Genomic DNA, 57,671 nt, shown 5'->3' on the forward strand with positions numbered 1-57,671 from the left:
GTACATTTGAATCTGGCGCCCACATAATTGCAAAGTTGTGGGCAAACTTTTTTTGATATCATGGAAAGCTGCAATTTTCAGTTTCGGCATATCGAAGCCTTCCCCAAACATATCAACGCATACAATGATCTTACATTCTCCAGTTATTATTTTTTCCTTTATCTCCGATATAGACCTTGTAGATAATTTTGAGTGTATAGACAATGGATTATATTCCGGGAACGAATCAGCATAGATTTTTTGAATAATCTCGGCTCTTGCAATACTATTCACTCTTGCCATGAGGACATGGTCATATCCATTTTCGATATCCAATCTTAATTGTTCGATAGCTTTGTTTGCTATTATTTGATCGGATTGCTTGGAATTCCACTCAATAATCGGAATATAATTTATTGGCTTGAAATATCCTTCATCTTGCGCTTTTCGTAAAGGATAATTGAATATTATTTTACCTCCTATAGGTTTGTCGTCATTTCGAAATGGCGTTGCAGTAAACTGGAGAACCTTGGTGTTTTTAAAAGAATTTTTTACAACCGACCATGATCTTGCTGGGGTGTGATGTGCTTCATCCACAAACAAATGAGAACATTGGTTTGCGATTGCCACTTGTATAGGTTTAGATAAACTACCAATGATGCTAATTGTCGTAACCACAACATTGCACTGCTCCATAAAAGCAATGGCTTCTTCTGCAGAACATGGACGATGTGACATTACTCCAACAATTGGTTTCAAGACGGTTTCTTTGATTAAGCCGAATTGAGGGTCGCCAAGCAGTCCCAACGATGCCACTTTATTGGATATTTGTGTACGTAATGCATCCGTAGGAACGACAATCATTGTCTTGTAACAAGACGCAGCTATTAACAACGATAACATAACCTCAGTTTTACCTGTTCCAGTAGGCATCACAACGGTCGCTGGATCTGCCGAGATCTCCCAATGTGATAGTGTTGCATAGATAGCACCGATTTGAGGCGACCGCAATCCTTTACTGTTTCTGGTTATATCTTCTTTTTTTAAGAATATTCCATCTTTCCACGTCTCCAAAATCTGACTGGTCGTTCTTTCTCCAACCAATTGATTGCAATCTAATATTCTACCTATGCCTGCCATATCCAAATGTTTTATCGAATGATCTACTTAATATTTTATGCAAACACCAAAGTACTGGTATCAAAATTAATGATTTTGAATCAAGTATCCATAAAAAAACGACACAAACTCACATATTTCTCAAAATTCAAGAATATTTAGCTACATTTGTAATCGGATAGAGGTCGCTCGTTCCAGACATATTGAAAAAGAAGCGTTATGCTCATCTTGTAACTTGAAAACGTAGGAAATTTTCAGTTAGATGCAAGGGTGGCATAGTGGTTCTCACGCGTTAGCGTGGGCTGCTATCACTACATCTGCATCTACGGGTTTCCTACGACCTTCAAGTTAAGACGTGGCATTGCAGTTCCACGCTTCGTGTTATTAATATATCCTTGTGGAAGCTGAAGGATGACTAATACAAAAATTGTTATGAAAAGATTAATTCTTTTATTTTCAGTCATTACTATCTTCTCCTCTTGCAGCGTAATAAAGAAAACTCATATTCGAGATTATAGTGAACGAATTGAATTAATAAAAACAAATTTCCCTGAAATATACGAACTGTATCGTCGTGGTGAGGTTGTCATTAATGACGTATATACTTATGAAAAAGACGGACATGAGAAAGTTCACATCAATTATTATTACAGATAACATAAATAAAGCAAACTATGACAATGAAACAGATTTACTTTGTCTTAATTATTTCCCCTCTTTTGTTTAGTTGTACACAAACAAAGGAAGAAAAGGCCGCAGAGATTGCCAAATCGGAAATGATTAAAATTCTCTATAATGTGGATAGCTATGAGCCTATCGAAACACAGGTAGATAGTGCATACACCTCTGTTTATACGGATTTTGATGTAGTCAGAGCCGCTCACGATTTGATCGAATTAAATGCAGACGAGAAAAAAGAAGGACTCCAATGGCAATACAAGCATGCCAAATCATCGGCAGCCATTTGGAGTGATTCAAGAGATGCCTATTCCAGAGAACAATATCGCCAAGCGAAAGAAGAAATGGATGATTACGCCAACCAGCTCAAAGAATTAGACGAAGAGGTCAAGACTAAAATAAACGAAATCCGAGATTCTGCAAAAGCGGTGATTGAGCATCAGTTCTGCGGATGGAACATATACCATAGATTCCGGTGCGCAAACGGTCTTGGCGTCCAACAGATCAGCGATATATTGATAATCGTAGATGAAAACTTGGAAATGGTTAAAGGACGGTTTATGTTGGACGATAATGACGATTACAGTTTGGACAAGCTAAAAAAGACCATAGATAAAGCAATCGGCAAAGATCGGAAATAACGATTAAGTTCCGATAACTGAGTTTATCGGGACTTGATATAATTTATAGTTTAAAACCTTTGGAACGCCTTGTTTGCTGCTCATGTCGGACGAAGTGTTGCAGCTTATCGAATCGTCCTTTGAACCAGTCGGCAATAGGGATTCGGTCTATCTTAAGTTGTAGTTTTTGATTGTCTGTCGAATCAGGCGTAATCTGCGCTACAACCCGTTCCGCTGCAAATTTTCGTCTGTGCTCACCAGAATAAAGTTCCCCGCTGTATTCGAGTTGCTTGCCGCCGATAAGAATTTCAATCTTTTCCTCACTGAATCCAACCTTGCGGCATAAGTCATCCATACGCAACATTTCGCGGAAATGAGGAAACCATGTCAACGCTTTGCAGACAATCGTTTGCAGGACGGACAATTCTTTTTCATGTTGTTTTTCCTTGTTTGTCAATTCTGTCGCATGCCGTGCCTGCATAGTCGTCAATTCTCGACTGTGATCGCTCTGCATGGTCGTTATCTTCTTTTGCAGGGATTCGATGCTCTCGTCCCGTGCGGCTACCTCGTGTTGCAGTCGGTCGATTTCTTGCTCCTGCCGCTTGACTTTCGACGTGCCTATCATTGCTCCGATACCGTCGATGATGGTCGTGCCGACCTCGGCGGCAGAGTTCTTCAGTCGCTCGGTTTTCAGTTCTCCTTTCACCGCTTTTAACTCGGCTTCGGTTTTGGTCAGTACATCGCGGGTTACCTGCTCTTGTTTGGAAGCACGTTCAATGGTTTCCCGTTTCTCCGCCTCGATACGGAGCAATTCACCGATATTGTCCTGCAACCCCTGTTGTTGGGCGATGGCGTTGCGGTAGAACTCTTGGGTGGTGACATGCCGGGCTTCCGAACCGTCGATACCGCGTTGCAATCCGTATTTCGCCATTGCTTTGGCATAGCTATCCTGATACCCCTTGAGCTTGACGCGTGTCATCAGGTCGTCGACGCACAGGCGAGGTCGCGCAGTTGATTTCTTGCGGTATTTTCGTTTGCCCGGCTCGTCGGTTTTCTTTTCACGGACTTTGCGCCGCTCACCCGTCACAATCGGCACGACGGATGCATGAATATGCGGGGTCGATTCGTCCAGATGCAATACGGCTGACACGACATTATCTTCGCCGTAGGTTTTTCGGAGCCAATCGAGATTATCGGCGCACCACTCCTTGATCCGTCCTTCGGCGGCAATCCGTTTCATATCGTCGTGCGATCCGGTCAGCATGATGCGGATGGCGCGGACTTGGTTCGTTCCGATCTTGCGGGTCAAACCCGCATGGTCGAGGCGGTAGTTGATCGCTTCCGTGCGGTCGGCCACGCCCTCCGGAAATTCGACCAGTTCTTCGTTCCGGTAGGTAAGCGACGGTATGGCATTCGAAGGCATCTGCGTCCGCTCGATATGCGCGGTCATCCTTACTTCATTGCCCGGTGCTTTATCCAAATGCAATACAGCATATCCCATATTCTGCGGTAGTTTTAACGGTTGATAATTGTGGTCGTCGGATCTTCGACCGCACACGCGGTCGGCGGCCGGAACGGTCGCAAGGGGTTTCCAAAGGGGAGTCCCCTTTGGCCTATTGGGGCTTTTTCAGCAGCACGAAGTGATGCGGCTCGGAAAAAGCCCTAATAGGCTATGGCTTTTTCGTGAGGAAAAGCCGCAGGCGCGGAGCGGCCGATCTGTGGGTGACTGTGCCGGCGACAATCCGGGCGACGTTATAACTTGCGACCGCGCGACCGTTTGTGTTCTTTCACGGGCCAGCGACTTCGCAGGTAATCGTTCAGATCGTTATGCGGACGATAGTGAACGGATTGGTCGGACAGATTCCGGCAAACCGGTTTCAGTCCGGCGGTCGCCTTACGCCCAGCATCGTCGTTGTCGAGGTAGGCATAGACCTGCTCGTGCGAGGCGATGAATGGCGCGGCTTTCGAGAGGTTCGTCACGGAGTTCAGCACGACAATATTGTGCGGAGGATTCGGGGCGCGTTTGAGCGTCAGGTACGACAAGAAGTCTACAAAACCCTCGAATACGAGGCATGTCGGATAACCGCCGTTTCGGGTCGACGGAGCCTTCGACGTACAGCCCTTGAAATAGCGGTTGCGCAGTTCCCATCCTCCAGTATCGTTGCGGAATCCGACGGCGAAATAGGGCTTATCCGCCACACGATAATGCAACTCCGAGCAATGCAACCGCACCGTATCGAGGTCGATACCTCGCCCCATGAGATAAGAGAGCAACGCTGGAATTTCCAGCGGCAGCACGTCTTCGACAATAATCGAGGGTATACGTTCCGGTAATGCCGGACAATCCCCTTGAAAAGAGAAAGTAGTTGCGCCACCGATCTGCTGCTCCAACAGCCGCATGGCCGTCCCTACATCGCACCGTTCCATGCGCATCACGAGGTCGATCAGTGTCCCGCCCTCGCCTGCACCATAGTCGATCCACAGATTTTTGTCATAATCCACTTTCATACTCGGATTGCGATCCTCCCGCAACGGAGAGTGATACAACCCGTAATAACCTCTGTCTTTTGCCGGATGGATGCCCCGTCCGGCAAGGTATTTCCTTATCGGAAACTTATTGATTGTTTTTGCGTCCATAATCTTTTTCTTTTCACTCGATTTAATCAGTACGGTTCGGGGTTTAACCCGCCGTACCGGTTTAGAATGGTTTAATAATATATACCCCCGTCCCGGACTAAACCGCCCGAAAGGGTCAATAGTGGAAATCGGGATTATAGCGGTAGAATTTCTCCTCTTTGAGGATCATCCGCTTGTTCTCCAGAAAGACTTTCAGTTGCTTCGCCTTGTTGATACCGAACGAATGGCCGATGGCGGCATAGCTGTTTTGGAGCTTCCCAATAAGCGATGAATAAGAAACCCGGTCAGCTTCGGAAAACAGAAGTTGCAACGCCTCGCGGTGCTTGGCCTCGCTTACTTCGGCATAATCGAAACTCTTGGTTGCTGTCGCCGGTCGGGGTTGGTAGTCCTCGACCAATTCCGGCAACGCATCGGCGTTGATCCGAAAAGCGAACGGCTCAAAGTCCCGATCCCGGATGTGCATGGCCGTGACGGAACTTGTATCCCGGTCGAAATCGTCTTTGGTGATTTGCAGCACGGTTTCGGCTTTGTTGTTCAACTCCGTTCCCAGATGCCCGCGCGTATTGTCGTCGCTCTTATTCAGGTGCAGGACGGTATGGATATGGATTTTACGCTCGTCCGTCCATTGCATCAGCTTCGTAATAAGGTCGGTCGATTCGCCGGGGCTGTTGATGTCGTGCACCAGATCGCGGATGCCGTCGATCACGACCAGTCCGAGGTCGTCGATTTCATAGATAGCCTCCTCGATCTTCTTCAGCCGATCTTTGGTTGCATAACCACGCAGGCACAAGAACTCCAACAGCGGCGGATGCGTATCGGCGGGCAATCCCGCCAGCCGCAGAATCCGGCACAACACCCGTTTGCAATGGAAGCGGCTCTGCTCCGTATCGACGTAGAGGATGCGCCGCTTCTCCGGCGGCAAAGAGGCCGAATAGTTCAACACCGTGCTGCCCGTCATAGCTGCCGCCACGATCGCGCAAACGTTGAACGTCTTTTTGCTCTTCGCCTTTCCGGTCGATGCGCTGAAATTACCCAGCGTCCCCACAATCGAATCGCCCACGCGCAGGATCACGGGCGGAGCCTCGAATACGTCCGTCACAAGCAACCGGGCATCGCGCCATGAACCGGTCGGTTCCGCCAGAACTTTGTGCTGCGCTTCCATCGTTACTTCCTCGCAGGACGTGCGAGAACATATTTCTGCGCTTCCGCCTCCGTCTGCGCCTGTGTCCTTATGGGATTCTGACGCAACCATGCCTCCAATTCCGTTTTCTCGAAATAGAGCATCTTCCCCTGCGGCTTATAGTGAGGGATCAGGTTGCCCGATGTCAGTTTATACAGGTAGCTTTTAGAAAGATTCAGAAAACGGCTCGCCTCCTCGAAGCTGAGTACGTTTTTGGAATGTAAAACCAGATTTTCGAGTTCCGCAACCCGCATTTCAATACTTTTCTCCATATATTCAGAAGATTAAAATTAAACAAATGGAGTGTCGACCCTCCGTGTGCTTGTAACAGTTACGGGGGCAAATGTAGGGCTGCGAAACTTGATAGCGGATTAACCTATCTTTGAGGGATCAACCTATTCTCAAAGTTTTTTCACTTGCTTGAGATACCTTTCGATGGTTGCGTATTTTCCCTCTGCACCTATATCGCGGATATAGTTGGTTGCAGTTGATAAATCACTTTGATTGATGTATTTATCACGGCTTCGGTCTTTGGAGAGAAAGAGTTTGTAGTTGGCGATCACGGATTGCCAGTTCGGGGTTATCAAACCCCGGTCGCTCAATCCGGCAAAAAAGAAAGCGACAAGGCGGTTGTTATTCGACCGCACGATTGCATGGGGCTTGCCCGCAAAGATCGCTGTCAGGTCATCGGGCGTCAGCGGCACGTTGAACATCTTAACATCGTTGATGCCCTCGACCAGAAACGCGATCTGCTCGTCGTTCAAAGTCGAATCGAACGGATTATCCGTTTCCGCGATAGGCAGTACGGCTTTCGTGGTCATCACAACCTCTTTCGGCTCCTTTTGCGCGGCTACTTTCGATTTCCGGTCTTGCAGGTAAGCGGCATAACGCTCCAAAACGACGGCTTTCACAACCGCAGAGAAATAGGGCAACTCTGCATCGTAAACCGTATTAGCCTGCTCATAGCGGGAGTAGTCGAATGACACGACCGAAAACGCAAGGTATTTTTTCTTTTCACCGGAGTTCAACTCCTCGAAGAGAGTGCTGTTCCAGAGGAACGCAGGATCGGAGTAGAAATTCCGGATGTTGGACAGTACGGAATAACGCAGATACAACTGCGCCAGCTCGTCGGCAGTACGGATGTATTCCAGCTTTTCCAACTCCCGCATCTGCTCGCAGTCGAGGTAGGCGGATTTCGCCGTTATACGATCCGTCAGCACCCGAAAAGCATGATTGATACAGCGATTGAAAAGTTCCTGCAACCCATCGAATTTCGTTTTAAGTTCCAAGCCGTCCATAGTCTTTATGATTTAATCCGTCTATAAAGATACAAAAACGGATGAAAAAACGTGCGAATCCATATCCGCACGTTACATATACAAGTTTAATCTGTCAGATTTGGAATCAGCCCGATCGCCTCCTCTTTCTTCTTATCGACGATTTTGGCGTAAATTTGAGTGGTCGCAATATTCTTATGCCCAAGCAATTTACTGACCGTATATAAATCTGCGCCTAAAGTCAGCATCATCGTCGCATGAGTGTGCCGCGCGACATGAAAAGAGATATGTTTGGTGATTTTCGCTGTCTTTGCCCAATGCTGTAACGTGTCGTTCACCGTCCCTTCGTGCGTCAACGGATAGATAGAATCGCCGTCTTTCGCTTCGCCTCGTTCCGGCAGCCACTTCAACGCTTCGTCGGAGATCGGCAGGTAAAGCGGCTCCTTCGTTTTCTGCATTTTGATCTCGATGCGCACACGCCCGCCGCTCTGCTGCAAGTCGCTCCATGTCAGTTTCCGAATGTCGCTCACCCGCAACCCGCACAGGCAACTAAACAGAAAGGCTTGTTTAATGATCTCGTGCCGACACGGGGTAGCTATCAGCAACTTCAACTCCTCGATAGTCAGGTATTCCCGGCGGCTCGGCTCTTGTCTTACTTTATCTGCAAAATCAAACTCCTTTGTAGGGTTGATCGTAATTATACCCTCTTTATAGGCTCGGTTGATCGCCGTGCGCAACGTGCCGTAATAGGAAACGACCGAATTATTCCCCAGCACGCCTCCGGTTTTCCGCACTCCGTATTTGCTGGCCTTGGGCATCTGCCGCAGGAAATCGGTAAACTCCGAAAGAAACTGTTTATCGACATCGCGAAACGCGATATAATCACCCCGAAACAACTTCAACGCACGGACGGTATTCAGCACCGTTCGCGCATAGTTCCCGCTCCCCCGCTCGGCTGACTGTTTCCCGATGCTCTCCAGATAGTCGAGCAGATTTACTTTGGACTTGTTCGTGTTCTGAAACCCGTGCGCGTCGTTCTGTATCTCCACAATGCGCTTACTTTGGATCGCTTTGGCAAGCGCAAGCGTCGCCTCGTTCTTCGTCTTATCCTCCCGTGTCCGCTCCGGGATCAGGTAGAGTTTCAGAAACTCATACTGCCGCTTGCCGCCGACATAGTTCTCCTTACGGATGACATCGCCCGTATAATAATCCAAATAGATAGATTGGTTGCCGTTGGCAAGCTGCTTGAACCGGATTTGCACCGGGGCTTTTAACTTGACCGTTTGCTTCGTCTTCGCCATACCCTAATTCCTTTTTCGTTACAACGGCAAATATAGCGATTTGTTTTGTTACTTCGCGCCTTTCAAGTAACAAAATAGTAACAAAACAAAGGCATTTATCGGCTAAAACAGGAAAACGGGGAAAACAAGAGAAAAGAGAGCAAAGAAATATAAAATATTGCTTATTAGTTTTTTACAATCAATTTATTCGACTTTCTTTGTCCTTTTTCCATATCTGGTAGGAATTGACGAAGTTCTGCCAGACAATATATGCCGTCGGGGCGATCGAGGAGATCGGGTCGAGGAACGACTGCGCCATCCAGACGGCCAGCACCGTGTTTTTCTGCCCGAGCGACTGCCCGCCCGCCGGAGCGTCGCCGTAACGGCGGCCGAGCGAGCGGCCGACCTTGAACTGCACCAGGCAGATTACCAGCGCCGCGAATGCCAGCCACAGCCCGGTCGCGGGCGAAGCATCGTGCAAATCGAGGATAAAGGCCGTCGTACGGCCGATGATCACCACCAGCGATACGAGCCACATGTAAAATGAAATCTGACTGTGATCCCCGATCCATTTCGCCGCTCCGGGCAGTACGAAACGGCAGAACTGCGCAGCCGCGAAGGGCATGATGAGCAGCGGCGCGATACGCGCCAGTATCTGCGTGAAGGAGCATGCCCCCGTCCCGGCCAGCGACAGAACGACGGGCGCCACGAGCGCGATCACCATGTTGCACACGAGGCTGTATGTAGCCATCGTCGGGACATTGGCCCCGAGCATCCCGGCGATCACCACCGCGGCCATCGCCACGGGCGCCAGCACACAGATCATCGCCCCCTGTGCCACGATGGGATTCAGCGGCAGCAGCAGGAAATAGACCGCCACGCTCACCACGACCTGAAACAGCAGCAGCCAGAAATGCAGCATCGAAGGCTTCATCTGCCGGGGCTTGACGCGGCAGAATGTGACGAAGAGCATCAGGAAGATCAGCGAGGGTGTAATCATCTGGTGCGTCCACCCCTCGAGGGCGGTCACGGGGCGGCAAAGCAACGCCCCGACCACCATGGCCGTCGGCATGGCGACGGTCTTGACATTGCGGTGCAGGTATTCCAGTACGTGCATTATTTCATGGTTTCAATCGTTAGGACAACATGCTGCCCGGAGGCCGTCCCGATCCCGCACACCGTACCGTCCAGCGGGTCGGGGTCGAGCAGGAATCGGCAGACGTCGCCGTCCCAGGGGTGCCCGTCGAGCGAGAGGATGCGGTCGCCGGGGGCGATGACGTCCGCGAGCGCCTCGTCCCACACCTGCCCGACGACGAGCTGCCCGGCGGAAAGGGCCAGCGTAAAATTACAGGCGGGCTGCGGCGGGGCTTTCGCCTCGCCCCCGCGGGGTATGAACAGGAAGCGCTTGCGGCGGAAATCGAGCACGACCTGCCCCCAGTCGAACAACTTGCAGCCGAGGATCCGGTTGTGGCCGAAGGTGCGCTTGACCGGCATGTCGGCAATGGCCGTCCCCTGAATTTCGAACCGGGGGATCGTACCCCGGAAATGGCTGTTCACCCTGTTGCGGTTCGTCCAGCCGATAGCCGACGCATATCCGTCGGCCCAGCGCAGGCTGTCGATGAACCACAGGGGCGGGGGCGCATCGCCGGAATCGGCATAGGAGAAATGGAAATAGCCCGCCGAGCCGGTGTCGAATTTGACGTACATCCGGGCCTGCCTGTCGCCGTTGCGGCATGTCACCGGCAGAAACGGGCATCCGCCGCCCAGTTCCATGCGCGACATGCGTCGGCCGCGGGGCAGCCCCAGCGTGCGGACATCGTCCGTGACGGTGATTGTCGAGTCGGCATTGGGCATGCGGACGGCGCACCAGCGCAGCAGGTCGCACCCCGCGATGCCGTCGACCCGCAGGCAGGCGAAGACCAGCGAAGTGTCGGGCATGACCAGCACCGGATGGTCGCGGAAAAGCGCGTCGCCCATCCGCAGGCTGTCGAGCCGAACCAGGTCGATGGGAACGACATGGCCCTCGAAATCGCGGACTTTTTGGGTTTTCACGATCTCGGCCCCCAGTTCGTCGCGCAGCGATTCGCTGATGCAGGTGCCTGACGCCCCGGTGTCGAAGATAAACCGGCGGGGGCCCGCAGGCGTGCCGAGCACCACGACATATTTGCCGTGCTCGACCGTATAGGGCAGGTCGAACCGTACGGCAGGACGCCGTGCGCAAACCTCCTGCACCGCAAAGAGACTGCACAGGACAAACAACAGGCGCTTCATCGGCACACCGGCCTTATGAAAGCAGTTCCCTGACCTTGGCCGAAATATCCTTGCCGTCGGCACGTCCGGCGAGCTTCTTCGTGACCACGCCCATCACCTTGCCCATCTGCGTCACCGACGTGGCGCCGACCTGGGCGATCACGGCCCTGACCTCGGCCTCCAGCTCTTCGGGCGTAAGCTGCCGGGGCAGGAACTCCTGGTAGACGGCGACCTGTGCCAACTCCTCGGCCGCGAGGTCGGGGCGGTTCTGCTCTGTGAAGATCGCGGCGGAATCGGCACCCTGCTTGGCCAGTTTGGAGATGATTTTCAGTACGTCGGCATCGGGCAGCTCGGCGATTTCCGGGCCCGCGGTCTTGGCCTCGATGATATACTTCTTGGCATTGCGCAATGCGCCCAGGCGCACGGTATCCTTGGCCTTCATGGCCTCCATGATACCTTTCGAAATCTGTTGTTCGAGTGACATAATTTATCTATTTTACAAAAAACAATCGTTTGTCCGTCCTCTTCCGGGGCGCCCCGCCGGGCGGCACACGGCGCTTGGGGCGCCACAGCCGGAGCGTAACCGCCGCAAAACCGGCACCGGAGGCCGGCTAATCATCCCCTCCGCTCTTTCCGCCGAGCAGGAAACCCAGTATGTCGGCCATCAGCCGGTCGCGCTGCACATCGCTCTCGAGGGCTTCGAACGGAAAGCCCATGACGAACGTGCGGCTGTCCGCGCAGGCCACCCCCGCGCAGCGGTTGTTGTCCACGTAGCGCATCACGGGGAAAGCCCCGCCACCCGCGGGTCTCAGGGCATCGACCCGTTCGACCCGGTAGCGGTCGGGGCGGAAATCGTCGACATAGCGGTACTCGTCGCGCGAAAAACCCGCATGCGAAGTCACGACCCGCACCCGGTTGCGGTCGGCGGCCTGGTCGCCGTCGTAGGTGTAGTGCAACACCTCCTCGGCAAAAGCGCGGTCTGCGGGGGTGGCCTCCCCGCCCGTCCAAAGGTCGGTCGCCACGTAGCTGCCCGACACGAAAAGGGCTCCGTCACCGGCCATATAGCGCCTCAGGACATCCTGCAATTCAGGCGAAAACGTTTTGAACGCATACCCCGCCACACCGCGCCCGATGGTCACGGAGCGCTGTTTGCCCAGAATCAGGTCGACTGCGGAATACTCCTCCAATGACACGCCGCGATCCCCCACGGCCCGCACCGAGGCCGAGCAGAACGAATAGCCCGCCCGGGCTATGGAACGGCCGTGCACATAGGGATAGTCGAACGTATTGCCGCCGATTACCTCCGTCTCGTAGTCACAGTTGCAGGCGCCGAGGGCGATGCTGTCGACCTCGCACCCGGCCATCGCCAGGTCGAACACCTGCTGCCCGCCGATGAACGAAATGTCCTGTTTGTCGGGCACCCCGCCGTCGAGCTCGGTATAGAACCCTGCCAGCGAATCGCGGCGCATGCTCAGCGGGGCGCTGATGCGGTCGAATCCGTTTACGACCAACACGTTCCCTTTCTCGTCGGGCATGCGGCAGGCGGCGACGACCTCGCTGGGAAAACTCTCCCCGCCTTCGTTCACGGCGGTCACCTTGTAGCTGTAAATGCGCCCCGGTTCCTGCTCGGAAAGCAAACAGGGCTTGTCGGTATAACGGCCGTTGTCGAAGCCGCCGTCGTCGATGCGCGTATAGACCACATAACCGGTCGGGGTGGCCGTCATTTCGAGCGAATCCATCACGGGCGACCACGAAACGGCCACATTGCCGTCGTCGGCGAACTGCACCGAGAGGGCCTCCACAGGAAGCGGCTGCACCACATAAGGTAATCCGTACTGCGAACTGATATACTGCAAGATACCCTTATAGATGGCGCGGCTCACGAGGAACTTGAAGCGCGGGTCGCTGCCATAGCGCATGTCTGCGAAATTCTGGTGCGAGAGCAGTTCGAGCAGCATGGTCGGGGCACCCGGCACGCGCGCTTCGTAATAGGCGCGGTTCCAGAGCCCGCGGCGGTTCCATTCGGGTTCGCAGGTACGGCGGATGTCGGAGACGATCTGCGTCATGACGATGTCCGTCAGGTCGCGCGAACGGTAGCGGTCGGCACCGCCCTCGAAACGCCCCTTGTTCTCGCGGGTATAGAAGATGCCCAGCGTGCCGATGGTCTCGTCGTTGAGCCGCACGCCCGCATCGGAATGGAAGGCCAGCGCCATGTCGACCGGAATCCGCAGTCCCGTGCTGTCGGGCATCCGCTCCGAACCGCCCATCAGGGCATTGACCCAGTGGGCGCGCGACATGTAGTCGTCCTTATAATCGTCGGCGTTCTCCTTCGGGGTGTATACCTTCGGGTCGAACCCCGCCCACTGGAGCCAGTAGCGGGCGCCCTCGCAGAAACGGGGATAGCCGCTCGTCTCCTCGGCATATTCGACGCCGGGACGGCGCAGCGAATCGCAGACCGAGCGGGCGACATTGCCGTAGCCGCCGCCGACCTTCACGGCGTCGGCCGTGACGATGCGCCCCGCCTGCCGCGAGCGGTTGGTGAGCGTCACGACCGGCTGCTCACCCGGCCCGAAGAGGAAATGCCCGAGGTAAATCCATGTCCCGCCGCCCATCGTCTGGTTCACAGCGAACGTACTCTCGCCCCCGAGGTGATGCACCGTATACTGCGCGTCGTCGGTGCTTCCGGGCACCGTTTCATAGCTTACATAGACGGCGTATTCACCCCGCTCGGGAATGTCGGCACGCCATGCGGCACGGCTTTCGGCACCCCCGGCGACCGTCCGCACGCGGCGGGTCGTACCATCCCGGAACGGGTTTTCGCCGGTGCGGTATACCTGCCGCGTATGCGCGAAGCCGACACCGCCCGGCTGCCATTTCTCGGGGCCGTCCGTCTCGGCGTATTGCCCGGCGGCATCGTTGTCGGCCAACACCTCGTATTTCTGCACGTCGCGTTCGCGGGGCAGCATCACGCAGGCACCCGCATTTTCGAGCATCGGCACCAGGTAAGGCAGCACATAGCTCTGGGTATAGAGGTCTTCGCAGGTCATCCACAGCCGCGAACGCTGCCATTTCCAGCGGTTCGCAGGCTGGTCGAAATAGCGTCCGTGGCTCTGCCACAGCGCGATATGGCGTCCGGCAAGCCCCTGCGCGGGAGCTGCGGGCGAGGACTGGCGGACGACGAGCGGCCGCTGCGAACGGTTGACGAAGGGCACGACCTTCTTCTTGCGCAGCAGTTTCCTGAACTCGGCATCGGTGCGGTAGGCCATCGGGATCAGCCCCCGCACTTCGCGCTTGTCGGAATAAAGCTCGATGGAGGCTTTACGGTACTCCGGCGGCAGGACGGCACGCACCGAGTCGTACATGGCCCGCAGGTTCTGCTCGCGGAACGGGTAATAGGAGAGCCCCACCGAGGTGTAGATGCGCACCCGCTTGCGCGAGGCGTCCACGCCCTCGATGCGGACAAAGCCGCCCGAAACCTCACGGGCGACGATACGCGACAATGTACGGCCGATCTCGCGGCGGGTCGCGGCGTCGACCCCGGCGGCCGGGGCTTGCTGCCAGCCGAAGCAGAGCAGCAGGAAAAACGACAGGAATTTAGTTTTCATTCTTCTTGGCAAGCAACAACATGCCGGCCATGGTGAAGGCGGCATTGTAAATCAAAAGTTCGAACCCGATCCGGTAGTCCCACGCCTCGCGCGCCCAGTATTGCACGAGGGCGCTCAGCACGGGGGCGGCGACGGCGACCACGGGCATCCAGCCGTCGCGGATCTTCAGGCGCGTGAACATCCCGAAGGCGAACATCCCCAGGATCGGCCCGTAGGTATAGCTGGCGACCTTGTAGACGAGGTTGATGACGCTGTCGTCGGCCAGGTATTCGAAGCCGAGGATCACCAGCGCCATGCCGACGGCCATGCCGACGTGCACGCCCCTGCGGATACGGGTCAGGCGTTCGTCGCCGTAGCGCCTGGTGCCTTGCAGGATGTCGACCGTGAACGAGGTCGTAAGGGCCGTAAGGGCCGAACCGGCAGCTGAATAAGTACTCGAAATAAGCCCCACAACAAACAGTATGCCAACAAATACCGGCAATCCGCCCTCGACAGCCACCAGCGAGAATACCTGGTCGCCCTTCGCGGGCACGGCAAGGCCGGTGCGGCCGATGTAAATGTAGAGCAGCACACCCAGCACGAGGAACAGGAAGATGACGAATATCTGGCTGACGGCCGTCAGGACGATGTTTTTCTGCGAATCGCGCGGCGTGGCGCAGCTCAGGTTCCGCTGCATCATGTCCTGGTCGAGCCCCGTCATGGAGATCAGCAGCACGACGCCCGCAAGGAACATCTTCCAGAAATAGCGGTCGGAGGAGGGGTCGTCGAAGAAAAACACCCGCGAATAGGGCGACGCGGCGACCTCGCGGGTCATTTCGCCGAACGACATGCCGAGCGCCTGCATGATGAAGACGATCGACAGCACGAGGCTGCCCACCAGGCAGAAAGTCTTGAGCGTATCCGTCCAGATGAGCGACTTGACACCCCCCTGCTGCGTATAGAGCCAGACGAAGAGCATCGTCACCAGCGCATTGAGCCAGAACGGCAGCCCGTAGTGGCTGAAAACCAGCAGTTGCAGGACGGCGCAGACCACGTAGACACGCAGCGCGGCACCCAGCATCTTCGACACGAAGAAAAACCACGCCCCGGTATGGTGCGAGAGGATGCCGAAGCGCCCGTCGAGGTATTCGTAGAGCGACACCACCCGGAGGCGGTAGAAGGTCGGGATGAGCAGGAACGCAACGACCAGCTGCCCCACGGTGAAACCGGCGACCATCTGCATGTAGGAGAAGGAATCGACGGCGACCGAACCCGGCACCGAGATGAAAGTCACGCCCGAGATTGCAGCCCCGATCATGGCGAAGGCTGCCATATACCACGGCGTGCTCCGGTTGCCGGTGAAGAACCCGGCATTGTCGGCACGCCGGCCCGAGAGCCAGGCGACGACAAAAAGTACGGCTATATAGCCCAATACGGTGGTGATAACGGCGAAAGGTGTCATAAGCGGAGTCAGCGTTCGGATTTAAGTTACAAATATAGCAAAAAAGGCTGTACGGCGGCAACCGCAGGGCATTTTTCCGTAAAAAACGACATCGGGGAACGGCTTGCGCCCGCCCGGGGGCCGTGCCGGAAAAAACGGCCAGGGTAAACGGGAGAACGAACGGCAAAGCGACCGGAAAGGCCGCCCGGGCAAAGGCAAGGCAGCAACAATCCGATGGCGCGACGGCTGGCGGGCGGCAACGTTGTCAGGATCCGGAAGCAGGGCGCCCGGCAGAGACGCCGCGCAGCGCCCGCACACCCAGGAAACCGACACGCAGCGCAGGAATAAGTATTTTTACTGAAGGTTTGCACGGGGCGGCCAGCTATCTTTGCACCAAACGGACAACACCATGAAACAGGAACGACATGCGACGACACTCGCGGAGGATTTGCAGGAGGCTTCGGCCTGCACAGCCGTGTACGGGGAGTTTTTTACCGGACTGCTGGGGATCATCGGCAGGAAACCCGTCGACGACGCATTGGGCGAGCGAATACAGGGCTACGTGCTCGGCTGGCTCGAGGGGCACCCGCTGACGGAATTCGACGACTATTCCGCGACGGCCTACCGCCGCACCTACCTGGGCCGATCGCCGGAAACGGGATGGGAGGCGATCGTGATGAGCTGGCAGGAGGGCAACCGCACGAGCATCCACGCCCACCCGCAATTCGCAGGCTACCACTTCGCCGACGGCAGGTTCCGGCTCGAAATCTTCGAACCCGCAGGCGGCGGCACGGCACGTCCGGTGCAGAGCGCCGAGGTCGAAGCCCCGTGCGCGTTCTTCGCAATCGGGAAACCGGGGTGTTTCGACAACCACATACACCGCATCACCTGCCTGAGCCCCACGGGGCACAGCCTGCACGTCTATTCGGACGACGCACTGCGCGGCAAGGTATACGGCGAAGCGGATGAATAAGCCCCGGACTTTCCTCCCGCCGCCCGCCCCGCCCCCGGAGCGGCCGCAACCACCCCACGGGAATCACGGCAGCAGGGGCAATAGGTAAAACCGAAGCGCCGAACTGCCCCACTGAAACCGTCTGCCGGCAGACAAAAATAGCAAAAAAAACGGACACAGTGAAGACGACCGGCAGCAGGGCACAAATACCGGCATTGCAAACACCCGGACGCCGGACGTGCAATTTCTGCAAACTCCATGCACCGGCCGCACGCTACCGGAAACAGGCCGCACGGGACAGACGAAGATCGCGCCGAGGGTATCCAGGGCTGATTTTGAAAATATATTAAAAAATTTTACTTGGAATTTTGTTTTTTCGGACAAAATAGATACATTTGTCCCAACGACAGCATATATGACAATATTTCACCATATCCATCATCACCATCACCACTTTCCGAAGGGGTAAGACGGATATGTACATGTAAACGGAACCATAAGTTTAACAAAAGTATATACGAAGCTCACCCCCTGCGGGTGGGCTTTTTTCGTGCTTATGCCGCGGGCGGTGTGCCAAAATCGACAAAAAAAATGCTGAGAATCGCAATCCAGGCCAAGGGCCGACTCAACGAACAGAGCATCGAACTGCTCTCCGAGGCGGGCATCCGCGTCGCCGAAAGCAAACGCAAACTCATCTCGCGCGCCGGGGGCTTCCCGCTGGAAGTGCTCTACCTGCGCGACGACGACATCCCGCAGGCCGTGGCGATGGGCGTCGCCGACCTGGGCATCGTGGGGCTGAACGAAGTGGCGGAGAAAGGATTCCGCGTAGAGCAGGCGATGGATCTCGGGTTCGGAAACTGCCGCATCTCGCTGGCCGTGGAACGCACGGTGGCATACGAAGGGCTGGATTATTTCCGCGGCAAGCGCGTCGCCACCTCCTACCCCAACATCCTCACGCGGTTCTTCGCCGAAAAGGGCATCGACGCCGAAATACACACCATCGAGGGCTCGGTGGAGATCGCCCCGGCGGTCGGGATGTCCGACGCGATCTTCGACATCGTATCGTCGGGCGGCACGCTCATCTCGAACGGGCTGGTCGAAGTCGAGAAGGTCTTTTATTCCGAAGCGGTGCTGATCGCCAACCCGGAAATGGACGAGGCGAAGCGCCGTGAAACGGCACAGCTCACCTTCCGCTTCAACTCCATCCTCGAAAGCCGGGGCATGAAATACGTGCTGATGAACCTCCCGGCGGAGAAACTCCAGGAAGCAATCGTCATCCTGCCCGGCATGCGCAGCCCCACGATCCTGCCGCTGGCGCAGGAGGGATGGTGTTCGATACACGCCGTGATCAGCGAATCCCAGCTCTGGGAACGCATCGAACGGCTCAAGGAGATCGGCGCGGAAGACATCCTGGTGCTGACGCTCGAAAACATGATCCGCTGACCCCGAAAAACACCCGGATATGGAAATGCTGAAAATCCACAACAACCCGCCGCGCCGTGAATGGCCGGCCCTCACGGCCCGCTGCACGCGGCAGGAGGGCGAAATCACGGAACGGGTCGCCGCCATCCTCTCACAGGTGCGCACGGGCGGCGACAAGGCGCTGCGCGACCTCGTGGCCCGCATCGAAGGTTACGTCCCCGAGAGGTTCGAGGTTTCCCGCAGGCAGCGCACCGAAGCGGCCAAAGCCGTGCCGCAACGGCTCAAGACGGCGCTTGCGATCGCCAAGTCCAATATCGAAGCCTTCCACAGGGCACAGCTCCCGCCGCAGGTCGACATCGAAGTGATGCCCGGCGTGCGGTGTGTGCAGCGCGCCGTAGCCATCGGCCGCGTGGGGCTCTACGTCCCGGGCGGCAATGCCCCGCTCTTCTCGACGGTGCTGATGCTCGCCCTGCCCGCCCGGATCGCCGGGTGCGGCGAGGTCATACTCTGCACCCCGGCCGGGCGCGGCGGGAAGATCGCCCCCGAGGTGCTTTTCGCCGCCGACCTGTGCGGCGTCGACCGCATCTTCGCCGTCGGCGGGGCGCAGGCCGTGGCCGCCATGGCCTACGGCACGGAAAGCATCCCGCACGTCGAAAAAATCTTCGGCCCGGGAAACAGGTACGTCACCCGCGCCAAGCAGCTGGTAAGCACCGAGGCCGTGGCCGTAGACCTGCCGGCAGGCCCTTCGGAGGTGATGGTGCTGGCCGACAACAGCGCCCGGGCGGAATTCGTCGCCGCCGATCTGCTGTCGCAGGCCGAGCACGGGGACGACAGCCAGGCCATCCTGGTCTGCCGGACGGAGCGTTTCGCACGGCAGGTAACCCGGGCCGTCGAGGAGCAGATCCGGTATCTCAGCCGCGGCGAGGCGATCCGCAATTCGCTGGCCAACAGCCGGATCGTATTGTTCGACGAGGAATACAAGCAGATTGCGTTCGCCAACGCCTATGCCCCGGAGCACCTGATCGTCTCGATGCGCGACGCATGGGGCATCGCCGCCAAGATCACGGCTGCGGGCAGCGTCTTCATCGGCAATTACTCGCCCGAAAGCGCCGGGGACTACGCCTCGGGCACCAATCACACGCTGCCCACGGGCGGCTGGGCCCGTGCCTGCAGCGGGGTGAACGTCGACAGTTTCATGCGCAAGATCACATTCCAGGAGCTGACGCGCGACGGGCTCGACGCGCTGGCGCCCGCAATCACGGCCATGGCCGAGGCCGAAGGGCTCGACGCACACGCCAACGCCGTGCGCGTCCGGATGAAAGGAGGGATACTATGAAACCGCTGTCGCAGTTGGTGCGCCCCAACATCCTGGCGCTGCAACCCTACTCCACAGCCCGCGACGAATATGCGGGCGGCGGGATCGACGTATGGCTCGACGCCAACGAAAGCCCCTACGACAACGGCGTGAACCGTTACCCCGACCCGCACCAGCGGGCGCTGAAAGCCCTGATCGCAGAACTGAAGGACGTGGACGCCGGGCGGATCTTCCTCGGCAACGGCAGCGACGAGGCCATCGACCTCGCATTCCGGATCTTCTGCCGGCCGGGGCTGGACAACGCCGTGTCGATCGCCCCGACCTACGGGATGTACCGCGTGGCGGCTGCGACGAACGACGTGCAGATGCGCGAAGTGCCGCTGGGAGCCGGCTACTCGCTCCCGGTCGGGGCGCTGCTGGCGGCAGCCGACGAGCGCACGAAGCTGATATGGCTCTGCTCGCCCAACAACCCCACGGGCAATGCGTTCCCGGCACAGGAGATCGAAAGCCTGCTCCGCCGCTTCGACGGCATCGTCGTGCTGGACGAAGCCTACATCGACTTCGCCGACGGCGGCGGGTTCCTGCCGCGGCTCGGCGAGTTTCCGAACCTGATCGTCCTCCAGACGCTCTCCAAGGCGTGGGGCATGGCCGGGCTGCGGCTCGGACTGGCTTTCGCCTCGGAGGAGATCGCCGGCCTATTCGGCCGGGTGAAATACCCTTACAACATCAACACGCTCACGCAGCGGGCCGTCGCGGAATCGCTCCGCAGGGACATCTCGGCCCAGGTCGCGGCGATCCGCGCCGAACGCTCGCGCCTGGCGGCGGCACTCGCGGCATGCCCCTGCATCGGGCAGGTCTACCCGTCGGAAGGCAACTTCCTGCTGGTAAAGACCGCGGCACCCGACCCGTTGTACCGGGAGCTGGTCGCAGCGGGGGTCATCGTCCGCAACCGTTCGCGGATCGCAGGTTGCGAAGGCTGCCTGCGCATCACGGTCGGGCGCCCGGAGGAGAACGACCGCATGTTGGAAACCGTCAAAAATTTCCGCCCATGAAAAAAGCGCTCTTCATAGACCGCGACGGCACCGTGATCGCGGAGCCGCCCGCGGATTACCAGGTCGACAGCCTCGAAAAGCTGGAATTCATACCCGGTGCGATCTCGGCGCTCCGGACGCTCCGGGGGCTGGATTTCGAGCTGGTGATGGCGACGAACCAGGACGGGCTGGGCACGGAGGCCTTCCCGGAGGAGGATTTCCGGCCGCCGCACGAAAAAATGCTGCGCACGCTCGCAGGCGAAGGCGTCGCGTTCGACGACATGCTCATCGACCGCACGTTCGAAAGCGACGATGCCCCGACGCGCAAACCCCGTACGGGCATGTTCGGCCGCTACACGGACGGGTCGTACGACCTCGGGACGAGCTACGTCGTCGGCGACCGGGCGACCGACATCCTGCTGGCGCGCAACCTCGGGGCGAAGGGCATCCTTTTGGCGCCTGCCGCCGAAGGACGCAGGATGCTGCGGGAAGCGGGCGCGGAAGAGGCATGCGCGCTCATCACGGACTCGTGGGCCGAGATCGCGGAATACATCCGCCGCGGGGAACGGCGGGTCGTTGTGACGCGCGAAACGCGCGAAACGCAGATCACCGTACGCATAGACCTCGACGGCCGGGGCTTCGGCACCTGCGGGGCCGCCCCGGGCGACGGGATTTCCACCGGGCTGCGGTTCCTGGATCACATGCTGGCCCAGATCGCCCACCACGGCGGGGTGTCGCTCACGGTGGAGGCGCACGGCGACCTGGACATCGACGAACACCACACGATGGAAGACGTGGCGATCGTGCTGGGCGAGGCCATCGACCGCGCCCTGGGGTCGAAGGCGGGCATCGGCCGCTACGGCTTCGCACTGCCGATGGACGACTGCCGGGCGCTGGTACTGCTCGACTTCGGGGGGCGCATCGACTTCGAATGGGACGCCGAATTCCGCCGCGAGCGGGTCGGGGACGTCCCGACGGAGATGTTCCGCCACTTCTTCCACTCGCTCTGCTGCGCGGCACGCTGCAACCTGCAGATTTCGGCGCGCGGCGAAAACGACCACCACAAGGCCGAGGCGATCTTCAAGGCTTTCGCCCGTGCGCTGCGCATGGCCGTGGCACGCACCGGCTTCGGATACGACATACCCAGCAGCAAAGGCATACTATGATAGCGATCACGGATTACGATACGGGCAACCTGCGTTCGGTGGCCAATGCCCTGCGGCGCATCGGCGCCGAATTTACGGTCACGTCCGACGCCGCGGTGCTGCGGCAGGCGGACAGGGTGCTCCTCCCGGGTGTGGGCGAAGCCTCGTCGGCAATGGCCAAACTCCGCGAACGGGGACTGGATGCGCTCATCCCCACCCTGACGCAGCCCGTACTGGGCATCTGCATCGGCATGCAGCTGATGTGCCTGGACAGCGAGGAGGGAGACACCCGCTGCCTGGGGATTTTCCCGACGCATGTCGTGCGGCTGAGAGGCGGGGAAAACCCGCTGAAAATCCCCCACGTAGGCTGGGATACCGTCGGCAGGCTCCGCAGCCCGCTTTTCGACGGCCTCGGCGAAGACACCTACCTCTACTATGTCCACTCCTTCGCGGCGCAGGCGTGCGACGCCACGATCGCCCAAACCGACTACGGAGGGATCTTCAGCGCCGCCCTGGGGCGCGGCAATTTCTTCGGCACGCAGTTCCACCCCGAAAAGAGCGGGCGGGCGGGCGAGCGGATACTACGCAATTTCCTAAAACTCTGACGACATGAAAATCGAAATCATACCCGCAACGGACATCATCGGCGGCGCCTGCGTGCGCCTGACGCAGGGCGACTACGGCCGCCGGACGACCTACTACCGCGACCCGCTGAAAGCGGCGCAACGCTTCGAAGAGGCGGGCATCCGCCGGCTACACATGGTCGACCTCGACGGCGCCAAGGCGTCGGAGCCCCGCAACCTCGCCGTGCTGGAACGCGTGGCGACGAAAACCACGCTCGAAGTACAGTACGGCGGCGGAATCAAAAGCCGCGGGGCACTGCGCAGCGTATTCGGCGCAGGCGCCAGCCGCGCCATCTGCGGCAGCATCGCCGTGCGCGAACCGGAATCGTTCGCCGAATGGCTCGCCGAATTCGGCGGCGGGAAGCTGATCCTGGGCGCCGACATCCGCGACGGCGCGGTGGCCGTACAGGGATGGACGGAGCGATCCGAGATGACGGCGCAGGAGCTTATCGCCCGATTCGCACCGCAGGGGCTCGCGCAGGTCATCTGCACCGACATCGCCCGCGACGGGATGCTGTGCGGCACCTCGGCGGAATTCTACGCTGGGTTGCAGGGGCAGTTCCCCGGGGTGGAAATCACCGTGAGCGGCGGCATCGCCTCGATGACCGACATCGAGGCGCTCGACGGCGCGGGGCTGCGCAGCGTAATCGTCGGCAAAGCTCTCTACGAAGGACGTATCACCCTCGAAGAACTGAAAAGATGCTTGCCAAACGCATAATCCCCTGCCTCGACATCCGCGAGGGACAGACCGTCAAGGGCATCAACTTCGTCGGGCTGCGCAACGTCGGCGACCCGGTGGAGCTGGGGGCGAAATACGCCGCCGAAGGGGCCGACGAACTGGTATACCTCGACATCAGCGCCACGGAAGAGGGGCGGCAGACCTTCACGGAGCTGGTCGCCCGAATCGCCGAACGCATCGACATCCCGTTCACCGTGGGCGGAGGCATCGCATCGGTCGCCGACGCCGGGCGGCTGCTCGACGCCGGGGCGGACAAGGTCACCGTCAACAGCGCCGCCGTACGCGACCCTGCGCTGATCGACGCCATCGCGTCGAAATACGGGTCGCAGTTCGTCGTCGCGGCCATCGACGCGCGGATGACCGACGGCGTATGGCGCGTCACGACCCACGGCGGCAAGCGCATGACCGACCGCGAACTTTTCGCATGGGCGCACGAAGTCTGTCAGCGGGGCGCGGGCGAGCTGCTCTTCACCTCGATGGATCACGACGGCACGCGCGACGGCTACCCGTGCGAGACCTTCGCACGGCTGGCCGAGCTGCCCATCCCCATCATCGCCTCGGGCGGCGCAGGGTCAGTGCGGCACATTGCCGACGTGCTGACGCTCGGCCGTGCCGACGCGGCGCTCGCGGCAAGCATCTTCCACTACAACGAAATCCCGATCCCCGTGCTCAAACGGGAATTGCACCGGCTGAATATCAACGTAAGACAATAGACACCATGGAAATCACAGCAAAACCCTTCGAGGCGCTCGACGCCTCGAAGCAGGCCGACGGACTGATCCCCGCCATCGTACAGGACGTGCGCACCCTGCGGGTGCTGATGCTCGGCTACATGAACCGGGAGGCTTACGAAAAGAGCCTTTCAGAAGGCCGCGTCACCTTTTACAGCCGCACGCGCCGCCGCCTCTGGACAAAAGGCGAAACAAGCGGCAACTACCTCGAAATCGTATCAGTCACCGCCGACTGCGACAACGACACGCTCCTCATACGTGCCATCCCCCACGGCCCGACCTGCCACACTGGGGCGGCGAGCTGCTTCGACGGGGCCGCGGCCGGGCCGGAAGGTTTCATCCGCTATCTGCAGGGCGTCATCCAAAGGCGACACGCCGAGATGCCCGAGGGCTCCTACACGAGCAAACTCTTCGAGCGCGGGGTGAACAAGATCGCACAGAAAGTGGGCGAAGAGGCCGTGGAAACGGTTATCGAAGCCGTGGCAGGCAACCGCGAAGCGATGGTCTACGAAGCCTCCGACCTGATATACCACCTGCTGGTGCTGCTCGAAGCCACCGGATGCTCGATCGCCAACCTCGAAGCGGAGCTGGCGCGTCGCCACAGCTGAAAAAACGGCACACCGCCCGGGAGCAGAATGAGCATGAGCCCCACGGCGCAGCGCATGGAAAAGGCCGGCATGTCGGAAGACATGCCGGCCCGTTTATTCACCATGCCGCCGTCCAACGGACGGCAGCACGCCGTTACTTGAAGACCAATGCGCACTGCATGCCCTTCTCGGCGCTGCCCGAAGCGGCCTTGGAGTTGAGTACGGTTTCATGTTTGTTGACACGCATGTTGGGCGAGCTGGAGCCTTCGAACGACATGGCGGAGACGCAGCCCAGCTCCTTCATGACCTTGGCCAGGTCGAGCATCGAAACGCCGACGCTGCCCTCGACCTGCTGGCCGCAGAATGCGAAAACCTTACCCTGAGCCGTGATACCTACCGCAGCACGGGCATACGCAGGATTACCGGCATACCAGCCGCTGTTACTACCGTCGTTGCAGATCGTTTGCGCCTCGGTCAGGATATTACCGTCCCACAAAACCATCGGGATTCCGGAAACAGCCGTCTTGGCATCCCACACGGTACCGTCGCCCTGAACCCGAGCCGTGAAACTGCTGCCGTTCCTGAACGGGAACGCATAGAGTTTACCGTCGAATTTCTGCGACCAGGCCATCTTGTAGGCACCGTTGTTATCCTGCCCGATCGTAGCGAACGAATTGATGGCATGAGGATCCTGAACGAACTGTCCGTCACGGATGATAGTCTGAACTGCGGTGCCGGCAGAAGATACACCCACCAGGTATACGTTCCAGCTGCCGTCCAAACCTTCGAGCTCCTGAATCGTCTTAAGATCGGAGCCGTTGCCGACAACGCCCATCGTCGACTGCGGGCCCATGATGGCGATGTAGGCGATATTATTGTCGACGCCGTTCAGCTTCGTGGTCTTATAGACCTTGATATATTTGGGCAGCGTGCCGAAACTTCCCGTCTCGTCCGTCCATCCCTGGCTCAGCAGGGGATCGGTATAGCCGGTCTGCTTGACGACATAGGTGTAGTCCGTCCCGCCGTAGGTGACCACCAGCGTCCCGTCGGCGAATTCGAGGTCGAACGTCTTGTTCTCGGGGGACTTCAGGGAAGCGCCCGGAACCAGCTCGATGTCGAAGACCATGGCATTGACATTCATGCCCGTCTTATAAGCGATCGTGATGGTGTTGCCGGCGATGACAGCCTCTTCGTCCCCGACCTTCGCCGAAAGGATCGGGTTGGGAATATCCTTGGGCTTGGCCGACATCAGGTAGGTTTCTTCGTGGAGGTAGCCCACGTTCACAACAACGCTGTAAGGGGACGTGAGGTTAACCTCGGCGGTCGCCGTGCCGGGCGTTTTGAGGATAGCACCCCAGGTCATATCGAACGTAACCGTCACCTTGGATAGGTCGGTCATGTTCTGGAACTCCCCGAACGTGATGGTCTTGTCCGCATCCGAAATGACGGCGGTGATCGTCGCATCGCCGTCGGCAGCCGTCACAGAAACGAAAGGTTGGGAGACTTCCGAGGGCCATTTTTCATCGTCGTCCGAACACGAGGCAATAAGAAATGCACCCATGCAGCACAACAACGCAGCCAACAGGGGGGGGGTAAAAAGTTTTTTCATAATCAGGTATTTTAGATTGAATAATTATGGGTTAGTTCACCTTCGGGTATTTTAAGAAATTTATTCGGGGATAATCTCGATACAAGTAATTAATTTTACAATAGGAATGTCATACCACAAGTATCACACTTATATAATATAACAGTCCATTTTAAAAATATAAATACGACATTATTTCCACACGAATGTAGTAATAATATTTATTATTACAATGTTTTTTGAGTAAAAAAAGTTAATAAAAGAACCACCCAAAGTAATATTTTTTGGATAATAAAATATAACTAACTGATTTCATGCGACATAAGAAATTTTTAAAATACTCCCTCCGGGACAAAGCAAGATGCCCTCCCGGATTCGCCGGCCGCGGCAAAATAAAACAGGGCGGACGGACACAGCCGAACGGGGCGGGACAAAGGGTTGTGCGAAGATCGGTAGACGAGGAGAGGCGGGGAACAAAAAAGGGACACCTGGCGTACAAGTGTCCCTTTGTATTTCGTAGCGGGTCCGAGACTTGAACTCGGGACCTCATGATTATGAATCATGCGCTCTAACCAGCTGAGCTAACCCGCCATTGCATCAAAGCGAGTGCAAAGGTAATAGAATTTTTTATTCATGCAAAATCTTTCGGCAAAAAATCACCGGAAAATTCAGACTCCGGGGCTTTGGCACCGATTTTGCCCGCCTGTGGGCAAACAGAATGACATGCCGCTGACAGACACATCACGCAACGAAATCGCCAATTCCCTGAGCATACTCAAAGTAATTGCCGGCGTAGTCCTGCTCGCCGCGGTCTCGTGGGAAATCATCGGCGGAGACCACACCCGTTTTTCGCAGAGCTACCTGACCGTGCAGCTGGTGGTCTGCATCCTTTTCCTGTGCGATTTTTTCGTACGCTGGGCGGCGGCCGAACGTAAAGGGCGCTTCTTCGGGCGGAACATTCTGTTCTTCCTGATCTCGATCCCTTACCTGAACATCCTGGCCTGGAGCGGTGCAGACCTCCCCCGCTACTGGGCCATGCTGATCGGGGTGATGCCGCTGATGCGGGCGTTCCTGGCACTCTACGTAGTCGTGCAATGGCTCGTGGACAACAAGATCCGCCGGCTATTCACGGCCTACATCTTCACGGTCGTGGTTTTCACCTATATCTCGGCACTGGTCTTCTACGACTACGAAATATTCGTCAATGACAAACTCCACGGTTTCGGAAACGCCCTGTGGTGGGCCTGGATGAACGTCACGACCGTCGGAGCCGAGATATTCGCCGTCACGGCCATCGGCAAGGTCATCACCATCCTGCTGCCTACGCTGGGAATGATGATGTTCCCGATCTTCACCACTTATATATTACAGGAGTATACGCACAAAAAGGAGTCCGACCAATAAGACCGCCGGGCCGGGCAGCGGGTTCCCCTCCCTTGCCACAATCCCATGGGCACGGCCGGCACGCGCAAATACAAGCGGGCTGCCTGCCAAATGCAGACAGCCCGCTGTACGTATCGGGTAATTATTTCTTCTGCTCCCTGAGCAGGTCGCGGATCTCCGTCAGCAGCAACTCCTCCTTCGTGGGTGCGGGTTCGGGAGCGGGTGCCGGAGCTGCCTCCTCCTTTTTCCGCATCAGGCGGTTCATCAGTTTGACCATCAGGAAGACGCAGAACGCCAGGATCGTGAAGTCGATGCACTGCTGGATGAAGGCGCCGTAATTCCAGTAAACGGGCTCGGCAGCCGCCTTTGCAGCGGCTTCGCCGCCGCCCGTCACGACGTCGCCGACGGCATGCACGGCACTCGAAGTCATGTCCCGGAACTTCGAAATATCGAGCCGCAGCTGCGAAAAATCGGTATTGCCGATCAGCGCCCCGATCGGCGGCATCAGGATGTCGTTCACCAACGACGAGACGATTTTGCCGAATGCACCGCCGATGATTACACCGACGGCCATGTCCATCACATTCCCCTTGAGGGCGAACTCCTTGAATTCTTTTAGAAATGCCATAAGTCTGAGGTTTAATTATTTGATGGTACAAATATACTGTTTTTCAGGAAAACCGCACGAAAAAGGGCAACCGACATACAGCCGGCTGCCCATTCTTCGGACGAATGTGCCGGAGGGGATCATCCGATCTCGGCCAGTACGGCGTCGGTCGCCACGTTCTCGCCGGGCTGCACCAGCACCTGCTTCACCGTGCCGGCGTAATCGGTCGTCACGGAATTCTCCATTTTCATGGCCTCCAGGACTGCGATCTCGTCGCCGGCCTTGACCGTATCGCCCACTTTGACCTTGAGTTCGATGATGCGGCCGGGCAGCGGCGCCGTCACGGCATTGCCCGTGATGACGATCTTCTTCACCTCCTCGACTTTCTTCTCCTCGGCCTTGGGCTCGGCGGGTTTGGCCGCGGCGTAAGCCTTGACCTTCATGTCCGTGAGGAATGTCTTGGCGACCATCGGGAACAGCTCGAGCAGCAGCACTTCTTTCCCGTTGGCGGCGAGCTTCACACCTCCGGCCTCGGGCAGCTCGGGGTTGGGCTGCATCTGGTATTTCGACGTATCGTAGGGCGTCTCCTCACGCACGCCGCAGATCTTGAAGCGGAATTCGGGGTCGATCTTCACGGGCGTGTGTCCGTACTCGCCCTTGACCAGGCCGACGAACTGCGAGCTCTTGTTGGTGTACATCGGACGCCCGGCCTTCTCGTCGAGGGCGCAGTTGACGGCCTGCGCACCGACGATCTGCGAGGTCGGGGTCACCAGCGGCGGCAGGCCTGCGGCCAGGCGCACCGAGGGGATCAGCTCCATGGCGCGCGGCAGGATGTCCTCGGCCTTGAGCTGCTTGAGCTGGGCGACCATGTTCGAGTACATGCCGCCGGGGATCTCGGCCTTTTGCACCAGTTCGTTGGGAGCCGGAAACCCGAAATAGGCCTCGATCTTGCGGCAGGCGTCGATCGTAGCGTCCTCATCGTCGGCCTTGGCGGCCGCGATAGCCTTGTCGAACAGGGCGTCGATCTCGGCGGGCAGCTTGTCGGTCAGCGGGTTGAACGCCTTGGGCTCGGGTTTGTCCGCGCCGAATACCGACTGGTTGAGCTCCTTGCGGATCTCGCGCAGCTGGGTGTTGATCTTGGCCACGGCCTCCATGTTCACACCGGTATCAACGCCGAGCTTCTTGCAGAAGACGTGTACCAGCTCGATGGCCGGGGCACCCGTGCCTTCGGCGAAATACCAGCAGTTGGTATCGACGATGTCGACGCCGGCCACGATGGCCGCGAGCACCGAAGCCAGGCCGTAGCCGGGGGTACAGTGGGTATGGAAATCGACCGGAATCGAGATGTTCTTCTTGAACAGCTTGACCAGCGTGGCGACACGGCGCGGCGGGATCAGGCCCGACATGTCCTTGATGGTGATCATGTCGGCGCCCAGTGCGGCCATCTGTTTGGCCTTGTCGAGGAAATAGGCATCCGTGAAGACGGGCTGCGGCTGTTTCTTGCCCATCAGGCGCTGCATGAAGGAGGGTTCGGGATATTTCGGGTCGACCGTATAACATACGGCGCAGTCGGCGATGCCGCCGTACTGCTTGACGTATTTGATCGTCGATTTCACGTTGTCCACGTCGTTCAGGGCATCGAAGATACGCATGATGCCCAGCCCGCTTTCGATCGCGTTGCGGCAGAAGCCGTCGATCACGTCGTCGGGGTAAGGCGCGTAGCCGAACAGGTTACGGCCGCGCGAAAGCGCCGTGAGCTTCGACACCTTGCCCACAGCCTTGTAGATCGTCTCCAGGCGCGTCCACGGGTTCTCGTTGAGATAACGCATCACCGAGTCGGGTACGGCACCGCCCCAGACCTCCATCGCATAGAAATTTGCATCCTTGTAGAAGGGCAGGCAACGGTCTACCTGTGCCTGCGACATGCGCGTCGCGAACGAGGACTGCTGTCCGTCGCGCAACGTAAGGTCTCTGATTTTGAGATTTCTCGCCATTGTGATATTTTTGATTAAGGGTTCTTGTTGCCGCTTTTACTGTTATTCCAATAACAAAGATAATAAACAATTTGAAATTCCAACCATTTTACAGGGATTTTTCACAAAAAACACCGGAAACGGTTACTTTTCGTAAAAGCGCCCCGCCCGGAAGCGCCCGGCGGGCTACGCCTGAATATCCTGCTCGGGGACGAACAACTGCTTGTACGACGTCCCGTCGAGGTACTTCTTCTTGAAGATATTGACGCAGAAGACGAACATCTCCAGCATCAGCGGCCCGAAAATCACCCCCATGAACCCGAAGAGCGACAGCCCGATGAAAACGCCGAAGATCGTCACCAGCGGATGCGTATCGGCCATCTTCTTCTGCATGATGAACCGCACGACGTTGTCCACGTGCGTCACGACCAGCCCGCCGTAGAGGAGCAGCCCGATGGCCGGCCCCCAGTCGCCCGTCAGCGCCATGTAACCCGCAAGCGGCAGCCATATGAGCGCCGTCCCGAAGATGGGGATGATCGTTGCGAAACAGGTCAGCACGCCCCAGAACAGCGGGCTCGGGGCGTTGAAGACCAGGTAGCCCACGAACGCCACGACGCCCTGCACGACGGCCAGCAGGGGGATGCCGATGGCATTCGAACGGACGATCATGTGCACCTCGCGCATGACGCTGCTGCCCACGTCCCGGTTGAAAGGCAGTATCTCGCGGCAGTAGCCTTCCATGCGCAGGCCGCCGATGAGCATGAAATAGAGCACGAACAGCAGCACGATGATGTTGATGCCGAAATCCATGATGCTGCCCAGCACCCACTGCCCCAGCCGGGGGATCACGCCCACGAGCGACGTGATGTTCTTCTCCTGCCAGAGGTTGTATCCCGTCTTGTCGTGGATCAGCGCAGCGATGTGCTTGAGCGGCTCGACGACCGACTCGGGCGCGAGGGCGATGTCCTGCACCTGGTTGACGACCATCCAGACGATCAGGCTGATTGGCACCAGGAAACACAGCACCGCCTCGCCCAGCAGCAGCGACGCGGCCAGGCTGCGCCGCCATTTGCGGCAGGCCGTGAGGTAATGCATCTGCCGCCGGAGCAGCACGTAGATCGTCATGGCACCCAGCACCCCGCCCAAAAACGGGGTCAGCTCGATGAAGATCGTGACCCCCAGTCCGAGGATCAACACGAAAAGCGAATAACGCCAGTATAGTTCCTTGAAAGCCTGCATGCGAGTCAGCTGCACAAGGAACGTGCCGCACGTGCAAGGCAGTGCCCGTCAACAGGTTGAAAAATATTTGAACAAAATTTGCGGTGTTCTGTTGCGGCTGTGAAATATTTGGTTTAAATTTGTATAAGCAAATTATGGACGGCTTTATGGAAATAACGGTTTCCACCGGCACCCTGCATCACCGATACGGTGCGGGAGAAGGTATGCAAACCGGATATCGGCTATCGCCGGGCACGGCCGGCGATACGCAACGACGAGGGGTATCTCACACGCGGAGTATCCCTCGCAACTTTATACAAACCCCAGTATTTTATGTATCACAAAGCCTTCCCGAAAGGTTGCCGGGGGTTAAAATCCTGTGAAATTCCAACCATCCCGCCGGCGGAAGCGGAGAAATCCCCGATATTAGTGCCGCGGATCGCGACACCCAGAAATGAAGAAACCGAAATATCCATTACACTCTTTTATTTACTAATCCATTAAAAAGTATGAGAAAACATTTACAACATTTCCTCATGACGGCCGCCCTGATTCTGTTCGGAGTGTCCGCCGCTGTCGCGCAATCGGCAGTTACGGGTAAAATCGTAGATGAGACCGGCGCACCGCTGATCGGCGCCTCTGTGACCGTACCCGGCACATCGCAGGGTGTCAGCACCGACGTCGACGGCAACTTCACGCTGAAGACCGATGCCAAGGAGATCGAGATCAGCTACGTGGGCTACGTCCCGACCAAAAAACCCGTCACGGGCCCGAACGCACGCCTGGGCATCATCCAGATGGAGCCCGACGCCGTGGCATTGCAGGATGTCATCGTCATGCAGTCGGTGGCCGTGCAGCGCAAGACCCCGGTTGCCGTATCGACGGTCAACGCCGAGGAAATCAGCTACAAACTCGGCGGACAGGAGTTCCCCGAAATCCTGAAATCGACGCCGGGCGTCTACGTGACCAAGGACGGCGGCGGCTTCGGCGACTCGAAGATCAACATGCGCGGTTTCCAGGCGGCCAACGTGGCCGTGATGGTCAACGGCGTCCCCGTGAACGACATGGAGTGGGGCGGCGTATACTGGTCGAACTGGGCCGGACTCTCGGACGTGACGCGCAGCATGCAGACCCAGCGCGGCCTGGGCGCCTCGAAAATCTCGTCGCCCTCGGTCGGCGGTTCGGTCAACATCGTGACCAACGGCATCGAGGCCAAGCAGGGCGGCACGTTCTCGTTCGGCGTAGGTAACGACGGCCTTTACAGCCTTTCGTTCAGCCTCTCGACGGGCCTCACGAAAAGCGGCTGGGCACTGTCGGTACTCGGCGCGAAGCGCTGGGGCGACGGTTACATCCAGGGAACCAACTTCGAAGGCTACAACTGGTTCGTCAACATCTCGAAGCGCATCAATGACCGCCACCAGTTGTCGCTGACCGCCTTCGGCGCCCCGCAGAAGCACGCGCAGCGCCATGCCCTCGACGACGGACTGAAGATCGAGGAGTGGCAGAAGGCCAAGAACTTCATGGGCGAAAAGGACATGTACCGCTACAATGCCGAGTACGGTTTCGACAAGAACGGCAGGCAGCGCTACTCGCACTTCAACGAATACCACAAGCCCCAGATCTCGCTGAACCACCAGTGGCAGATCGACTACAAGTCGTCGCTCTCGACGGCGCTCTACATGTCGATCGGACGCGGCAGCGGCTACTCGGGCCAGGGCCGCACCTCGGCCGACCGCAACATGTGGAAGGGTACCAACTACGGCGTGCTGAACACCACCTTCCGCAACCCCGACGGCACGTTCGCCTACGACAAGATCCAGGAGATGAACGCCGCCAGTCCCGACGGTTCGCGCATGATCATGTCGAAGAGCAACAACAACCACATGTGGTACGGGCTGCTCTCGACCTATACCAACCAAATCTCCAAGTCGCTCGAACTGTCGGCCGGTATCGACGTGCGCTACTACATCGGCGAGCACAACAACGAGATCATCGACCTCTACGACGGTAAGTACTACATCGACGACGACAGCCGCAAGAACGTCAAGCCCGAGCAGAACGCCGCCGCAGCCGATCCCAACTGGAAATACCAGAAATTACAGGTCGGCGACAAGGTTTACCGCGACTACGACGGCCACGTACACCAGGAAGGCGTATTCGCCCAGCTGGAGTGGACGAAGAAAAACCTCAACGCCTTCGTATCGGGTTCGGTTTCCAACACCGGCTACTGGCGCTACGACCGCTTCTACTACGACGCCGCACACGCCGAGTCCGAGCATGTGAACTTCATCGGTTACACGGTCAAGGGAGGCGCCAACTACAACATCAACGAGAAACACAACGTATTCGCCAACCTGGGCTACATCAGCCGCGCCCCGTTCTTCTCGGGCGGCGCATTCCTGCAGAGCACCACAAGCAACGTCAAGAACCCCGACCCGCTGAACGAAAAGGTATTCTCTGCCGAGATCGGCTACGGATTCCGCTCGGGCATCCTTTCGGTCAACCTGAACGGTTACTACACGCTCTGGATGGACAAGTCGGTCGTACGTTCCAGCTCGATGGCCAACGGCGACTACGCCCGCGTGAACCTCTCGGGTGTCGACGCACGCCACATGGGCCTCGAACTGGATTTCGTCCTGCGCCCCAACCGCTGGCTGGACGTGACCGGTATGCTTTCGCTGGGCGACTGGCAGTGGGACAGCGACTCGAAGGGCTACATTTACGACACGCAGGGGCAGCCCCTGACCAAGGCTTTGGACGGCACGGTCGCCTCGGGCATCATGGCTGAAGACCACGCATGGCTCAACCTCAAACAGAAAGGCATCAAGGTCGGCGGTTCGGCTCAGACCACCGGAGCCCTCGGCGTCACGGTTCGCCCGATGAAGGGACTGCGCGTCAGCGCCGACTGGAACGCCTACGGCAACAACTACGCCGACTTCTACATCGGTTCGAACACCAGCCTTAACGGCAACTCGACCGTCGACGTGAAAGACCCGTGGAAGATTCCGTGGGGACACCAGCTCGACCTCTCGGCCAGCTACGCCTTCAAGATCGGCAACGTACGCGCCACGATCTACGGCAACGTGAACAACGTCTACGACTACAACTACATCATGGACGCGCAGTGCGCCGCAGCCGACGAAGGTATCTGGCAGAACGTATATGCCGTCATGTACTCGTTCGGTCGCACCTATACAGTAAGACTGAAAATTAACTTCTAATTACAGCGAACCATATGAACAAGCATATTGTAAAATACCTTCTGGCCCTTGCGACGATAGCATTCGTGGGGGGGGGTTGTAATGTCGACGATTACAACGAGGAGTATCTGGACGGGTTCAACCCCGACAAGGAGATCACCGACGTCCAGGTGCTGAAATACACGATGACCGACGCCGACTACGCCAGCGTCGCGTCGAACGCCGCCAACAAGGCGATCGCCGAAGCCGCAGGGCCCGATGCAGTGGCAGCCCTGGCCGCCGTAGGCACTGCAAAATGTTTCTCCGAAGCCGCTTCCGCCACGACGTACCTGCCCGCCTTCCTGGCTGCAGGTTACGACAGCTACCTCTCGAACGGCTCGACTGTCACCGTTACCTATAAGAACCAGCGCGGCGAGATATCCGAGGCCATCACCGGCATCGCTTCCGCCTCGACCTACGAGCTCAAGGCCGCCGACTACGAGGTAGCCTGGGGCGAGGATATCACGGCCGACTACTTTACACCCGGTAAGCCGGCAGCCAACTACCTGCCGCGCATCCTCAAGGAGGCCGTCAAGAACGCCGAGGCCGGCGACTACGTCATCGCCGAATACGCCTATTCCGAGCAGGAGCCTTCGACCGGAGGCGGCGAAATCCCCGAGACCATCAACAAGATCAGCGAAATCATTGCCCCCGGCGACTATACCGTGCAGGGCACCGTTTCGGCTGCCTATGCCCGCGGCTTTATCGTCGACGACACCACGGGGGCTATTCTGGTATATCTGAACGCCCCGTCGAACTACTCGCTAGGCGATGTAGTGAAGGTCAAGGGTGCCGTTACGGAATACAACAGCGGCATGCAATTCGGCAACACGGCCGAGATCACGCTCGTGGAGAAAACCAAGAATTTCGCCTTCCCCACGGCACAGGCCATGTCGGGCAGCGAGCTCGACGCCTACCTGACCGCAACGTCGATCAAATTCGTCAGCCTGACGGGTACGCTCTCGATCAGCGGCAACTATTACAACCTCAAGGTGGACGGTGCCGCGACGGCCACCGGCAGCCTCTCCTTCCCCAACAAGGGGCAGATCGACGAGAGCCTGGACGGTAAGAAGGTCACCGCGACCGGTTACCTCTTCTCCGTCAGCAAGAGCGGCGACGCACCCAAATTCGCCAACATGATGGTCGCCACGATCACCGAGGAGGGTTCGCAGCCCGCATTCACGCCCGTGGGCGTCGTCGCATCGGCCGATCCCGGCACGTTCAGCGTGAAGGGACAGATCGCAGCGACCTACAAGCGCGGCTTCCTCATCAACGACGGCACAGGGTCGATCCTCATCTATACCAATGCCGACCCGACCGGAACCTATGCCATCGGCGATCTGGTCAGCGTGGAAGGTACCACTTCGGCTTATGCCGGGCTGAACCAGTACCCCGCGGCATCGACCGTCACCAAACTCAATACCGAGGCCAATAAGTTCACCTACCCCGCGATCCGCGAAATGGACGGTACCGACATGGACGGTTACCTGACGCTGACCACGGCGCAGTACGTGCGTTACACGGGTACGCTGAAAATTGACGGCAACTACTACAACGTCATCAACGACGAAGCGCTGACGGCACAAGGCAGCCTCTCGTATGTCCTGGACGGCGCCGTAGACCCAGCACTCGACGGACAGGAAGTCGTCGTGGAAGGCTATGCGATCGGCGTATCGGGCAGCAAGTTCCTCAATACGATGGTCACTTCTGTCAAGCCGGCAGCCAATGCTTCGGCAGCTTCCTTCGGCATGACCCGCGCCGCGGTGACCAAGAACCGCTATGCGATTTACACCTTCGACGGCACGTCGTGGGCAGCCGCAGAAAACACCACGATGGTCAACCCCGAGGACTACACGCAGATGGGCGCCACCAATCCCAACTTCAGTTCGTCGTTCTCGCAGGACACCTACCTGCCCCTCTACCTGAAGTACAAATATCCCTACGCCCTGGCCGAGGAGAAGATGAACGTGGCATACCACTTCTACGACTCGACGGACAAGGTAACCCTGCTCTTCGCCGACGAGTACACTTACGACGGTGCGGACTGGATCAAGACCGAGGACCCCGAGACGCTCGACGGCCCGTTCAAGAAGGTCAGCGGCAAATGGAACTTCGACCCCAGCATGACGCTCGTCGTGGCCCCCGACCGCAGCGCTTACAGCAAGAGCTTCTACCAGGCTTGCGTGGACTGGGTACTCCAGAACAAGGACGCCGCCTATACGACGGACAACCGCAGCGGCAGCCGCCTCACGGATGCGGAGTATTACAGCGGTTGCGCAGCAAGCTACACCAACCTGAACTGGCGTATCAACACGCTCCCGAAATACTATTGGAGCGAAGCCGGCGACGACGTATCGGCCTACGACAACTGGGGGTCGGACGACAAGGAAGCAGCACGCGCATCGTACCAGGCGTTCTACGACGAAGTCGAAAAGCGTTTCGGCGAGGTAATGTCGGCCGCCCTGGGTACGCTCTACCCCGATGTCAAGATGATCTCCGGCATCGACGTGATCTACACCGTACAGATGATGCTCTACACGCAGCACATCGGCTCGGGCACGGGCAAGGTGACGCACGCATTCGAGTTCAAGCTCGTCGACACCGGCAAGTTCGAATACGTACGCATGTACGCACTCTCGCCGGAGTATGAACTGATGAAGGATGCCAACTTCGAATAACGGAATCCGATCCAAAGCAAAGGGCCGCTCTAACGAGTGGCCCTTTTTATTTTTCAATCATCGGACGGATCGGATCAAGGGACAGGGAAAACCGCTGCAAAAGGGGAAGCCGACGATTCGTGCGGGCGGAGCGAACGGCCTGCGGGTACGGCTATACGGACGGAGTACCCGGATATGGTCTCGGGCTGCTACCCTACTATTTCGGGCAACAGCCTGCGGCGCAGCAGGTCGCAGGTTGCGGCCGGCGCCGAATGGTCGAACAACTGCCCGCGGATACCCAGCGCCGCTGCGGCGGCGATATTGGCCGGGCGGTCATCGATAAAGAGCGTCTGCGCAGGATCGAGTCCGTAGCGGCCGAGCAGTCGCCGGTAGATTTCCGGCTCGGGTTTCACCACGCCCTCCTCGCAGGAGACCACCTCGCCGTCGAAAAGCCCGTAGACGGGGAACCGGCGCAGGAAGTCGATGAACTCGCGCGACATGTTCGAAAGCACGAACAACTTGTAGCCGGCGGCCTTCAGGTCGCGGACAAGCTGTTCGGTAGGCTTCACGGGTTCCTGCATGTCGATCGACAGGCGCAGGTACTCCTCGCATTTCGCACGCGGGCAGGCGTTGACCCCGGAAAGGATGCCGGTCACCTCGTCGAGCGTCAGCACGCCCCGGTCGTAATCCTCCCAGAAAGCCGGCATGGGCTCCGAACGGATAAAACTGAAAAAGTCGTGGAATTCTTGCGTACACTTGCTTCTGTCGCGGGCAAAAAGCACTCCGCCCAGGTCGAAAACGATATTTTCCATGGGGCAAAGATAGCCATTTTTTCGTTTGGTTCATGATTTGCAGGCTGGCGCATAACAAAAACTCCGATTATGAACTATGGCATAAGCATCCTCTTCCGCGCCATTCCCCTTGCGATGGCAGCCTTCTGTTTCGCTTACGGCGCCTACGTTTTCGCCGCCGGCGACGACCCCTCGCGGCTCACGGCAGGCCCCGTGCTCTTTTTCCTGGGCTCGATCTGCATCGCGCTTTACTGTACCGCCGCCACCATCATCCGCCAGATCATCGGCACCTATACCGCCGCCGCGAAATACCTTTTCCCGGCCATCGGCTATGCGGTCGCCGCCATGACGGTCATCTGCGGGCTTTTCATCATCCAGTCGCACATGACCGGGGCGTTCGTCACGGGGCATGTCGTCTGCGGGCTGGGGCTCATCACGGCGTGCGTCTCGACGGCGGCCACCTCCTCGACGCGTTTCAGCCTGATCCCCAAGAACTCGGGCGACAGCACCTTCTCGGTCAACCCCGCAGGCTTCACCCGCGGGCAGAGTTCGCTGCTGATCTTCATCGTGTCGGCCATAGCCGCCGGGGCATGGGTGTGGTGCATCCTGCTCTTCGCGCTGGGAAGGCTTCCGGTGCACATCGTGGCGGGAAGCGTCATGTTCGGCATCGCCTGCGTCTGTACGTCGCTCATCGCGCTGGTGGCCAGCATCGCACGCCAGGCACGGGGCAGCTATACGATGGAAGAACGCCGCCGGTGGATGGGGCTGGTGCTCGCAATGGGCGGCCTGGCCTTCGTGCTGGGGCTGCTCCTCCTCTTCACGCTCCGGGGCGAGGCGATCAGCTTCGTGGGCTTCGTGCTCATAGGGCTGGCACTGATCTGCTGGAGCATATCGAGCAAGGTCATCCTGCTGGCAAAGATCTGGCACGCCGATTTCCCGCTGGCCAACCGCATCCCGATCATCCCGGTGCTTACGGCGCTGGCCTGCCTCTTCCTCGCGGCATTCCTCTACGAGGCGGCGCTCTCCGAACCCAAATATTTCGTCCCCGCACGCGTCCTGACGGGTTTCGGAGCCATCTGCTTCACGCTCTACTCCATCGTCTCGATCCTCGAAAGCGGCGCGAGCAAGAAATAGCCCCGCTGCAAGGCCATAAAAAAAGCCACCTTCCCCGGGTGGCTTTTCTTATTGCCTTTATCGTCACATGGGTCAGAACAGGTGGCAAGCCACCGTCAGCCCGGCCATGACGATGGAAACCATCGACATCAGCTTGATAAGGATGTTAAGCGACGGGCCCGAAGTGTCCTTGAACGGGTCGCCGACGGTGTCGCCCACCACGGTGGCCTTGTGGCACTCGGAGCCTTTGCCGCCGAAATGCCCCTCCTCGACCATCTTCTTGGCATTGTCCCACGCGCCGCCCGCATTGGCCATGAACACGGCCAGCACGAAACCCGAACTGAGGCCGCCGACCAGCAGGCCCATCACGCCGGCCACGCCGAACACGAGACCGACGGCTAGCGGCACGACGATGGCCAGCAGGCTGGGGAACATCATCTCGCGCTGTGCACCGCGGGTCGAAATCTCCACGCAGCGGGCATAGTCCGGCGTGCCTTCGCCCGTGAGGATGCCCTTGATCTCGCGGAACTGGCGGCGCACCTCGTTCACCATGCTCTCGGCGGCACGTCCCACGGCGTTCATCGTCAGGCCGCAGAACAGGAACGACATCATGGCGCCGATGAAGATGCCGATCAGCACCGTCGGGTTCATCAGCGTGACCTGGTAATACTCCATGAAATCGAGGATCGAAGCCTTCTCGACCAGCTGCGAGGTGCCGTTGGGCAGGTCAAGCATCGTGATGCCGTTGTGCAGCAACCCGATACGGATCTCCTCGATGTAGGATGCCAGCAGTGCCAGTGCGGTCAGCGCCGCGGATCCGATGGCGAAGCCCTTGCCCGTGGCAGCGGTCGTATTGCCCAGCGCGTCCAGCGCATCGGTGCGCTTGCGCACCTCGGGGCCGAGGCCGCTCATTTCGGCATTGCCGCCCGCATTGTCAGCGATCGGGCCGTAGGCGTCCGTGGCGAGCGTGATGCCCAGCGTCGAGAGCATACCGACGGCGGCGATGCCGATGCCGTAGAGCCCCAGCGACATATTCATCGGAGCCATCATATTCTCCATGTCGAAGCCGATGGCGCACAGATAGGCGAGGATAATCGCGGCACCGATCGTCAGGACGGGGATGGCCGTCGAGATCATGCCCGACCCGACCCCGGCGATGATGACCGTGGCCGGCCCGGTCTGGGCGCTTCCGGCGATCTTCTGCGTCGGTTTATAGGAGTGCGAAGTGTAATATTCGGTAGCCTGCCCGATGATGATACCGGCGACGAGCCCCGTGATGACCGAGCACGACAGCCCGAGCCAGTTCTGGATACCCAGCAGGTAGAGGATGCCGAACGTCGCGCCGGCAATCAGCAGCGAACTGAAATTGACACCCACGCCCAGCGAGCGGAGCAGCTCGCGCATCGAGGCGCCCTCACGGGTTCGCACGAGGAAGATGCCGATGATCGAGAGCACGATCCCCACGGCCGCGATCAGCATCGGCGCCAGCACGGCCTTGAGCTGCATCGCCATGCCGTCGGCCGTGGCGAACGCCGCCGCGCCCAGCGCTGCCGTGGCGAGCACCGAACCGCAATAGCTCTCATAGAGGTCGGCGCCCATGCCGGCCACGTCGCCCACGTTGTCGCCCACGTTGTCGGCGATGGTCGCGGGGTTGCGCGGGTCGTCCTCCGGGATCCCCGCCTCGACCTTACCCACCAGGTCGGCACCCACGTCGGCCGCCTTGGTATAGATACCGCCGCCGACGCGTGCGAAGAGCGCCTGCGTCGAGGCGCCCATGCCGAAGGTCAGCATCGTCGTGGTGATGACCACGAGTTTCTGCGGCCCCGACACCTCCACGAAGCGTTCGAGGATAACATACCAGAACGAGATGTCCAGCAGCCCGAGCCCCACGACCACGAGCCCCATCACGGCGCCGCTGCGGAAGGCGACCTTCAGGCCGCGGTCGAGCGATTGGCGTGCGGCGTTGGCCGTGCGTGCCGAAGCATAGGTCGCGGTCTTCATGCCGAAATAGCCTGCAAGCCCCGAGAAGAAACCGCCCGTCAGGAAGGCGAAGGGCACCCAGGGGTTCTGCACCCCGGCGCCGTAGGCCAGGTAGGCGAAGAACAGCGCCAGAATGATGAATACGATCAGTACGACCTTGTACTGCTGGCGCAGGTAGGCCATGGCGCCCTTGCGCACGTGCTCGGCGATCTCGCGCATGCGCGGGGTACCTTCGTCCTCGCACTTCATGCTGCGGTAAAATGCCCAGGCTACGGCCAGGGCAATGACAGCAGCGGCAGGGACGATCCAGAAAATCAAAGGAATGTTCATTTCGATAGAATTAAGGTTTTTAGAGTTTGTCGAATCGGTTATTAATACAAATATAATAATTTATCCCGATACTGTACTTTCCCGGACGGGCCGATATACAGCACAAAAAATCCCGGCAGCTCCGCCCCCCGCCCTGCGGCAACGAAAAACGGAAAGGAGCGAAGCCTTCGAAACGATTCGAATCTTCGCCCCTTCCCGTTTATGCGCCTGCGGCGTTCAGCGGAATCACCGCACCGCTACGAGCCGAAGTTGTCGTAGAGGATATTCTCCGACGGCACTCCGAGGTCGTCCAGCATCTTGACCACCGACGCGATCATCATCGGGGGGCCGCACATGAGGTAGATGCAGTCCTCGGGCGCCTGGTGGTTCTTGAGGTAATTCTCATAGAGCACGTTATGCACGAAGCCCGGGGTGTATTTCACGCCCGCGGCATCCGCCTCGGGATCGGGACGGTCGAGCGCCAGGTTGAACTTGAAATTGGGGAACTCCTTTTCGATGGCATGGAACTCGTCCACATAGGGAGCCTCCTTCAGCGCACGGGCACCGTACCAGAACGACACGGGACGCTTGGTCTTTTCGGTCTTGAACAGATGCATCAGGTGGCTGCGCATCGGAGCCATACCGGCACCGCCGCCGATGAAGATCAGCTCCTGCGTGTCGGGCAGGTTGTCCGGCAGGAAGAACTCGCCGTAGGGGCCCGAGATCGTCACCTTGTCGCCCGGCTTGCGGGAGAAGATGTACGACGAGCAGATACCCGGGTTCACCTTCATGAACCCGCCCGTAGCCTTGTCGAACGGCGGCGTGGCGATACGGATGTTGAGCATGATGATATTGCCCTCGGCCGGGTGGTTGGCCATCGAGTAGGCACGGAACGTAGCTTCGGGGTTGGTCGTGACCAGATCCCACATCTTGAACTTGTCCCAGTCGGCACGGTACGCCTCGTCGATGTCCATGTCCGAGAACTTGATGGCGTCGTATTTCGGGATGTCGATCTGGATGTAGCCGCCGCTGCGGAATTTGAGGTTCTCGCCTTCGGGCAGCTTGACGACGAACTCCTTGAGGAAGGTCGAGATATTGCGGTTCGAGACCACGGTGCACTCCCACTTCTTGACGCCGAGCACGGCTTCGGGAACCTGTATCTTGAGGTTCTCCTTCACCTTGACCTGGCATCCCAGGCGCCAGTGCTCCTTGGCCATCTTGCGCGTGATGAAACCGGTCTCGGTGGGCAGGATGTCGCCGCCGCCCTCGATCACCTGGCATTTGCACATGCCGCACGAACCGCCGCCGCCGCAGGCCGAAGGCAGGAAGACCTTGTTGTTGGCCAGCGTTGCGAGCAGCGTCGAGCCGCTTTCGGTCGTAATGACCTTCTCGCCGCCGTTGATGTCGATCGTAACTTCACCCGACGAGGTCAGTTTGGCCTTTGCAAAGAGAAGCAGCCCCACGAGGACAAGGGTCACCACCAGAAAGGCTATGATTGCAACTATAATAGTCAATTCCATTTTTCCGAATCTCTTTTAAGGTTAGAACTGAATACCCGAGAAGATCATGAAGGCGATACCCATCAGGCCGGTAATGATAAACGCGATACCGGGGCCCCTGAGCGCCGCGGGGATCTGCGAGTAGGTCGTCTTCTCGCGGATGGCGGCCATCATGACGATGGCGAGCCACCAGCCCAGGCCGGAGCCAAGGCCGTAGACGATCGACTGCCACAGCGACGTCAGCTCCAGCGCATCGACCTTCTGCTGCATGAAAAGCGAGCCGCCCATGATAGCGCAGTTCACGGCGATCAGCGGCAGGAAGATACCCAGCTGGCTGTAAAGCGTCGGCGAGAACTTCTCGACGGCCATCTCCACCAGCTGCACGAAAGCGGCGATGGTGGCGATAAAGACGATAAACGTCAGGAAGTCCAGGTTCACATCGGGCAGCCCGGCCCACGAAAGGGCGCCGGCCTTGAGCACGAATTCATACAGGAGGTAGTTCAGCGGCACGGTCATCACCATCACGAACGTAACGGCGGCGCCGAGGCCGAGGGCCGTTTTTACGCTCTTCGAAACGGCGATGTAGGAACACATGCCGAAGAAGAACGCGAAAACCATGTTGTCGATGAAGATCGACCGGATAAAGATATTCAATGATTCCATACGCTACCCTCCTATTTTTCCTGTAAATCCTTATTGCGCGAACGGTGTACCCAGATGATGCAGCCCACGATGATCAGCGCCATCGGCGGGAAGAGCATCAGCCCGTTGTTGTAGTACCAGCCGCCCTCGGCCGCATACCAGCTCTCGGGAACGATACGGAAACCCATCAGGGTGCCCGAGCCGAAAAGCTCGCGGAAGAAAGCCACGATCACCAGGATCAGGCCGTACCCCAGGCCGTTGCCGATACCGTCGAGCAGCGACGCCCACGGTTTGTTGGCCAGTGCAAAAGCCTCGATACGTCCCATGACGATACAGTTGGTGATGATAAGGCCGACATAGACCGACAACTGCTTCGACACCTCGTAGACATAGGCTTTGAGCACCTGGTCGACCAGGATTACCAGCGCGGCGATGACCACCAGCTGCACGATGATGCGGATGCGCGAAGGCACGCCGTTGCGCAGCAGCGACATCACCAGATTCGAGAAACCCGTGACGACGGTCACCGAAAGCGCCATGACGATAGCGGGCTTGAGCTGCACGGTGACGGCCAGCGCCGAACAGATACCCAGGATCTGCACGATGACCGGGTTGTTCGCGGAGAACGGCCCCGTCAGGAACTTCATATTCTTAGCCGAAAACAAAGGCTCTTTTTCTTGCTTACTCATTGTTTCCTACATTTTCTTCGTTAGACTCATCCCGCACGGGAGCAAACACGACATCCTCGATTGCGGCCTTGCGCTTGGCTTCGAGCAGCGGCAGGTAGTGGTGCAGGCTGTTGTAAAGCATCGCCGTCACGCCGTCCGAAGTCTTCGTACCGCCCGAAATGGCATCCACTTCATGCTCGGGATCCTGTGCGCCGCCCTTACGCAGCTTCACGGAAACGAACTCGTCGCCCTTGAAGATTTTCTTGCCGACGAACAGCGCCTGGTATTTCGGCGTGGCGATCTCGGCACCCAGGCCCGGGGTCTCGCCCTTGTGGGCCATGATGATACCGGCCATCGTGTCCATATCCTTTTCGAGCGCCACATAGCCCCAGACCGGGCCCCAGAGACCGGTACCCGTAACCGGGATCACCACACGACCGTCCTTGGCCTCGAACACGGGGAATTTGCCGTCGTCGAAAGCGCCCTGCAAGTCCTTGAGCAGTTCGAATACGTCCTGTCCCTCGACCTTCTCGCCCCGGGCGTCGACGACGTAGGCGTCGATGAAGGTATCGTAATCCTGATCCTGCGCCGAGAGCGACGAGAGGATCGAGGATTTCTTTTCGTTCAGCTCGTTGGCATACTGGCGCTTCTGGAGCGAGAGTGCCGCCACGGCGAGCAGCGTCGCCACGATCACGACCATCACGGTCGAATACATTATAATATATGCGTTGCCGTTCTTGTCGCTCAGCATCCCCTTCTTCTTCGCGTCCTCGATCTCGACGAACGCCGAAGCGGGAGCCGCGCAAACGGGGCACGTTTCGGGAGCGGCCTTCCCTTCGTGGATATAGCCGCAGACTGTGCATTTGAATTTTTTCGTTGCCATATATCTCCCCTATTTCGCCAGTTTAACACGTTTCTTTCTGCGCGAGATGTTCGCCTCGACCACGTAGTAGTCCACCAGCGGAGCCAGCGCATTCATAAAGAGGATCGACAGCATCATGCCCTCGGGATAGGCCGGGTTGACCACGCGGATCAGCACTGCCAGCGCACCGGTCAGCAGCCCCACGATATACTTGCCCGTATTGGTCTGGGCCGAGGTCACGGGGTCGGTGGCCATGAAGACGGCACCGAATGCGAAACCGCCGATGATCAGGTGGTACCATGCCGGATAGGTCGTCGTGCCGATCGCCTGGAAGAAATAGCCCATCGCCAGCCCGCCGACGAATACCGAAACCATCGTGCGCCACGAAGCGACGCCCGTGAACAGGAGGATCGCGGCGCCCAGGAGGATTGCCAGCGTCGAGGTCTCGCCGATACACCCCGGAATGAAACCGAGGAAGGCATCCATGGCCGAATAGCCCATCTGGCCCGTGGTGCTCAGGTTTTCGAGTGCCGTAGCGCCCGAGAAGCCGTCCACCACCTGCGGCACATAGCCCGGGATATTGGCTGCGACGTTCTTCATATCTTCCGTCATGCCTGCAATCCACACCGTAGCGCCCGACATCGAGGGCGTATAGGCGAAGAACGCGAAGGCGCGGGCCAGCAGCGCGGGGTTGAAGACGTTCATACCCGTACCGCCGAACACCTCCTTGCCGAAGATGACCGAGAAGGCCGTGGCCAGCGCCACCATCCACAGCGGGATGTCCACCGGCATGATCATCGGGATCAGCAGGCCCGTCACAAGGAAACCTTCATTGACCTCGTGGCCGCGGGCCTGTGCGAAGGCGAACTCGATGCCCAGGCCGACGACGTACGAAACGACGATGATGGGCAGCACCTTGAGGAACCCGAACCAGAGCGAAGCCCAGAATTCGGGCTGTACGCCCTGCGAGAGGAAATGCAGGTAACCCGTGTTATAGAACCCGAACAGGAGCGCCGGCATCAGGGCGACGACCACCATGATCATCGTACGCTTCATGTCGTTGCAGTCGCGTATGTGCGCGCCTTTCTGCGTCGTGGTGTTCGGTACGAACAGGAATGTCTCGAACGCATCGAACGTCGACTCCAGGAAGCCCAGCTTGCCACCCTTGGTGAACGTGGGCTTGATCTTATCTACCAAATTGCGTAATGCGCTCATCGTTATGCCTCCTTAATCATTAAGTTAATACCGTCGCGGATGATCTGCTGTATCTCGATCTTCGAGGGGTCTACGAATTCGCACAGGGCGAAATCCTCCTCCACGACCTCGTAGATGCCGAGGTTCTCCATCTTGTCGATGTCGCCGGCAAGGCAGGCCTTCAGCAGGTACATCGGGTAAATGTCCATCGGCAGGTACTGCTCGTAGAGCCCCGTCACGACGAACGGGCGCTCGCCGCCGTTCATGTTGGTGTCGAGGTCGTAGGCCTTCTTCGGGCAGAGCCACGAGAAATAGGAGCGCGATACGGAGAACTTGTTGAAACGGGGCATCGCCCAGCCCAGCAGCTCGTACTTGTCGCCCTCGGGGATCACCGTAAGCTGATTGGCATAGAAACCGAGGAAGCCGTCGGCCGGAGTCTTCGTGCCGGTGAGCACGTTGCCCGAGATGATGCGTACATGGTCGCCCTCCTTTTGGGGTTTCACGTTGCCCCGGAGGATCGAATCGACCCTGGCGCCCGCGACGACGCGGCAGTACTGCGGTTTTTCGATCTCAGAGCCGGCTACGGCGATGATCTTCGTCATGTCGACGCGGCCTTCGTTGAACAGGCGGCCGATGATGGCCAGATCCTGGATATTGACCGTCCACACGACGTCGCCCTTGTTCACGGGGTCGATGTGGTGGATCTGGATGCCGACGTTGCCCGCGGGATGCTTGCCCGCGAAGGTGTGCAGCTCGGCACCCTTGAGCATGGGCATCTGCCCCTCGGCCTTGGCACGCACCGAAAGGTGCACTTTGCCCGGCGTGAGGCGGCGCATCACCTCGATGCCGGCCTGGAGGTTCTTCTGCTCGTTGCGGAGCACGAAGTTGTAATCCGGGGCCAGCGGCGCGGAGTCGAAGGCGGAAATGAAAACGGCCTTCGGCGTGTCGTTCGGGTCGGCGATGATGCCATAGGGCCGCTGCACGATCATCGGCCAAAGGCCCGAACGGAGCAGCAGTTCGACAATCTCCTCGCGGGACGCTTTCTGGAGGTCGGGCTTGGCGAACTCCTCGTAGCTCTGCGTGGCATCCGGCGTTACGGTTACGGAGAGCACCTTGCGCTTCTCCCCGCGGTTGACGGCAGCAACCGTCCCGCTGACAGGCGACGTGAAGAGGACACGCTCGCTGTACTTGTTGAAGAACAGCGGCGTACCGGCTTTCACCTCATCGCCTACCTTAACCAGCAACTTGGGAGTCACGCCTTCGAAATCGAGCGGCGAGAGGGCATACTCCGAAGCCTGCGGCGCGTCGGCCAGAGACTCCTGGGCCTTTCCCCGGAGATTGATGTCGAGACCCTTGCGTAGTGTAATGATTTTCGACATGGTTAAAGATTTTGATTGTTATGTTTGGATATTTTTGGGTTAAATTTCGGGCCGGTTTTTGTTGTTAGCCTGCTAACAGCATAATTCGCGTGCGAAAGTACGAATTTTTTCCGAAAAATCCGTATGCATTATCTATTATTTTTTAATTTACTTAAAATTTGTACTTTTGTCGCAATGACCTCCCAATTCGTCAACATACACACCCACCGCCCGACAGGCCGGGGCATCGAGCTCCGCACCGCCGGCATCCACCCGTGGGATGCAGACAAAGAGGACATCGCCGCACTCGGCACGCTCCCGGCGGACGTACAGGCCATCGGCGAGACGGGGCTCGACTATGCCCGCGGCGCCGGGCGCCAGCAGCAACTGGCCGCCTTCCGCGCCCAGCTGGCACTGGCGCGCGACCGGCAACTGCCCGTAGTGCTGCACTGCGTCAGGGCCTTCGAGCCCGTCATGCTGGAACTGGCCGCCCGCGAGCCCCGTGCCGTCATATTCCACGGGTTCATCGGCTCGCCCGAGCAGGCACGCCGCGCACTGGAGAAAGGCTACTACCTCTCGTTCGGCGTGCGGACGTTCTCGTCGCCCAAGACCCTGGAAGCGCTGCGCGAAACGCCCCCCGGGCAGCTCTTCCTCGAAACCGACGACAGCGACACCGGCATCGAGGAGGTCTACGCGCACGCGGCAGCGGTGAGAGGCACCACCGTCGAAGCCCTGAAACGGGCGACGACCGAAAATTACGAACGGATATTCGCCCCGCAAAATGGATAACTGGCTTGAACGCACCGAGCTGCTGCTCGGCAAGGAAAAACTCGACCTGCTCCGGCAGGCGCACGTGCTCGTCGTGGGACTGGGCGGCGTAGGCGCCTATGCCGCCGAAATGATCGCCCGGGCGGGCGTGGGACACATGACCATCGCCGACGCCGACACCGTGGCGCCGAGCAACATCAACCGCCAGCTGGTGGCCCTGCATTCGACCGTAGGCCGGCAGAAGGCCGAGGTGCTCGCCGACCGGCTGCGGGACATCAACCCCGCGATCGGGCTGACCGTCGTCAACCGCTACATCCGGGACGAGGAGACCTACACGCTGCTCGACGCCGCCGCATACGATTTCGTGGTGGACGCCATCGACACCCTCTCGCCCAAGCTGGCGCTGATAAAGGGCGCCCTCGACCGTTCGCTGCCGCTGGTCAGCTCGATGGGCGCCGGTGCCAAGACCGACCCCACGAAGATGGAGATCGCCGACATCTCGAAGACCCACCACTGCCCCCTGGCGCACATGCTCCGCAAGCGGCTGCACAAACTGGGCGTCCGCAGCGGCTTCAAGGCGGTATTCTCGCCCGAGGCCACGCGCGAGGGGGCGATGATCCTCTGCGACGAACAGAACAAGAAGTCGAACGTCGGCACGATCTCCTACATCCCGGCACTGTTCGGCATCGGCTGCGCCTCGGTGGCGATCCGCACGCTGATCGGGGAAATGGACTGACAACGAAACCATAAACACATACGCCAATGAAACCGAACATCGTATTTCTGGACGAGTACACCCTCGGGGGTGCCGACCTGACCCGCCTGCACGAGCTGGGCCGGTACACGGGTTACAGCACGACCGCGCCGGACGAGGTCGCGGATCGCTGCCGCGATGCCGAAATCGTCATCACCAACAAAGTCGTGATGCGCCGCCAGACGCTCGCCGCACTCCCCGGGCTGCGCCTAATCTGCATAGCCGCCACGGGCATGAACAACATCGACCTCGACGCCGCGGCCGAGCTGGGCATCGCCGTCAGGAACGCCGCGGGCTACTCGACGCACTCCGTAGCCGAAACCACCCTCGGGGCGGCCATCGCCCTGCGGCGGCACATCGTCTACTACGACCGCTATGTCAAGAGCGGCGCTTACTCGGCCGCCGGGCAGCAGTTCCACTTCGCCAAACCCACGCACCAGCTCTACGGCTCGAAGTGGGGCATCGTGGGGCTCGGCACCATCGGGCACGAAGTGGCGCGGCTCGCCGCGGCCTTCGGCTGCGAGGTACGCTATACCTCGACCTCGGGCGCCGTGCGCGAAGAGCCCTACCCCGCCGTGTCGCTTCCCGAACTGCTGGGCTGGGCGGACACGGTCTCGGTGCACGCGCCGCTGAACGACCACACGCGGGGGCTGATCGGCGCCCCGGAGCTGGCCGTGATGAAGCAATCGGCCATCCTCGTGAACGTCGCCCGCGGCGGAATCGTCGACGAGGCGGCACTGGCCGAAGCCCTCGACCGGGGATCGGTCGCAGGCGCCGCGCTCGACGTATTCTCGCGCGAGCCGCTGGCCGCGGACAACCCGCTGCTGGGCATCCGCGAACCCGACCGGCTGCTGCTCTCGCCCCACAACGCATGGTCGCCGCGCGAAGCCGTCGACGTGCTGGTAGGCTGCATCGCGGAGAATATCGAAGAATTCTGCAAGGCCCGATAGCCATGGAAGGAATGGAACCGGCAAGCCCCGGCGCCGCAACGACCGCCCCGACGCCGGACGAACGCCGGCAGCGGGTTTTCGGCTGGCTCGACGCCCGCGGCATCGCCTACACGTGGTACGAACACCCCGAGGCACCGACCATCGAGGCCGCACGCCGCTACTGGCGCGACGACGGGTCGAAGCACTGCAAGAACCTCTTTTTCCGCAACCACAAAGGCAACCGCCACTACCTCGTATGTTTCGACTGCGAACGGAACCTGGCCATCCACGACCTGGAACACCGCCTGAGGCAGGGCAAACTGTCGTTCGCTTCGGAGCAGCGCATGGAGCACTGGCTGGGGCTGCGTCCCGGTTCGGTGTCGCCCTTCGGGCTGATCAACGACCCGGCCAGGCACGTGCACCTGTTCCTCGACGCCAGCCTGCAACGGCTGCCGGCCTACTCGTTCCACCCTAACGACAACCGGGCGACGGTGGTGATCTCCCGTGAGGAATTCCTGCGTTACCTGGCGGCCGTAGGCAACACCTACGAATTCATCGAGCTCTACTGACCCGCCCATGCGGTATATCGAAACCAAAACGATCCTCTCGAAGCTGCGGACGGCCGATCGGTGGTTCGGCATCGCCTACAACATGAACCTCTACCGGGGATGCCAGCACGGATGCATCTACTGCGACACGCGCAGCGACTGCTACGGGATCGGGGACATCGCCCAGATAGCCGTGAAGCGCAACGCACTGGAATTGCTACCCGCCGAGCTGCGTGCCCGGCGGAAAAAACGCGCCACGATCGGCACGGGGTCGATGAACGACCCTTACATGCCCGTCGAGCGCGAGCTGCGGCTAACCCGCCGGGCACTGGGCATGATCGCCGACGAGCGCTTCCCGGTGCATGTCATCACCAAGAGCTCCCTGGCCGAGCGCGACGCCGACATCCTGCAGGAAATTTCCGCCACCTACGCGGCGGTGAGTTTCACCGTGACCTGTGCCGACGACGCGCTCAGCGTCCGCACGGAACCCGGCGCCCCGGCCTCTTCGGAGCGGTTCCGCGCAATGGCGGCACTGGCTGCCAAGGGCATTTATACGGGTGTCACGATGATGCCGCTGCTGCCGCTGATCAACGACACGCGGGAAAATGTCGAAGCCATCGTCCGCCGGGCGAAGGACGCGGGGGCGTCGTATATCCTCCCGATGTTCGGCGTGACGCTCCGCAGCGGGTCGAGGGAGCATTTCCATACCGCCCTGGAGCGCGGGTTCCCCGGGCTGAAAGCACGTTACGAAGCCTGTTTCGGCAACCGCTACGAATGCTTCGGCCCGAACTGCCCGGCGCTGGACGACACGTTCCGCAACCTGTGCGCAAAGCTGGGCATAGCCACCCGGATGGAGTTCTACCGGCCTGCATCTGCGCAGCAGCAAACGCTCTTTTAATTCCCGGAATTTGCCACGCTCCAAATAAGGGTTTATCCCGACACATCGCCCCTAACGAAAAACACCCCGGAATCGACATTCCGGGGTGTTTTATTGAAAAGGCAGGCTATTTCATCTCCACGAGCGCCTTGCCGGTCATTTCGGCGGGCTGCTCCAGCCCCATCAACTTGAGCACCGTCGGTGCGACGTCGGCCAGGATGCCGTCGTGCACCGACTTCACGCGGTCGGAAACGACCACGATGGGCACGGGGTTGAGCGAATGCGCCGTATTGGGCGTACCGTCGGCATTGACAGCGTTGTCGGCATTGCCGTGGTCGGCGATCATGACGACCTCGTAACCGTTCTCCTTAGCAGCCTCGACAACTTTGGCGACGCACCCGTCGACGGCCTTCACGGCCTTCACGATGGCATCGTAGACGCCCGTATGGCCGACCATGTCGCCGTTGGCGAAATTCAGGCAGATAAAGTCGAACTTCCGCTCGCCGAGCGCAGCAACCAGTTTATCAGCGACTTCCGGGGCGCTCATCTCGGGTTGCAGGTCGTAGGTAGCCACCTTGGGCGACGCGACGAGGATGCGGTCTTCGCCCGCGAACTCCGCCTCGCGGCCACCGTTCAGGAAGAACGTCACGTGGGCATATTTCTCGGTCTCGGCGATGCGCAACTGCCGCAAGCCCTGCTTCGAAACGAACTCGCCGATGGTGTTGGGCACGTTCTCCTTGTCGAAGAGGATGTGCAGCCCCGTGAACTTGGCATCGTAGGGGGTCATGCAGCAATAGTAGAGGGGCAGGGTGTGCATCCCCTCGGCGGGCATGTCCTCCTGCGTCAGCACGATGGTCAGCTCCTTGGCGCGGTCGTTGCGGTAGTTGAAAAAGACCACCACGTCGTTGGGGCGGATCATGCCGACGGGCTGCCCGTTCTCGTCGATGCGCACGAAAGGCTTGATGAACTCGTCCGTAACGCCCTCGTCATAGGATTTCTGGACGGCTTCGACCATGTCCGACGAACGCTCGCCGATGCCGCTGACCAGCGCGTCGTAGGCTACCTTGACACGTTCCCAGCGCTTGTCGCGATCCATCGCATAGTAACGTCCGATCACCGTGGCGATCTTGCCCGTCGTGGCCGCGAGGTGCTTCTCGAGGTCAGCGACGAACCCCTTGCCGCTGTGCGGGTCGGTGTCGCGGCCGTCCATGAAGCAGTGCACGAAGGTATTTTCGAGGCCGTAGGCCGCCGAGATGTCGCACAGCTTGAAAAGGTGCTCGAGCGACGAGTGCACGCCGCCGTCCGACACGAGGCCCATGAAATGCATGTTCACGCCGTTCTTTTTGGCATGTTCGAACGCTGCCTTGACCTCGGGGTTCTCCAGGATCGAATTGTCGCGGCAGGCGCGGTTGATCTTCACCAAATCCTGGTAGACCACGCGGCCGGCGCCGATATTGAGGTGCCCGACCTCCGAATTGCCCATCTGGCCGTCGGGCAGTCCGACGTTCTCGCCGTCGGTGCGCAGCTCGGCATGGGGATATTTCGCCGTCATGGCCGAGATATATTCGGGATGGACGGTCGAAATGACATCGGCCTTGTCGTGGCGGCCGTTGCCCCAGCCATCGAGGATCATCAGTAATACCTTGTTATTCATAATTATCCGGTTTTTAACTATTCTTTTACTTTACCTGGGCCATAATCAGCTCCACGGCCTTGTCGATGGCGGCCTGCAGCCCGTCGGGGTTCTTGCCGCCCGCCGTGGCGAAGAACGCCTGTCCGCCGCCGCCGCCCTGCATCAGCTTCGCAGCCTCGCGCACCACGGCACCGGCGTTCACGCCCTGGGCCGTGATCTCGTCGCCGAGCATCACCGTCAGCATGGGTTTGCCGTCGTTGACCGCCCCCTGCACGAACACCAGCTTCGGGGAGCGGGCACGCAGGTTATAGGCCAGGTCTTTGATGAACTCGGGCGTACGGTCGGTCTGCGTGGCGATGAGCTGAACCCCGTGGCGCTCGGGCGTCGAGGAGATGATCTTCTCGGCCCACTGGGCGACCTGCTCGCGGCGCATGGCCTCGACCTCCTTCGAAAGCGTCTCGTTGCTCTCGAACATTTTCTTTACGGCCTGCAGCACCTGCGGGTTGTGGAGGTATTCGCTGATGTCGCGCATCGTATCCTCGGCGGCGTAGATGATCTTCTCGGCCTGTTCGCCCGTGACGGCTTCGATGCGGCGCACGCCGGCCGAAATGGCGCTCTCGGTCAGTATCTTGAAGAACCCGATGTTACCCGTGGCGCTGGTGTGCGTACCGCCGCAGAGCTCGACCGACGTACCGAAGCGCACCATGCGCACCCGATCGCCGTACTTCTCGCCGAAGAGCATCATGGCACCGCATTTCTCGGCCTCCTCCTTGGTGGCCTCGCGGTTCTCCTCCAACGGATAGTTGGCGCGGACGGCGCGGTTGACGAGCATCTCGACCTGGCGCAGCTCGGCGGGAGTCATCTTCTGGAAATGCGAAAAGTCGAAGCGCAGGATCTCGGGCGTCACCATCGAACCCTTTTGCTCGACGTGCGATCCCAGCACCTTGCGCAGCGCCTCGTGCATGAGGTGTGTCGCGGTATGGTTGTTGGCCGCGGCCTGGCGTTTGGCAGCGTCCACGACGGCCGTGAACTCGGCCGCAGGGTTTTCGGGAAGCTCCTTGACGATATGGATAATCAGTCCGTTTTCCTTTTCGGTAGCCACGACGGCGATGCGCTCGTTGGCATTCTCGATATAGCCGATGTCACCGATCTGACCGCCCGAGTTGCCGTAGAACGGCGTGCGGTCGAAGACCAGCTGGTAGGAGGTCTTGCCTTTGGAGGTCACGCGGCGGTAACGGGCGATCTTCACCCGCTCGGTCAGCGTGTCGTAGCCCGTGAAGACGCTCTCGCGAATGGGGAACAGCTCCACCCAGTCGTCGGTATCGACGGCCGCGGCGTTGCGCGAACGCTCCTTCTGCGCCTGCAACTCGGTTTCAAAGGCCGCGAGGTCGACGCCGACGCCCTGTTCGCGGGCGATGAGCTCCGTCAGGTCGATCGGGAACCCGAACGTATCGTAAAGCTCGAAGGCGTCCTTGCCCGAGATCAGTTTGCGGCCCTCTTTCTTGGTCTTTTCGACCACGCCGTCCAGCAGGCTGATGCCCGTGGCCAGCGTACGCAGGAACGAGGCCTCCTCCTCCTCGATGACCTTTTCGATCAGCGCCTGCTGGGCCTTCAGTTCGGGGAACTGGCCGCCCATCTGCTCCACCAGTCCGGGAACCAGCCGGCAGATCGTAGGCTCCGTAAAGCCGAGGTAGGTATAGCCGTAGCGCACGGCGCGGCGCAGGATGCGGCGGATGACGTAGCCGGCCTTGACGTTCGACGGCAGCTGCCCGTCGGCGATCGAGAAGGCGATGGCACGCAGGTGGTCGGCGATGACGCGCATCGCCACGTCGCACTTCGCGTCGGCGCCGTAGGTCTTGCCCGAAAGCTGCGAAATACGCTGGATCGTAGGCTGGAACACGTCGGTGTCGTAGTTCGATTTCTTGCCCTGGAGGATCATGCAGAGGCGCTCGAAGCCCATGCCGGTATCGACGTTGCGCGCCGGAAGCTCCTCCAGCGAGCCGTTGGCCTTGCGGTTGAACTGCATGAACACGAGGTTCCAGATCTCGATCACCTGCGGATGGCCCGCATTGACCATCCCGCGTCCCGGTTTGGAGGCGATCTCCGCCTCGTCGCGCAGGTCGAAATGGATCTCCGAGCAGGGGCCGCAGGGGCCGGTCTCGCCCATCTCCCAGAAATTGTCGTGCTTGTTGCCGCGGATGATATGGTCTTCGGGCAGAAACTGCTTCCAGTAGTCGTAGGCCTCCTGGTCGAAGGGCACGCCGTCCTCCTCGGAGCCTTCGAAAACCGTGGCGTACATGCGGTCGGCGGGAAGTTTGTAGACGCCGTGGAGCAGCTCCCACGCCCATTCGATCGCCTCTTTCTTGAAGTAATCGCCATAAGACCAGTTGCCCAGCATCTCGAACATCGTATGGTGGTAGGTGTCATGCCCCACCTCCTCCAGGTCGTTGTGCTTGCCCGAAACGCGCAGACACTTCTGGGTGTCGGCCGCACGCGGATATTTGCGGGGCGCATTGCCCAGGAAAATATCCTTGAACTGGTTCATGCCCGCGTTGGTGAACATCAGCGTGGGATCCCCCTTGACGACCATCGGTGCCGAGGGCACGATCACATGGCCCTTGCTCTCGAAGAAGTCCAGAAAGGCCCGGCGAATTTTATTCGATTCCATATATAAGATTTTATCCGATTTCCACGTTTGTGATTTCGGGTTGCAAAATTACACAATTAAAGTTAAATTTGCATCCTATTAACCGGAGTTTTTTCCGCAATGAAGCAAAAAGGGCAGAGATTCGACACGCAGGCGCTGACACAGGAAGCGCAGGCGCTGACGCGCGACGTGGTCACGGCACCTTTCCGCCTGCGCACCTACCGCCTGATCCGGAAAATACTCATCGGCTTCATCCTCGTCTCGATCGCCAACGTGCTCTTCTCGTACTTCTTCTACACCCCCAAGATGTACCGCATCATCCGCGACAACCGCGACCTGGTCATCAAGTACCGCATCCTGCAAGACCGCATCCGCACCTCGCAGCGGCGCGTGGACGAAATCCGCCACCGCGACAACTACGTCTACCGCTCGCTCTTCTCGACCGACACGGTGTCGATCGACGGCGTGTGGCAGCCCTACCCCGACACCAAATACGCCGCGATGGCCGGGGACGACTTCGCCCCGCTGATGGTCGGCACCTGGAAGCAGCTCGACGCGCTGGCCCGCATACTCTACCTCGAATCGGTGTCCTTCGACGAATTGCAGGCATTCGCCCGCGACAAGGAGAAGATGTCGGCGGCGATCCCGGCCATCTGGCCCATCGACCGCTCGGCGCTGCACAACGACCATATCGGCGCCTTCAACCTACGCCGGATGCACCCCGTGCTGGGGTATATCCGCCCCCACAAGGGCATCGACCTGGGCTGCGACCGCGGCACGCCGGTCTACGCCACGGGCGACGCCGTGGTGGAGGTCGCCTCCTCGGGGGGCAACGGCGGCTACGGACACATGGTGCTGCTGAACCACGAATTCGGCTACAAGACCCGCTACGCACACCTGAGCAAAGTCCTCGTGCAGCCGGGCGAACGGGTCGCCCGCGGGCAGGTCATCGCCGAAACGGGCAACACGGGCATCTCCTCGGGCCCCCACCTCCACTACGAGGTGATCCACAAGGGCATGCCGGTGAACCCGATTAACTATTTCAACCGCAACATGACCGCCGCGGAATACGACGCACTCATGGAGAACATGCGCGATACGAACTTCGAAAAGCTCTGAGATGGCAGGAAAGAAAGACCTGGAGCGGCTCCGCAGGCGTAAGCGCCGCAAACAGAACATCATACGCGCGACGGTGCACTTTTTCGTGTGGGCCGGGGTCGCCGTGCTCTACTACATCGGGTTCTCGCTTTTCTTCGACACCCCCGTGGAGTACGAGCTCAAACACTCAACCGACCGCCTGCGCCGCGAATACGCCGCCCTCACCCAGCGGTACGACTCGCTGACGACCGTCATGCACAACCTCTCCGAGCGCGACCGCAACGTCTTCCGCATCCTCTTCGAATCGGATCCCTACGACTTCGATTCGGAATACGAACGCCGGCAGGCCGTCACCTACGAAAACATCTTCAACCGTTCGTCGCGGCGGCTCAAGCTCGAACTGCGCGAACGGGTCGCCGACATGGAGAAGCGGCTCGACGAGCTGAACGCCTCGTACCTCGACCTGCAGGCGCTCATCGACTCGGCGGGCAGCGGCTGCAACAACATCCCGGCCATCCAGCCCGTGATAAACAAGCAGTTGACGCTGCTCACGGCCTCGTACGGCATGCGCATACACCCCTTCTACAAGACCCTGCAATCGCACCAGGGCGTGGACTATACCATCCCCGAGGGGTCGCGCGTCTTCGCCACGGCCGACGGCGTGGTGCGCGACGTGGCGCTGCGCAACTCCACGTCGGGGCAGACGGTCGTGATCGACCACGGCAACGGCTACGAGACTTCGTACA

48 protein-coding genes and 1 tRNA gene (1 of these 49 running past the window's edge) are annotated in these 57,671 nt (G+C 59.2%); 22 read left to right on the plus strand and 27 right to left on the minus strand.

The features are described 5' to 3' along the window. A partial coding sequence (locus B3C38_RS06620) for a DEAD/DEAH box helicase (RefSeq protein ID WP_286726332.1) occupies window positions 1–1,119 on the minus strand: 1,119 nt, incomplete at its 3' end. Between the two features lie 411 nt (window positions 1,120–1,530). On the opposite strand from B3C38_RS06620, the gene B3C38_RS06625 reads away from it, so the two are divergent. Continuing rightward, complete coding sequence (locus B3C38_RS06625) at window positions 1,531–1,755, plus strand: hypothetical protein (RefSeq protein ID WP_256166090.1); 225 nt, start codon at window positions 1,531–1,533, stop codon at window positions 1,753–1,755. Between the two features lie 23 nt (window positions 1,756–1,778). Continuing rightward, window positions 1,779–2,417, plus strand: a complete 639-nt coding sequence (locus B3C38_RS06630) for a hypothetical protein (RefSeq protein WP_276792979.1) — start codon at window positions 1,779–1,781, stop codon at window positions 2,415–2,417. A 43-nt stretch (window positions 2,418–2,460) separates the two neighbouring features. On the opposite strand, the gene mobV is transcribed toward B3C38_RS06630, so the two are convergent. The 11 genes from mobV to B3C38_RS06685 form a co-directional block, all read right to left on the minus strand. Further along, window positions 2,461–3,897 carry a MobV family relaxase gene (mobV, locus tag B3C38_RS06635; protein ID WP_022332440.1) on the minus strand — a complete coding sequence of 479 codons (1,437 nt, stop codon included), beginning with the start codon at window positions 3,895–3,897 and terminating at the stop codon, window positions 2,461–2,463. A gap of 251 nt (window positions 3,898–4,148) precedes the next feature. After that, window positions 4,149–5,033 carry a toprim domain-containing protein gene (locus tag B3C38_RS06640; protein ID WP_022332439.1) on the minus strand — a complete coding sequence of 295 codons (885 nt, stop codon included), beginning with the start codon at window positions 5,031–5,033 and terminating at the stop codon, window positions 4,149–4,151. Window positions 5,034–5,148: 115 nt separating this feature from the next. Next, window positions 5,149–6,195, minus strand: a complete 1,047-nt coding sequence (locus tag B3C38_RS06645; protein ID WP_022332438.1) for an AAA family ATPase — start codon at window positions 6,193–6,195, stop codon at window positions 5,149–5,151. A gap of 2 nt (window positions 6,196–6,197) precedes the next feature. Next, window positions 6,198–6,485 (minus strand): helix-turn-helix domain-containing protein, encoded by a 288-nt coding sequence (locus tag B3C38_RS06650; protein ID WP_026318657.1) that lies wholly within the window; start codon window positions 6,483–6,485, stop codon window positions 6,198–6,200. 129 nt (window positions 6,486–6,614) lie between these two features. Continuing rightward, window positions 6,615–7,511: a hypothetical protein gene (locus tag B3C38_RS06655; RefSeq protein WP_022332437.1), complete on the minus strand. Its 897-nt coding sequence runs from the start codon at window positions 7,509–7,511 to the stop codon at window positions 6,615–6,617. A gap of 86 nt (window positions 7,512–7,597) precedes the next feature. Then, window positions 7,598–8,791 (minus strand): site-specific integrase, encoded by a 1,194-nt coding sequence (locus B3C38_RS06660; RefSeq protein ID WP_286726334.1) that lies wholly within the window; start codon window positions 8,789–8,791, stop codon window positions 7,598–7,600. A gap of 178 nt (window positions 8,792–8,969) precedes the next feature. After that, window positions 8,970–9,887, minus strand: a complete 918-nt coding sequence (locus tag B3C38_RS06665; RefSeq protein ID WP_022331715.1) for a hypothetical protein — start codon at window positions 9,885–9,887, stop codon at window positions 8,970–8,972. Then, on the minus strand, window positions 9,887–11,041 hold the full coding sequence (locus tag B3C38_RS06670) for a retropepsin-like aspartic protease (RefSeq protein ID WP_022331716.1): 1,155 nt from the start codon (window positions 11,039–11,041) through the stop codon (window positions 9,887–9,889). Before B3C38_RS06670 ends, B3C38_RS06665 begins: the two co-directional genes overlap by 1 nt. A 13-nt stretch (window positions 11,042–11,054) precedes the next feature. Continuing rightward, window positions 11,055–11,504: a GatB/YqeY domain-containing protein gene (locus tag B3C38_RS06675; protein ID WP_022331717.1), complete on the minus strand. Its 450-nt coding sequence runs from the start codon at window positions 11,502–11,504 to the stop codon at window positions 11,055–11,057. 127 nt (window positions 11,505–11,631) lie between these two features. Further along, a complete protein-coding gene (locus B3C38_RS06680) occupies window positions 11,632–14,625 on the minus strand; it encodes a fibronectin type III domain-containing protein (protein ID WP_286726338.1) in 2,994 nt (997 codons plus the stop codon). Continuing rightward, complete coding sequence (locus B3C38_RS06685) at window positions 14,615–16,066, minus strand: sodium:solute symporter (RefSeq protein WP_286726339.1); 1,452 nt, start codon at window positions 16,064–16,066, stop codon at window positions 14,615–14,617. The genes B3C38_RS06680 and B3C38_RS06685 overlap by 11 nt, the downstream gene beginning before the upstream one ends. Before the next feature lie 388 nt (window positions 16,067–16,454). Between B3C38_RS06685 and B3C38_RS06690 the strand changes: the two genes are divergently transcribed. From B3C38_RS06690 to hisIE, 9 genes are all read left to right on the plus strand, one after another. Next, a complete protein-coding gene (locus B3C38_RS06690) occupies window positions 16,455–17,018 on the plus strand; it encodes a cysteine dioxygenase (protein ID WP_055204413.1) in 564 nt (187 codons plus the stop codon). Window positions 17,019–17,588: 570 nt separating this feature from the next. Continuing rightward, window positions 17,589–18,440 (plus strand): ATP phosphoribosyltransferase, encoded by an 852-nt coding sequence (hisG, locus tag B3C38_RS06695; protein ID WP_018697083.1) that lies wholly within the window; start codon window positions 17,589–17,591, stop codon window positions 18,438–18,440. A 19-nt stretch (window positions 18,441–18,459) separates the two neighbouring features. Next, on the plus strand, window positions 18,460–19,755 hold the full coding sequence (gene hisD, locus B3C38_RS06700) for a histidinol dehydrogenase (protein WP_022331721.1): 1,296 nt from the start codon (window positions 18,460–18,462) through the stop codon (window positions 19,753–19,755). After that, window positions 19,752–20,786, plus strand: coding sequence for a histidinol-phosphate transaminase (hisC, locus tag B3C38_RS06705; RefSeq protein WP_022331722.1), 1,035 nt, complete (start codon window positions 19,752–19,754; stop codon window positions 20,784–20,786). Before hisD ends, hisC begins: the two co-directional genes overlap by 4 nt. Beyond that, a complete protein-coding gene (gene hisB / locus B3C38_RS06710; RefSeq protein ID WP_286726348.1) occupies window positions 20,783–21,931 on the plus strand; it encodes a bifunctional histidinol-phosphatase/imidazoleglycerol-phosphate dehydratase HisB in 1,149 nt (382 codons plus the stop codon). The genes hisC and hisB overlap by 4 nt, the downstream gene beginning before the upstream one ends. Next, a complete protein-coding gene (hisH, locus tag B3C38_RS06715) occupies window positions 21,928–22,515 on the plus strand; it encodes an imidazole glycerol phosphate synthase subunit HisH (RefSeq protein WP_286726350.1) in 588 nt (195 codons plus the stop codon). Before hisB ends, hisH begins: the two co-directional genes overlap by 4 nt. A 4-nt stretch (window positions 22,516–22,519) precedes the next feature. Beyond that, window positions 22,520–23,251 (plus strand): 1-(5-phosphoribosyl)-5-[(5-phosphoribosylamino)methylideneamino]imidazole-4-carboxamide isomerase, encoded by a 732-nt coding sequence (hisA, locus tag B3C38_RS06720; RefSeq protein ID WP_055204408.1) that lies wholly within the window; start codon window positions 22,520–22,522, stop codon window positions 23,249–23,251. After that, a complete protein-coding gene (hisF, locus tag B3C38_RS06725; protein ID WP_286726352.1) occupies window positions 23,233–23,985 on the plus strand; it encodes an imidazole glycerol phosphate synthase subunit HisF in 753 nt (250 codons plus the stop codon). The genes hisA and hisF overlap by 19 nt, the downstream gene beginning before the upstream one ends. A gap of 5 nt (window positions 23,986–23,990) precedes the next feature. After that, complete coding sequence (hisIE, locus tag B3C38_RS06730) at window positions 23,991–24,611, plus strand: bifunctional phosphoribosyl-AMP cyclohydrolase/phosphoribosyl-ATP diphosphatase HisIE (RefSeq protein ID WP_286726353.1); 621 nt, start codon at window positions 23,991–23,993, stop codon at window positions 24,609–24,611. A 133-nt stretch (window positions 24,612–24,744) separates the two neighbouring features. Here hisIE and B3C38_RS06735 read toward each other — a convergent pair whose 3' ends face one another. Further along, on the minus strand, window positions 24,745–26,199 hold the full coding sequence (locus tag B3C38_RS06735) for a phosphodiester glycosidase family protein (RefSeq protein WP_286726354.1): 1,455 nt from the start codon (window positions 26,197–26,199) through the stop codon (window positions 24,745–24,747). A gap of 496 nt (window positions 26,200–26,695) precedes the next feature. Further along, window positions 26,696–26,769 (minus strand) — tRNA-Met (locus B3C38_RS06740). 132 nt (window positions 26,770–26,901) lie between these two features. On the opposite strand from B3C38_RS06740, the gene B3C38_RS06745 reads away from it, so the two are divergent. Next, complete coding sequence (locus B3C38_RS06745; protein ID WP_055212447.1) at window positions 26,902–27,582, plus strand: potassium channel family protein; 681 nt, start codon at window positions 26,902–26,904, stop codon at window positions 27,580–27,582. Window positions 27,583–27,703: 121 nt separating this feature from the next. On the opposite strand, the gene mscL is transcribed toward B3C38_RS06745, so the two are convergent. The 3 genes from mscL to B3C38_RS06760 all read right to left on the minus strand — a co-directional run bounded on the left by mscL (window position 27,704) and on the right by B3C38_RS06760 (window position 31,380). Next, complete coding sequence (gene mscL / locus B3C38_RS06750) at window positions 27,704–28,189, minus strand: large conductance mechanosensitive channel protein MscL (protein WP_022331705.1); 486 nt, start codon at window positions 28,187–28,189, stop codon at window positions 27,704–27,706. A 119-nt stretch (window positions 28,190–28,308) separates the two neighbouring features. After that, window positions 28,309–30,162 carry a biotin/lipoyl-containing protein gene (locus tag B3C38_RS06755; protein ID WP_022331704.1) on the minus strand — a complete coding sequence of 618 codons (1,854 nt, stop codon included), beginning with the start codon at window positions 30,160–30,162 and terminating at the stop codon, window positions 28,309–28,311. A 165-nt stretch (window positions 30,163–30,327) separates the two neighbouring features. Beyond that, window positions 30,328–31,380: an AI-2E family transporter gene (locus B3C38_RS06760; RefSeq protein ID WP_022331703.1), complete on the minus strand. Its 1,053-nt coding sequence runs from the start codon at window positions 31,378–31,380 to the stop codon at window positions 30,328–30,330. A 488-nt stretch (window positions 31,381–31,868) separates the two neighbouring features. On the opposite strand from B3C38_RS06760, the gene B3C38_RS06765 reads away from it, so the two are divergent. Both B3C38_RS06765 and B3C38_RS06770 read left to right on the plus strand, forming a co-directional pair. Beyond that, the gene (locus B3C38_RS06765) at window positions 31,869–34,580 is read left to right on the plus strand and encodes a TonB-dependent receptor (protein WP_055212442.1); all 2,712 of its coding nucleotides are present in this window, start codon (window positions 31,869–31,871) and stop codon (window positions 34,578–34,580) included. Window positions 34,581–34,594: 14 nt separating this feature from the next. Beyond that, window positions 34,595–37,276: a hypothetical protein gene (locus B3C38_RS06770; RefSeq protein WP_286726359.1), complete on the plus strand. Its 2,682-nt coding sequence runs from the start codon at window positions 34,595–34,597 to the stop codon at window positions 37,274–37,276. Between the two features lie 188 nt (window positions 37,277–37,464). Here B3C38_RS06770 and B3C38_RS06775 read toward each other — a convergent pair whose 3' ends face one another. After that, a complete protein-coding gene (locus tag B3C38_RS06775) occupies window positions 37,465–38,067 on the minus strand; it encodes an HAD family hydrolase (protein ID WP_032134487.1) in 603 nt (200 codons plus the stop codon). A 69-nt stretch (window positions 38,068–38,136) separates the two neighbouring features. Here B3C38_RS06775 and B3C38_RS06780 point away from each other — a divergent pair, with 69 nt between their 5' ends. After that, window positions 38,137–39,180 (plus strand): DUF2776 family protein, encoded by a 1,044-nt coding sequence (locus tag B3C38_RS06780; RefSeq protein WP_286726362.1) that lies wholly within the window; start codon window positions 38,137–38,139, stop codon window positions 39,178–39,180. Window positions 39,181–39,252: 72 nt separating this feature from the next. On the opposite strand, the gene B3C38_RS06785 is transcribed toward B3C38_RS06780, so the two are convergent. From B3C38_RS06785 to B3C38_RS06815, 7 genes are all read right to left on the minus strand, one after another. After that, window positions 39,253–41,469 (minus strand): sodium-translocating pyrophosphatase, encoded by a 2,217-nt coding sequence (locus tag B3C38_RS06785; RefSeq protein ID WP_286726364.1) that lies wholly within the window; start codon window positions 41,467–41,469, stop codon window positions 39,253–39,255. Window positions 41,470–41,705: 236 nt separating this feature from the next. Then, window positions 41,706–42,968 carry an NADH:ubiquinone reductase (Na(+)-transporting) subunit F gene (gene nqrF / locus B3C38_RS06790; RefSeq protein ID WP_032134484.1) on the minus strand — a complete coding sequence of 421 codons (1,263 nt, stop codon included), beginning with the start codon at window positions 42,966–42,968 and terminating at the stop codon, window positions 41,706–41,708. 21 nt (window positions 42,969–42,989) lie between these two features. Continuing rightward, window positions 42,990–43,610 (minus strand): NADH:ubiquinone reductase (Na(+)-transporting) subunit E, encoded by a 621-nt coding sequence (gene nqrE, locus B3C38_RS06795; protein WP_032134483.1) that lies wholly within the window; start codon window positions 43,608–43,610, stop codon window positions 42,990–42,992. 11 nt (window positions 43,611–43,621) lie between these two features. Next, a complete protein-coding gene (locus B3C38_RS06800) occupies window positions 43,622–44,278 on the minus strand; it encodes an NADH:ubiquinone reductase (Na(+)-transporting) subunit D (RefSeq protein ID WP_055212431.1) in 657 nt (218 codons plus the stop codon). Further along, window positions 44,271–45,140, minus strand: coding sequence for a Na(+)-translocating NADH:ubiquinone reductase subunit C (locus B3C38_RS06805; protein WP_055212429.1), 870 nt, complete (start codon window positions 45,138–45,140; stop codon window positions 44,271–44,273). The genes B3C38_RS06800 and B3C38_RS06805 overlap by 8 nt, the downstream gene beginning before the upstream one ends. Window positions 45,141–45,149: 9 nt before the next feature. Continuing rightward, on the minus strand, window positions 45,150–46,334 hold the full coding sequence (locus tag B3C38_RS06810) for an NADH:ubiquinone reductase (Na(+)-transporting) subunit B (RefSeq protein WP_286726367.1): 1,185 nt from the start codon (window positions 46,332–46,334) through the stop codon (window positions 45,150–45,152). Between the two features lie 2 nt (window positions 46,335–46,336). Continuing rightward, window positions 46,337–47,692: a Na(+)-translocating NADH-quinone reductase subunit A gene (locus tag B3C38_RS06815; RefSeq protein WP_022331693.1), complete on the minus strand. Its 1,356-nt coding sequence runs from the start codon at window positions 47,690–47,692 to the stop codon at window positions 46,337–46,339. Between the two features lie 174 nt (window positions 47,693–47,866). Between B3C38_RS06815 and B3C38_RS06820 the strand changes: the two genes are divergently transcribed. Genes B3C38_RS06820 through B3C38_RS06840 form a run of 5 tightly spaced genes read left to right on the plus strand, consistent with a single transcriptional unit; the run spans window position 47,867 to window position 51,568 of the window. Continuing rightward, entirely contained in the window at window positions 47,867–48,460 is a 594-nt protein-coding gene (locus tag B3C38_RS06820) for a TatD family hydrolase (protein WP_022331692.1), read from the plus strand. Next, on the plus strand, window positions 48,453–49,175 hold the full coding sequence (locus B3C38_RS06825) for a tRNA threonylcarbamoyladenosine dehydratase (protein ID WP_286726372.1): 723 nt from the start codon (window positions 48,453–48,455) through the stop codon (window positions 49,173–49,175). The genes B3C38_RS06820 and B3C38_RS06825 overlap by 8 nt, the downstream gene beginning before the upstream one ends. Before the next feature lie 26 nt (window positions 49,176–49,201). After that, complete coding sequence (locus B3C38_RS06830; protein WP_286726374.1) at window positions 49,202–50,143, plus strand: NAD(P)-dependent oxidoreductase; 942 nt, start codon at window positions 49,202–49,204, stop codon at window positions 50,141–50,143. Window positions 50,144–50,145: 2 nt separating this feature from the next. Then, window positions 50,146–50,691, plus strand: coding sequence for a prolyl-tRNA synthetase associated domain-containing protein (locus B3C38_RS06835; RefSeq protein ID WP_117508284.1), 546 nt, complete (start codon window positions 50,146–50,148; stop codon window positions 50,689–50,691). A gap of 7 nt (window positions 50,692–50,698) precedes the next feature. Then, the gene (locus B3C38_RS06840) at window positions 50,699–51,568 is read left to right on the plus strand and encodes an SPL family radical SAM protein (RefSeq protein WP_286726376.1); all 870 of its coding nucleotides are present in this window, start codon (window positions 50,699–50,701) and stop codon (window positions 51,566–51,568) included. Window positions 51,569–51,674: 106 nt separating this feature from the next. Here the strand turns inward: B3C38_RS06840 and gpmI are convergent, their stop codons facing one another. Next, window positions 51,675–53,201 (minus strand): 2,3-bisphosphoglycerate-independent phosphoglycerate mutase, encoded by a 1,527-nt coding sequence (gpmI, locus tag B3C38_RS06845; RefSeq protein WP_286726378.1) that lies wholly within the window; start codon window positions 53,199–53,201, stop codon window positions 51,675–51,677. 25 nt (window positions 53,202–53,226) lie between these two features. Beyond that, complete coding sequence (alaS, locus tag B3C38_RS06850; protein ID WP_286726380.1) at window positions 53,227–55,848, minus strand: alanine--tRNA ligase; 2,622 nt, start codon at window positions 55,846–55,848, stop codon at window positions 53,227–53,229. Window positions 55,849–55,947: 99 nt separating this feature from the next. On the opposite strand from alaS, the gene B3C38_RS06855 reads away from it, so the two are divergent. Further along, the gene (locus B3C38_RS06855) at window positions 55,948–56,946 is read left to right on the plus strand and encodes a M23 family metallopeptidase (protein ID WP_117508326.1); all 999 of its coding nucleotides are present in this window, start codon (window positions 55,948–55,950) and stop codon (window positions 56,944–56,946) included. A gap of 1 nt (window position 56,947) precedes the next feature. After that, a protein-coding gene (locus B3C38_RS06860) for a M23 family metallopeptidase (RefSeq protein ID WP_022331685.1) crosses the window boundary here: on the plus strand, window positions 56,948–57,671 show its 5' portion. Its footprint extends 227 nt past the window's final position; only the first 724 of its 951 coding nucleotides appear in the window; the start codon lies at window positions 56,948–56,950; its stop codon lies beyond the right edge, outside the window.

Source organism: Alistipes sp. UBA1686 (assembly GCF_002320215.1).
Lineage (GTDB): Bacteria > Bacteroidota > Bacteroidia > Bacteroidales > Rikenellaceae > Alistipes > Alistipes onderdonkii.

Coding starts and splice junctions, on each gene's coding strand:
- B3C38_RS06855 (WP_117508326.1), top strand. CDS start 55,948: ATGAAGCAAAAAGGGCAGAGATTCGACACGCAGGCGCTGACACAGGAA.
- B3C38_RS06680 (WP_286726338.1), bottom strand. CDS start 14,625: ATGAAAACTAAATTCCTGTCGTTTTTCCTGCTGCTCTGCTTCGGCTGG.
- B3C38_RS06645 (WP_022332438.1), bottom strand. CDS start 6,195: ATGGAAGCGCAGCACAAAGTTCTGGCGGAACCGACCGGTTCATGGCGC.
- B3C38_RS06665 (WP_022331715.1), bottom strand. CDS start 9,887: ATGCACGTACTGGAATACCTGCACCGCAATGTCAAGACCGTCGCCATG.
- hisF (WP_286726352.1), top strand. CDS start 23,233: ATGCTTGCCAAACGCATAATCCCCTGCCTCGACATCCGCGAGGGACAG.
- B3C38_RS06785 (WP_286726364.1), bottom strand. CDS start 41,469: ATGAACATTCCTTTGATTTTCTGGATCGTCCCTGCCGCTGCTGTCATT.
- nqrF (WP_032134484.1), bottom strand. CDS start 42,968: ATGGAATTGACTATTATAGTTGCAATCATAGCCTTTCTGGTGGTGACC.
- B3C38_RS06780 (WP_286726362.1), top strand. CDS start 38,137: ATGAACTATGGCATAAGCATCCTCTTCCGCGCCATTCCCCTTGCGATG.
- mscL (WP_022331705.1), bottom strand. CDS start 28,189: ATGGCATTTCTAAAAGAATTCAAGGAGTTCGCCCTCAAGGGGAATGTG.
- B3C38_RS06675 (WP_022331717.1), bottom strand. CDS start 11,504: ATGTCACTCGAACAACAGATTTCGAAAGGTATCATGGAGGCCATGAAG.
- B3C38_RS06755 (WP_022331704.1), bottom strand. CDS start 30,162: ATGGCGAGAAATCTCAAAATCAGAGACCTTACGTTGCGCGACGGACAG.
- hisB (WP_286726348.1), top strand. CDS start 20,783: ATGAAAAAAGCGCTCTTCATAGACCGCGACGGCACCGTGATCGCGGAG.
- B3C38_RS06775 (WP_032134487.1), bottom strand. CDS start 38,067: ATGGAAAATATCGTTTTCGACCTGGGCGGAGTGCTTTTTGCCCGCGAC.
- gpmI (WP_286726378.1), bottom strand. CDS start 53,201: ATGAATAACAAGGTATTACTGATGATCCTCGATGGCTGGGGCAACGGC.
- B3C38_RS06760 (WP_022331703.1), bottom strand. CDS start 31,380: ATGCAGGCTTTCAAGGAACTATACTGGCGTTATTCGCTTTTCGTGTTG.
- B3C38_RS06840 (WP_286726376.1), top strand. CDS start 50,699: ATGCGGTATATCGAAACCAAAACGATCCTCTCGAAGCTGCGGACGGCC.
- B3C38_RS06650 (WP_026318657.1), bottom strand. CDS start 6,485: ATGGAGAAAAGTATTGAAATGCGGGTTGCGGAACTCGAAAATCTGGTT.
- B3C38_RS06770 (WP_286726359.1), top strand. CDS start 34,595: ATGAACAAGCATATTGTAAAATACCTTCTGGCCCTTGCGACGATAGCA.
- B3C38_RS06630 (WP_276792979.1), top strand. CDS start 1,779: ATGAAACAGATTTACTTTGTCTTAATTATTTCCCCTCTTTTGTTTAGT.
- B3C38_RS06655 (WP_022332437.1), bottom strand. CDS start 7,511: ATGGACGGCTTGGAACTTAAAACGAAATTCGATGGGTTGCAGGAACTT.
- B3C38_RS06670 (WP_022331716.1), bottom strand. CDS start 11,041: ATGAAGCGCCTGTTGTTTGTCCTGTGCAGTCTCTTTGCGGTGCAGGAG.
- B3C38_RS06810 (WP_286726367.1), bottom strand. CDS start 46,334: ATGAGCGCATTACGCAATTTGGTAGATAAGATCAAGCCCACGTTCACC.
- hisH (WP_286726350.1), top strand. CDS start 21,928: ATGATAGCGATCACGGATTACGATACGGGCAACCTGCGTTCGGTGGCC.
- hisIE (WP_286726353.1), top strand. CDS start 23,991: ATGGAAATCACAGCAAAACCCTTCGAGGCGCTCGACGCCTCGAAGCAG.
- hisC (WP_022331722.1), top strand. CDS start 19,752: ATGAAACCGCTGTCGCAGTTGGTGCGCCCCAACATCCTGGCGCTGCAA.
- B3C38_RS06660 (WP_286726334.1), bottom strand. CDS start 8,791: ATGGCGAAGACGAAGCAAACGGTCAAGTTAAAAGCCCCGGTGCAAATC.
- nqrE (WP_032134483.1), bottom strand. CDS start 43,610: ATGGAATCATTGAATATCTTTATCCGGTCGATCTTCATCGACAACATG.
- B3C38_RS06765 (WP_055212442.1), top strand. CDS start 31,869: ATGAGAAAACATTTACAACATTTCCTCATGACGGCCGCCCTGATTCTG.
- hisA (WP_055204408.1), top strand. CDS start 22,520: ATGAAAATCGAAATCATACCCGCAACGGACATCATCGGCGGCGCCTGC.
- B3C38_RS06825 (WP_286726372.1), top strand. CDS start 48,453: ATGGATAACTGGCTTGAACGCACCGAGCTGCTGCTCGGCAAGGAAAAA.
- B3C38_RS06805 (WP_055212429.1), bottom strand. CDS start 45,140: ATGGCAACGAAAAAATTCAAATGCACAGTCTGCGGCTATATCCACGAA.
- B3C38_RS06745 (WP_055212447.1), top strand. CDS start 26,902: ATGCCGCTGACAGACACATCACGCAACGAAATCGCCAATTCCCTGAGC.
- B3C38_RS06830 (WP_286726374.1), top strand. CDS start 49,202: ATGAAACCGAACATCGTATTTCTGGACGAGTACACCCTCGGGGGTGCC.
- B3C38_RS06835 (WP_117508284.1), top strand. CDS start 50,146: ATGGAAGGAATGGAACCGGCAAGCCCCGGCGCCGCAACGACCGCCCCG.
- mobV (WP_022332440.1), bottom strand. CDS start 3,897: ATGGGATATGCTGTATTGCATTTGGATAAAGCACCGGGCAATGAAGTA.
- B3C38_RS06800 (WP_055212431.1), bottom strand. CDS start 44,278: ATGAGTAAGCAAGAAAAAGAGCCTTTGTTTTCGGCTAAGAATATGAAG.
- B3C38_RS06685 (WP_286726339.1), bottom strand. CDS start 16,066: ATGACACCTTTCGCCGTTATCACCACCGTATTGGGCTATATAGCCGTA.
- hisD (WP_022331721.1), top strand. CDS start 18,460: ATGGAAATGCTGAAAATCCACAACAACCCGCCGCGCCGTGAATGGCCG.
- hisG (WP_018697083.1), top strand. CDS start 17,589: ATGCTGAGAATCGCAATCCAGGCCAAGGGCCGACTCAACGAACAGAGC.
- B3C38_RS06640 (WP_022332439.1), bottom strand. CDS start 5,033: ATGGACGCAAAAACAATCAATAAGTTTCCGATAAGGAAATACCTTGCC.
- B3C38_RS06815 (WP_022331693.1), bottom strand. CDS start 47,692: ATGTCGAAAATCATTACACTACGCAAGGGTCTCGACATCAATCTCCGG.
- alaS (WP_286726380.1), bottom strand. CDS start 55,848: ATGGAATCGAATAAAATTCGCCGGGCCTTTCTGGACTTCTTCGAGAGC.
- B3C38_RS06820 (WP_022331692.1), top strand. CDS start 47,867: ATGACCTCCCAATTCGTCAACATACACACCCACCGCCCGACAGGCCGG.
- B3C38_RS06735 (WP_286726354.1), bottom strand. CDS start 26,199: ATGAAAAAACTTTTTACCCCCCCCCTGTTGGCTGCGTTGTTGTGCTGC.
- B3C38_RS06625 (WP_256166090.1), top strand. CDS start 1,531: ATGAAAAGATTAATTCTTTTATTTTCAGTCATTACTATCTTCTCCTCT.
- B3C38_RS06690 (WP_055204413.1), top strand. CDS start 16,455: ATGAAACAGGAACGACATGCGACGACACTCGCGGAGGATTTGCAGGAG.